At 67.5% G+C, this 57,293-nt stretch carries 55 protein-coding genes and 2 tRNA genes (1 of these 57 running past the window's edge); 31 read left to right on the top strand and 26 right to left on the bottom strand.

Annotated features, from left to right (window positions below; all coding sequences use genetic code 11):
* Together gltB and aroQ are read right to left on the bottom strand one after the other, a co-directional pair.
* Positions 1-2,716: the 5' portion of a glutamate synthase large subunit gene (gltB, locus tag IG65_RS0121420; protein ID WP_030516725.1), read on the bottom strand. Its footprint begins 1,949 nt before the window's first position; 2,716 of the gene's 4,665 nt are visible here — the first part of the coding sequence; it begins with the start codon at positions 2,714-2,716; the stop codon falls past the left edge of the window.
* A 718-nt stretch (positions 2,717-3,434) separates the two neighbouring features.
* The gene (gene aroQ, locus IG65_RS0121415) at positions 3,435-4,187 is read right to left on the bottom strand and encodes a gamma subclass chorismate mutase AroQ (RefSeq protein WP_051756596.1); all 753 of its coding nucleotides are present in this window, start codon (positions 4,185-4,187) and stop codon (positions 3,435-3,437) included.
* A gap of 284 nt (positions 4,188-4,471) precedes the next feature.
* Here aroQ and IG65_RS0121410 point away from each other — a divergent pair, with 284 nt between their 5' ends.
* From IG65_RS0121410 to IG65_RS0121390, 5 genes are all read left to right on the top strand, one after another.
* The gene (locus IG65_RS0121410; protein WP_231509336.1) at positions 4,472-6,391 is read left to right on the top strand and encodes a DUF4407 domain-containing protein; all 1,920 of its coding nucleotides are present in this window, start codon (positions 4,472-4,474) and stop codon (positions 6,389-6,391) included.
* 137 nt (positions 6,392-6,528) lie between these two features.
* A complete protein-coding gene (locus IG65_RS0121405) occupies positions 6,529-7,437 on the top strand; it encodes a hypothetical protein (protein ID WP_231509334.1) in 909 nt (302 codons plus the stop codon).
* A complete protein-coding gene (locus IG65_RS0121400) occupies positions 7,434-8,468 on the top strand; it encodes a DUF4129 domain-containing protein (protein ID WP_030516721.1) in 1,035 nt (344 codons plus the stop codon). The genes IG65_RS0121405 and IG65_RS0121400 overlap by 4 nt, the downstream gene beginning before the upstream one ends.
* 10 nt (positions 8,469-8,478) lie before the next feature.
* Positions 8,479-9,462, top strand: a complete 984-nt coding sequence (locus tag IG65_RS0121395; RefSeq protein WP_030516720.1) for a MoxR family ATPase — start codon at positions 8,479-8,481, stop codon at positions 9,460-9,462.
* 4 nt (positions 9,463-9,466) lie between these two features.
* Positions 9,467-10,759 (top strand): DUF58 domain-containing protein, encoded by a 1,293-nt coding sequence (locus tag IG65_RS0121390; protein WP_030516719.1) that lies wholly within the window; start codon positions 9,467-9,469, stop codon positions 10,757-10,759.
* Between the two features lie 4 nt (positions 10,760-10,763).
* On the opposite strand, the gene IG65_RS0121385 is transcribed toward IG65_RS0121390, so the two are convergent.
* A complete protein-coding gene (locus IG65_RS0121385) occupies positions 10,764-11,603 on the bottom strand; it encodes an RDD family protein (protein WP_030516718.1) in 840 nt (279 codons plus the stop codon).
* Between the two features lie 147 nt (positions 11,604-11,750).
* Here IG65_RS0121385 and IG65_RS0121380 point away from each other — a divergent pair, with 147 nt between their 5' ends.
* Together IG65_RS0121380 and IG65_RS0121375 are read left to right on the top strand one after the other, a co-directional pair.
* Positions 11,751-12,743, top strand: a complete 993-nt coding sequence (locus tag IG65_RS0121380) for a stage II sporulation protein M (protein WP_030516717.1) — start codon at positions 11,751-11,753, stop codon at positions 12,741-12,743.
* 712 nt (positions 12,744-13,455) lie between these two features.
* Positions 13,456-13,794, top strand: coding sequence for a GNAT family N-acetyltransferase (locus IG65_RS0121375; protein WP_030516716.1), 339 nt, complete (start codon positions 13,456-13,458; stop codon positions 13,792-13,794).
* A gap of 24 nt (positions 13,795-13,818) precedes the next feature.
* Here the strand turns inward: IG65_RS0121375 and IG65_RS0121370 are convergent, their stop codons facing one another.
* Positions 13,819-14,442, bottom strand: a complete 624-nt coding sequence (locus tag IG65_RS0121370; RefSeq protein ID WP_081879642.1) for a TetR/AcrR family transcriptional regulator — start codon at positions 14,440-14,442, stop codon at positions 13,819-13,821.
* 78 nt (positions 14,443-14,520) lie between these two features.
* Here IG65_RS0121370 and IG65_RS0121365 point away from each other — a divergent pair, with 78 nt between their 5' ends.
* Together IG65_RS0121365 and IG65_RS0121360 are read left to right on the top strand one after the other, a co-directional pair.
* Entirely contained in the window at positions 14,521-15,528 is a 1,008-nt protein-coding gene (locus tag IG65_RS0121365; protein WP_036525364.1) for a GlxA family transcriptional regulator, read from the top strand.
* A 109-nt stretch (positions 15,529-15,637) separates the two neighbouring features.
* Complete coding sequence (locus IG65_RS0121360) at positions 15,638-16,603, top strand: alpha/beta hydrolase (protein ID WP_030516713.1); 966 nt, start codon at positions 15,638-15,640, stop codon at positions 16,601-16,603.
* Positions 16,604-16,654: 51 nt separating this feature from the next.
* Here the strand turns inward: IG65_RS0121360 and IG65_RS0121355 are convergent.
* Positions 16,655-16,737: transfer RNA gene (locus IG65_RS0121355), tRNA-Leu, on the bottom strand.
* Positions 16,738-17,016: 279 nt separating this feature from the next.
* On the opposite strand from IG65_RS0121355, the gene IG65_RS0121350 reads away from it, so the two are divergent.
* From IG65_RS0121350 to pknB, 7 genes are all read left to right on the top strand, one after another.
* Positions 17,017-18,450 carry an FhaA domain-containing protein gene (locus tag IG65_RS0121350; protein ID WP_030516712.1) on the top strand — a complete coding sequence of 478 codons (1,434 nt, stop codon included), beginning with the start codon at positions 17,017-17,019 and terminating at the stop codon, positions 18,448-18,450.
* A 186-nt stretch (positions 18,451-18,636) separates the two neighbouring features.
* Positions 18,637-19,104, top strand: coding sequence for an FHA domain-containing protein (locus IG65_RS0121345; protein ID WP_030516711.1), 468 nt, complete (start codon positions 18,637-18,639; stop codon positions 19,102-19,104).
* A complete protein-coding gene (locus IG65_RS0121340; protein WP_030516710.1) occupies positions 19,101-20,588 on the top strand; it encodes a PP2C family serine/threonine-protein phosphatase in 1,488 nt (495 codons plus the stop codon). Before IG65_RS0121345 ends, IG65_RS0121340 begins: the two co-directional genes overlap by 4 nt.
* Positions 20,588-22,072, top strand: coding sequence for an FtsW/RodA/SpoVE family cell cycle protein (locus IG65_RS0121335; protein WP_036525362.1), 1,485 nt, complete (start codon positions 20,588-20,590; stop codon positions 22,070-22,072). Before IG65_RS0121340 ends, IG65_RS0121335 begins: the two co-directional genes overlap by 1 nt.
* On the top strand, positions 22,069-23,535 hold the full coding sequence (locus tag IG65_RS0121330; RefSeq protein ID WP_030516708.1) for a penicillin-binding protein 2: 1,467 nt from the start codon (positions 22,069-22,071) through the stop codon (positions 23,533-23,535). The genes IG65_RS0121335 and IG65_RS0121330 overlap by 4 nt, the downstream gene beginning before the upstream one ends.
* Positions 23,536-23,617: 82 nt before the next feature.
* Positions 23,618-25,123: a protein kinase gene (locus IG65_RS0121325; RefSeq protein ID WP_030516707.1), complete on the top strand. Its 1,506-nt coding sequence runs from the start codon at positions 23,618-23,620 to the stop codon at positions 25,121-25,123.
* Complete coding sequence (gene pknB, locus IG65_RS0121320; protein WP_030516706.1) at positions 25,120-27,021, top strand: Stk1 family PASTA domain-containing Ser/Thr kinase; 1,902 nt, start codon at positions 25,120-25,122, stop codon at positions 27,019-27,021. Before IG65_RS0121325 ends, pknB begins: the two co-directional genes overlap by 4 nt.
* 13 nt (positions 27,022-27,034) lie before the next feature.
* Here pknB and IG65_RS0121315 read toward each other — a convergent pair whose 3' ends face one another.
* From IG65_RS0121315 to IG65_RS0121305, 3 genes are all read right to left on the bottom strand, one after another.
* Positions 27,035-27,541: a deaminase gene (locus IG65_RS0121315; RefSeq protein ID WP_231509332.1), complete on the bottom strand. Its 507-nt coding sequence runs from the start codon at positions 27,539-27,541 to the stop codon at positions 27,035-27,037.
* On the bottom strand, positions 27,538-28,251 hold the full coding sequence (locus tag IG65_RS0121310) for a dihydrofolate reductase family protein (RefSeq protein WP_030516704.1): 714 nt from the start codon (positions 28,249-28,251) through the stop codon (positions 27,538-27,540). Before IG65_RS0121310 ends, IG65_RS0121315 begins: the two co-directional genes overlap by 4 nt.
* Before the next feature lie 92 nt (positions 28,252-28,343).
* The gene (locus IG65_RS0121305) at positions 28,344-28,982 is read right to left on the bottom strand and encodes an aminodeoxychorismate/anthranilate synthase component II (RefSeq protein WP_030516703.1); all 639 of its coding nucleotides are present in this window, start codon (positions 28,980-28,982) and stop codon (positions 28,344-28,346) included.
* Between the two features lie 82 nt (positions 28,983-29,064).
* On the opposite strand from IG65_RS0121305, the gene crgA reads away from it, so the two are divergent.
* On the top strand, positions 29,065-29,328 hold the full coding sequence (gene crgA, locus IG65_RS0121300; protein WP_030516702.1) for a cell division protein CrgA: 264 nt from the start codon (positions 29,065-29,067) through the stop codon (positions 29,326-29,328).
* A 123-nt stretch (positions 29,329-29,451) separates the two neighbouring features.
* Positions 29,452-29,970: a PH domain-containing protein gene (locus tag IG65_RS0121295; RefSeq protein WP_081879641.1), complete on the top strand. Its 519-nt coding sequence runs from the start codon at positions 29,452-29,454 to the stop codon at positions 29,968-29,970.
* A gap of 39 nt (positions 29,971-30,009) precedes the next feature.
* Here the strand turns inward: IG65_RS0121295 and IG65_RS0121290 are convergent, their stop codons facing one another.
* From IG65_RS0121290 to IG65_RS0121260, 7 genes are all read right to left on the bottom strand, one after another.
* Positions 30,010-30,879 carry a rhomboid family intramembrane serine protease gene (locus IG65_RS0121290; RefSeq protein ID WP_030516700.1) on the bottom strand — a complete coding sequence of 290 codons (870 nt, stop codon included), beginning with the start codon at positions 30,877-30,879 and terminating at the stop codon, positions 30,010-30,012.
* A 14-nt stretch (positions 30,880-30,893) separates the two neighbouring features.
* A complete protein-coding gene (locus IG65_RS0121285; protein WP_030516699.1) occupies positions 30,894-31,421 on the bottom strand; it encodes a peptidylprolyl isomerase in 528 nt (175 codons plus the stop codon).
* 45 nt (positions 31,422-31,466) lie between these two features.
* A complete protein-coding gene (locus IG65_RS34975) occupies positions 31,467-31,682 on the bottom strand; it encodes a hypothetical protein (RefSeq protein WP_036525358.1) in 216 nt (71 codons plus the stop codon).
* Positions 31,683-31,735: 53 nt separating this feature from the next.
* Positions 31,736-32,578, bottom strand: coding sequence for an ABC transporter permease (locus IG65_RS0121275; protein ID WP_081879640.1), 843 nt, complete (start codon positions 32,576-32,578; stop codon positions 31,736-31,738).
* Positions 32,575-33,579: a daunorubicin resistance protein DrrA family ABC transporter ATP-binding protein gene (locus IG65_RS0121270; protein ID WP_030516697.1), complete on the bottom strand. Its 1,005-nt coding sequence runs from the start codon at positions 33,577-33,579 to the stop codon at positions 32,575-32,577. Before IG65_RS0121270 ends, IG65_RS0121275 begins: the two co-directional genes overlap by 4 nt.
* A 714-nt stretch (positions 33,580-34,293) precedes the next feature.
* On the bottom strand, positions 34,294-35,301 hold the full coding sequence (locus tag IG65_RS0121265; protein ID WP_030516696.1) for an adenylate/guanylate cyclase domain-containing protein: 1,008 nt from the start codon (positions 35,299-35,301) through the stop codon (positions 34,294-34,296).
* Positions 35,302-35,387: 86 nt separating this feature from the next.
* Entirely contained in the window at positions 35,388-35,801 is a 414-nt protein-coding gene (locus tag IG65_RS0121260) for a hypothetical protein (RefSeq protein WP_030516695.1), read from the bottom strand.
* A 206-nt stretch (positions 35,802-36,007) separates the two neighbouring features.
* On the opposite strand from IG65_RS0121260, the gene IG65_RS0121255 reads away from it, so the two are divergent.
* Positions 36,008-36,238, top strand: a complete 231-nt coding sequence (locus IG65_RS0121255; RefSeq protein WP_030516694.1) for a hypothetical protein — start codon at positions 36,008-36,010, stop codon at positions 36,236-36,238.
* A 38-nt stretch (positions 36,239-36,276) separates the two neighbouring features.
* Here IG65_RS0121255 and IG65_RS0121250 read toward each other — a convergent pair whose 3' ends face one another.
* Complete coding sequence (locus tag IG65_RS0121250; protein ID WP_030516693.1) at positions 36,277-37,389, bottom strand: AI-2E family transporter; 1,113 nt, start codon at positions 37,387-37,389, stop codon at positions 36,277-36,279.
* A gap of 316 nt (positions 37,390-37,705) precedes the next feature.
* On the opposite strand from IG65_RS0121250, the gene IG65_RS0121245 reads away from it, so the two are divergent.
* Positions 37,706-40,267 carry a LuxR C-terminal-related transcriptional regulator gene (locus IG65_RS0121245; protein WP_030516692.1) on the top strand — a complete coding sequence of 854 codons (2,562 nt, stop codon included), beginning with the start codon at positions 37,706-37,708 and terminating at the stop codon, positions 40,265-40,267.
* On the opposite strand, the gene IG65_RS39220 is transcribed toward IG65_RS0121245, so the two are convergent.
* The 7 genes from IG65_RS39220 to IG65_RS0121220 all read right to left on the bottom strand — a co-directional run bounded on the left by IG65_RS39220 (position 40,201) and on the right by IG65_RS0121220 (position 47,094).
* The gene (locus tag IG65_RS39220; RefSeq protein ID WP_063833697.1) at positions 40,201-40,938 is read right to left on the bottom strand and encodes an alpha/beta fold hydrolase; all 738 of its coding nucleotides are present in this window, start codon (positions 40,936-40,938) and stop codon (positions 40,201-40,203) included. The genes IG65_RS0121245 and IG65_RS39220 overlap by 67 nt on opposite strands.
* Complete coding sequence (locus IG65_RS39215; protein WP_063833696.1) at positions 40,929-41,321, bottom strand: hypothetical protein; 393 nt, start codon at positions 41,319-41,321, stop codon at positions 40,929-40,931. The genes IG65_RS39220 and IG65_RS39215 overlap by 10 nt, the downstream gene beginning before the upstream one ends.
* A gap of 158 nt (positions 41,322-41,479) precedes the next feature.
* Positions 41,480-41,836, bottom strand: coding sequence for a hypothetical protein (locus IG65_RS39210; RefSeq protein ID WP_231509330.1), 357 nt, complete (start codon positions 41,834-41,836; stop codon positions 41,480-41,482).
* Entirely contained in the window at positions 41,776-42,915 is a 1,140-nt protein-coding gene (locus IG65_RS34965; protein ID WP_231509328.1) for an FAD-dependent monooxygenase, read from the bottom strand. Before IG65_RS34965 ends, IG65_RS39210 begins: the two co-directional genes overlap by 61 nt.
* A gap of 66 nt (positions 42,916-42,981) precedes the next feature.
* Positions 42,982-44,046 carry a lipocalin-like domain-containing protein gene (locus tag IG65_RS0121230; protein WP_030516691.1) on the bottom strand — a complete coding sequence of 355 codons (1,065 nt, stop codon included), beginning with the start codon at positions 44,044-44,046 and terminating at the stop codon, positions 42,982-42,984.
* Positions 44,043-45,299, bottom strand: a complete 1,257-nt coding sequence (locus IG65_RS0121225) for an oxygenase MpaB family protein (protein ID WP_030516690.1) — start codon at positions 45,297-45,299, stop codon at positions 44,043-44,045. The genes IG65_RS0121230 and IG65_RS0121225 overlap by 4 nt, the downstream gene beginning before the upstream one ends.
* A gap of 1 nt (position 45,300) precedes the next feature.
* Positions 45,301-47,094, bottom strand: a complete 1,794-nt coding sequence (locus IG65_RS0121220; protein ID WP_030516689.1) for a multicopper oxidase family protein — start codon at positions 47,092-47,094, stop codon at positions 45,301-45,303.
* 176 nt (positions 47,095-47,270) lie between these two features.
* Between IG65_RS0121220 and IG65_RS0121215 the strand changes: the two genes are divergently transcribed.
* Positions 47,271-47,894 carry a TetR/AcrR family transcriptional regulator gene (locus IG65_RS0121215; protein WP_036525355.1) on the top strand — a complete coding sequence of 208 codons (624 nt, stop codon included), beginning with the start codon at positions 47,271-47,273 and terminating at the stop codon, positions 47,892-47,894.
* A gap of 22 nt (positions 47,895-47,916) precedes the next feature.
* Here the strand turns inward: IG65_RS0121215 and IG65_RS0121210 are convergent.
* Positions 47,917-47,989, bottom strand: a tRNA-Ala gene (locus IG65_RS0121210).
* A gap of 15 nt (positions 47,990-48,004) precedes the next feature.
* Positions 48,005-48,112 carry a DLW-39 family protein gene (locus IG65_RS39205; RefSeq protein ID WP_218018595.1) on the bottom strand — a complete coding sequence of 36 codons (108 nt, stop codon included), beginning with the start codon at positions 48,110-48,112 and terminating at the stop codon, positions 48,005-48,007.
* A gap of 653 nt (positions 48,113-48,765) precedes the next feature.
* Here IG65_RS39205 and IG65_RS37885 point away from each other — a divergent pair.
* The gene (locus IG65_RS37885; RefSeq protein WP_156055714.1) at positions 48,766-49,377 is read left to right on the top strand and encodes a hypothetical protein; all 612 of its coding nucleotides are present in this window, start codon (positions 48,766-48,768) and stop codon (positions 49,375-49,377) included.
* 108 nt (positions 49,378-49,485) lie between these two features.
* Here IG65_RS37885 and IG65_RS37880 read toward each other — a convergent pair whose 3' ends face one another.
* Positions 49,486-49,971 (bottom strand): hypothetical protein, encoded by a 486-nt coding sequence (locus IG65_RS37880; protein ID WP_156055713.1) that lies wholly within the window; start codon positions 49,969-49,971, stop codon positions 49,486-49,488.
* Positions 49,972-50,234: 263 nt separating this feature from the next.
* On the opposite strand from IG65_RS37880, the gene IG65_RS0121190 reads away from it, so the two are divergent.
* The 9 genes from IG65_RS0121190 to IG65_RS0121150 all read left to right on the top strand — a co-directional run bounded on the left by IG65_RS0121190 (position 50,235) and on the right by IG65_RS0121150 (position 56,790).
* Positions 50,235-50,735, top strand: a complete 501-nt coding sequence (locus IG65_RS0121190; RefSeq protein ID WP_156055712.1) for a hypothetical protein — start codon at positions 50,235-50,237, stop codon at positions 50,733-50,735.
* Positions 50,736-51,439: 704 nt separating this feature from the next.
* Complete coding sequence (locus tag IG65_RS39200; RefSeq protein WP_231509326.1) at positions 51,440-51,610, top strand: hypothetical protein; 171 nt, start codon at positions 51,440-51,442, stop codon at positions 51,608-51,610.
* Positions 51,598-52,353 (top strand): class II glutamine amidotransferase, encoded by a 756-nt coding sequence (locus tag IG65_RS34960; protein ID WP_051756593.1) that lies wholly within the window; start codon positions 51,598-51,600, stop codon positions 52,351-52,353. Before IG65_RS39200 ends, IG65_RS34960 begins: the two co-directional genes overlap by 13 nt.
* Positions 52,354-52,487: 134 nt before the next feature.
* A complete protein-coding gene (locus IG65_RS39195; protein ID WP_030516685.1) occupies positions 52,488-53,705 on the top strand; it encodes a hypothetical protein in 1,218 nt (405 codons plus the stop codon).
* On the top strand, positions 53,693-54,451 hold the full coding sequence (locus tag IG65_RS0121170) for a class II glutamine amidotransferase (protein ID WP_030516684.1): 759 nt from the start codon (positions 53,693-53,695) through the stop codon (positions 54,449-54,451). Before IG65_RS39195 ends, IG65_RS0121170 begins: the two co-directional genes overlap by 13 nt.
* A 51-nt stretch (positions 54,452-54,502) precedes the next feature.
* Positions 54,503-54,763: a hypothetical protein gene (locus IG65_RS0121165; protein ID WP_030516683.1), complete on the top strand. Its 261-nt coding sequence runs from the start codon at positions 54,503-54,505 to the stop codon at positions 54,761-54,763.
* A gap of 94 nt (positions 54,764-54,857) precedes the next feature.
* Positions 54,858-55,535: a hypothetical protein gene (locus tag IG65_RS36020; RefSeq protein ID WP_051756591.1), complete on the top strand. Its 678-nt coding sequence runs from the start codon at positions 54,858-54,860 to the stop codon at positions 55,533-55,535.
* Positions 55,532-56,296 (top strand): DUF2786 domain-containing protein, encoded by a 765-nt coding sequence (locus IG65_RS0121155; RefSeq protein WP_030516681.1) that lies wholly within the window; start codon positions 55,532-55,534, stop codon positions 56,294-56,296. Before IG65_RS36020 ends, IG65_RS0121155 begins: the two co-directional genes overlap by 4 nt.
* Positions 56,293-56,790: a TIGR04338 family metallohydrolase gene (locus IG65_RS0121150; RefSeq protein WP_030516680.1), complete on the top strand. Its 498-nt coding sequence runs from the start codon at positions 56,293-56,295 to the stop codon at positions 56,788-56,790. The genes IG65_RS0121155 and IG65_RS0121150 overlap by 4 nt, the downstream gene beginning before the upstream one ends.
* Positions 56,791-57,293 lie beyond the last annotated feature (503 nt).

Raw genomic sequence — 57,293 nt, 5'->3', positions numbered from 1 at the left:
GCTCGACTTCCTCGATCGGAATGGCGTGCCGGCCCTCGGTCTTGAACTTGAACAGGCCGCGCAGCGAGGCCAGGCGCTCGGACTGGTCGTCGACCAGCTTGGTGTACTCCTTGAAGATCGAGTACTGACCCGAGCGGGTCGCGTGCTGCAGCTTGAACACCGTGTCCGGGTTGAAGAGGTGGAACTCACCCTCACGCCGCCACTGGTACTCACCGCCGATCTCGAGTTCGCGGTGCGCGCGCTCGGTGCGGTTCTCCAGGAAGGCGATCCGGTGGCGGGCGGCGACCTCGGCGGCGATGTCGTCGAGACCGATGCCGTCCAGCGGCGAGGTCAGGCCGGTGAAGTACTGATCGCACAGCTCCTGCGACAGACCCACGACCTGGAACAGCTGAGCGCCGCGGTAGGAGGCGATGGTGGAGATGCCCATCTTGGACATCACCTTCAGCACGCCCTTACCGGCCGCCTTGTTGTAGTTCTTGACCGCCGCGGCGTAGTCGGCCGCCTTGTCGCCGGTGCTGCCCGGCATCTCCAGCGCGCCGCGCTCGAGCATGTCCTCGATCGACTCGAAGGCCATGTAGGGATTGATCGCGGCCGCGCCGAAGCCGACCAGCATGGCCATGTGGTGCACCTCGCGGGCGTCACCGGCTTCGACCACCAGGCCGACCTTGGTACGGGTGCGCTCGCGCACCAGGTGGTGGTGCACCGAGGCGGTGAGCAGCAGCGACGGAATCGGCGCCAGCTTCTCGTTGGATTCGCGATCGGAGAGCACCACGATCCGGGCGCCACCGTCGATGGCCGCCGACACCTGGTCGTTGATGGCATCGAGCGCCTTGCGCAGGCCCTTGCCACCCTTCTTGACCGGGTAGAGGCCGCGCACGACCACCGAACGCAGCTCGGGCCGCGAACCGTCGTCGTTGATGTGGACGAGCTTGGCCAGCTCGTCGTTGTCGAGAATCGGCTGGGTCAGCGTGATGTGCCGACAGGACTCCGGCCCCGGATGCAGCAGGTCGGCCTCGGGGCCGATGGTGCTGCGCAGGCTGGTGACGACCTCCTCGCGGATGGCGTCCAGCGGCGGGTTGGTGACCTGGGCGAACAGCTGCGCGAAGTAGTCGAACAGCAGGCGCGGACGCGAGGACAGCACGGCGATCGGGGTGTCGGTACCCATCGAACCCAGCGCCTCGCCACCGGTCTTGGCCATCGGCGAGATCAGCAGGCTCAGTTCCTCGGTGGAGTATCCGAAGATCTGCTGGCGGATGAGCACGCGGTCGTGCGACATGTGCTCGTGCGGACGGTCGGGCAGCTCGGCGAGCTTGATGATGCCCTCGTCGAGCCACTGCTGATACGGCTGCTCGGCGGCCAGCTGCGACTTGATCTCGTCGTCGCTGATGATGCGGCCCTGCGAGGTGTCGACCAGGAACATGCGGCCGGGCTGCAGACGGGCCTTGCGGACCACCTTCGACGGCTCGATGTCGAGCACGCCGACTTCCGAAGCCATGACGACCAGGCCGTCCTCGGTGACCCAGATGCGCGACGGCCGCAGACCGTTGCGGTCCAGCACCGCGCCGACCACGGTGCCGTCGGTGAAGCACACCGAGGCCGGGCCGTCCCACGGCTCCATCAACATCGAGTGGTAGCGGTAGAAGGCGCGCTGCGCCGGATCCATCGACTGGTGCCGCTCCCAGGCCTCCGGGATCATCATCAGCACGGCGTGCGGCAGGCTGCGGCCACCGAGGTGCAGCAGTTCGAGCACCTCGTCGAAGCGGGCGGTGTCCGAGGCGCCGGGGGTGCAGACCGGGAAGATCTTCTCCAGCCGGTTGTTGCCCTCGTGGTCGGTGCCGAAGATCTCGGAGTTCAGCAGCGCCTCACGCGCGCGCATCCAGTTCTCGTTACCGGTGACGGTATTGATCTCACCGTTGTGGGCCACGCGGCGGAACGGATGGGCCAGCGGCCAGGACGGGAAGGTGTTGGTCGAGAAGCGCGAGTGCACGATGCCCAGCGCCGACTCCACCCGATCGTCCTGCAGATCCAGGTAGAACGCCCGCAGCTGCGGGGTGGTGAACATGCCCTTGTAGACGAAGGTCTGGCCGGACAGGCTCGGGAAGTAGACGGTCTCGCGGCCGACCGCACCCTCGCCGGCGCCCTGCTTGCCGAGCTCGTGCTCGACCCGCTTGCGCACGACGTAGGCACGCCGCTCCAGATCCATTCCACTGAGCTGCTCGGCGGAATCGGTCGGCGAGGCGATGAACAGCTGCCGGAACGTCGGCATGGCGTCGCGCGACAACGCACCCAGGGAGGACCCGTCGATCGGGACCTCGCGCCAGCCCAGAACGGCCAGGCCCTCTTCCTTGACGATCTTCTCGACCAGGTAGCAGGCGCGCGCGGCCTCGCGGCGGGCCTGCGGCAGGAACGCGATACCGGTGGCGTAGGAGCCTTCCGGCGGCAACTCGAACGTGGCACCGCTCTCGGCCAGCGCCGCCCGGAAGAACTTGTCCGGGAGCTGGATCAGGATGCCCGCACCGTCACCGGAGTTGGGTTCCGCACCCGCAGCACCACGGTGCTCCAGGTTCAGCAGTGCCGTAATAGCCTTGTCGACGATGTCGCGGCTACGACGGCCATGCATGTCGACGACGAACGCGACACCGCAGGAGTCGTGCTCGTTCGCCGGGTCATAGAGCCCGATCGGTCCAGGTGACCTGTGGCCAGGAAGTTGCGTCATGCCTCTGCCTTCAAGAAATAGGCGCCTTCAACGAAGAGGCCCTCGATTTCGATGCCCTCTTCCGATGGCCCTCGTCGAAACGCCTCCGCCTAGACTGCGTCCGGACGTTGCGGCGACCAGCGGCGCTGATGGTCATCCCGTGCAGTCAAACTCTCCAGTTGTCCACCCGCTTCGGTTTCGTAGTCGGGTGCTCGGTGGTAGCGGAACTCTGAAGAGTTCCTTACCCACCGCGCCGTGCTCGCCCGCTAGGCTGATGCTTGCGGCTCGTGGCCGAGTCCGGGCGACGAGTCGGACATTTCGCGTCCGACACTTAGAGCAAACGATAAGTCAGGACCGGAGCCCAACCAACTTAGGTTGTGCTAAATACTCCGTCTACCTGGGCATCTACATCGGTCCTCCACTACCTGCGCGTTCTCCAGTGTAAAGCAGGCAGCGCGGATCGCTGAGTCGCGTTCGCCACTGCCGTCGATAGCGCCTGGGCATCGGTCACGAGCTGGGAGCCCAGTCCTGCGCAACGCTCTCACCTGCGTCGAAACAGATTTCCCCGTACGCGGCGGCGGCAAACCGGGGTGTAAGGCGGCTAACTCTCCGGACACCTGGAGGAGACATTCCGGATACCGGAGCGACAAGCCACGCCAATGTGCGGACCGTACGGCATCGTTTGCAAATGTGGAGTTCAGCACATTCTCGGCAAACCAAGATCGAGAATGACTGTGGTTTATTTCACATCCGTTGCGGGACAAAGCGTTACGGTCGCGCGGACCAGGGCGGCACCGTGCAGCGCGTCGACCCGGCCCGAGGTCAGCACCGGGACCACCGCGGCCGCGAGCTGCTGCGCACAATCCGGTGCGGTAAGCACCGTGCGGTGAGCCGCGAGCTGATTCAGGATCTCGCCGTTGACCTCGTCGATCACCGGCCGCACGGCGGCCAGATCCGACGCATCCGGCGCGGGCGCGGCCGCCGGATCGAAGCGCCACCGGGTGAGTAGTCCGTACTGCACGGTCTTGTTGGCCTCGATCTGTCCGGTGAACACCTGCCGCACCCAGTCCTGCGGCAGCCCCGACCGGGCGCCGGCCGCGGCCATCGCGTCGTAGACCTGCGCCTCGCGCGCCGGATCGTCGACCACCGGAGCCTGCCCGGTCCGCTGCGAGGCGGTCCATTTCGCGGCGGCGACGGCATCGGCGGTGTTCAGGCGGCGCAGCACCAACTCCACCAGCGGACTCAGTGCCGACCGGTCCTCCTCCGCCGGAGCCGCCTGCGCCTGCGGAAGTACTCGCTCGGTGGTCATCGGCGCCACGATCGCGAATGCCGAGGTGACGAGCAGGGCGGCCGCGACGAGACGGGTACGCCGGCGCGCGTGGTGACGATCGAATCGCGACAGTGCCTCGGTGTCGACCGCCGGATCGTCGGTTTCGCCCGCATATGGTCCTCCCCCGATCCGATGAATACCGACTCCCCGGGTCGCTCGCACGTTCCGCCCTCCTGTCACCGCCGCACCATCGTGTCGATCGGTGCCGCCCTACCCGAGAGTAGGGTTTCGCTCCGCGGCCGTCTGTGAGGCTCACCACATCGATGCCGCCGCGCTCGGTGGTTCTTCGCTCGGCCTGTCACTCTGAACCTGATTGCGCGCGACCGCGGCGCTCGGCGGATGGCCCGTCCCGCTCGCGCGCGGGGGCACACCACCGCCCGGACCACGATGCAACGACCGTTTCGCCCGGTGGCGACAACGATTGGGACCCAGAGGATGTGAATCCGTTGACCGATCCCCACGTCTTCGAACAGTCCCCCACCGAAAGTTCGGCATCCGGACCCTCGGGGTCCGGCTCCCGCACGACCGAATCGCGAGCGAGGCGGTCTCCCGCCGCGGTGCTGACCTGGCTCGGTGGCGCCCAAGCCGGCCGCGGCGACCGGCACGAGGGATCGACGTACGCCGTGACCGGTGGGGTGGTGCTGCTGTTCGCGGTGCTGTCCGGGATCGTCGTCGCGGCGGCCGGTGTGGCGGCGCACTGGCCCGCCGTGGTCGTGGCGATCGTCGCGCTGCCGGCGACACTGCTGGTCGGCGCGATCTCGCGAGCCTCGGCCACCGCGCCACTGTCCGCCGGTCGCGGCCGGGCGGAGCGGATCGGGCGGATCGCGGTAGCCGTGATCACCGGTGTCCTGGTGGCCGAGCTGGCGAGCACGGTGATTCTCGCCGGATCCGTCGACCGCACGCTCGACGATCGGTCCCGCCGCGATGCCGACTCCGCCGCGACAGTGGTCACCGCCCGCACGGAACTCGACCGAGCCACTGCCGAACGCAGCGCACTCACACAGACCATCGCCCAGGCGCAGGCCGATATGGATCAGGCCCTCGTCGTCGCCCGCTGTGAATACCACCCGACGCCGCAGTGCCCGCAGACCAAGATCACCGGGGTGCCCGGCCGGGGTCCGGAATCACAGACCGCCAACGCGATGCTCGACGATGCCCGCGGACGGCTCAACACCGCCGAGGCGCGCGTCCAGCCCGTGGACACGGAGATCGCCACCCGCCAGAGCGCCCTGGAGCAGGCCCGCACCGCCGCCTTCCACACCGGAGATCGTGGTCTGGGCGCGCGCTGGCTGGCCATGAACGACTACACCACCGGACATCTGGGTGCGCTGCTGTTGCGCCTGCTCACGATCGCGATCGGGGTTCTCCTCGCCCTGCTGCCGCTGGTGCTGCGGTCCTGGCGGGGCGAATCGTCGTTCGACCGCGCCGTGGCCGCGCGCGCCGAAGCCGACCGCGCCGAGCGGGAAGCCGATACCGCGGTCGCCGTCCAGCGGGCCGAACACCGGGTGGCCACCGCACAACTGGCGTTGCACGCCGATACCGCCATCGACCGCGAGCGCCAGCGCAAACGGGTGATCGCGGCGATCGGCAACCTGGAAATCGGCATCACCGAACCGCAGCGCCGGGCGGTCGCCGAATTCGAGGCGCTGGCCGCCCTTCCGCCGGGTGCGCAGACCGCATCCGCGACCTTCCCGACCACGGGCGCATTGCCCGCTGCCGAATCCCCGGCCCGAACCGACTCGACACAGGAGGCGACCGTGACCGCACGGAATCTGCCCGCACAGCTGCCCTCGGCCGGCCTCGCGCCGCATTCGCCGGCCGCGGTGCCCGCCCCGCGCGAGGACGCGAAAAAAGGTGGCGGGCTGGAACTTCCGGTGATCGGCACGGTGCCGTTCACCGATACCGCCGCGCGCTGGATCCGTCCACTGGTCCCCGGATTCGTCACCACCGCGCTCGATCGGACCATCGACACCGCGGTCGCACCGTTGCGGACCGTCCGTCAGGTCTTCGAGGAGGCGGAGGAGATCACCTTCACCCTCAAACGCACCCGCAAGGTGACAGTGAACTCCGAGGATTCGCTCGATCCGGCGGTGGGCTACGGACATCCGGGCCACCCGCTGCCGGATGCGCCCTACGCCCAGGTCACCGCTTCGTACCCGTACGACGCCTACCAGCACGACCCGCGTTACGCCGCCTACCGGCACGACCCGCGCTACGCGCGCTATGCGGCCCTCCCGCAGCGGAATCCCGCCGCGCACCCCGATCTGCCGGAATCCGGCCGATACGGCGAGCTGCCCGCCGGCGAGACGACCGAACTCGGCTACCGCGCCCCACGCGAACTGCCGCCCGGCTCCGGCCGCGACTGACCGAACCCGACCGGACGCCCCAGGCGTCGCGGTCACGTGTTTTCGGCCGAACCGGTCATATCCACCCGGTTGCGTCACCCGCCGGGTGGCCGATCGGATAACCGTCATACGTCCGGGTCCGTGGATAGACTCGGCCCGTGTTTCCAGTCGTGACCGATCGGGAGGGGCGATCGTCCGCCCACCGCGTGGCGCCGCCGCGCGGTGCCGACGACCGCGACTCCGGCGGTGGAGACGACGCCGAACGCATCCCGGTGCGACCGCTGACGTGGCGGGAGTTGGCCGACCTGCCCTTCGCGGTATTGCAGCATCGAATCCGGCCGATCGCCGGGTTGGCGGGTGCGGGTCTGGCCGCGGCCCTGGGGATCGTCGTCGGGGTCACCGCGCTGGTGTCGCTCGCGACCGACGATTCGAGCGCCGGAACCGCCTGGGCGGCAATTCTTTCCACAGCCTGCTGTGCATGGGTGTTGCGGCTGTGGATAGTCGGCGTCACCGTGCCGATCGGGCTGGCCGTCGTCCGCAACCGGCCTATCACCGCGCGCACCGCCGCCGCGCGCCTGCTCGCGGTGTCCGGTCGGCTGCTGCTGAACCAGGTGATCTCCACAGCGATCGGCGTCGGCATCCTCCTGCTCGGTACGCCGCTGATCATCACGCTGATTCCGGCGGTGATCTGGCTGGCCCGGGTGCGCGGTACGCGATGGCCGATCGTGCCGGTCCTGTTCGCCGAATCGACGCCGTACGCGGCGGCGGTCCGGCGAGCGAAACTGCTCGCCACCGGACGGGCGATGCCGCTGGCCGGACTGTGGCTCTATCTACGCGGCGTGCTGCTGGTGCTGGCGGTGCCGGTCGCGGGACTTCTGGGCTTCCTCTCCGATATCTCCGGAACCCATCGCTGGGCGGTCGTCACCTTGCTGTCCGGTGCGGCGCTGCTGATTTCGGCATTCGCCGCGGCCGTCGACGCCGCGACCGCCGTGGTGGTGTATCTCGACAGGCGTTGCGGCCGGGAGGGTTTGGATATCCGGATACCCACCGGGCAGGCGGCACGGTGACCGACGACGCACGCGCGGATCGGCCCGCGGCGCCGCCACCCCCGACGCTCGGGGCGGCCGCCCAGCACCGGGCCGCGGCCGAATCCGCCGCCGGACACCACGACTTCGATACCGCACTGCGCGAACGCTTCCGCGCCGTCGTACGCGGCCTCGAACAGGGCGGCGTACTCGAGGTCCGGCGTTCGCGCACGGCCCGGGAGACCGCCTCGGCCGCGGGGCACGCGCTTCCGGACGCCTCGGCCGAATTGGACTACGCCGCATACAGTTTCGACGAGATCGTCTACGGCGGCCGCACTGCCACCCCGGACGGATATCAGCGCCTCACCTCAGCCGACCGCTATTCGCTGGCGCCGCCTCCTCCGCCCGACCCGGTCGAACAGCAGCGGTCCGAACGCAAGCGCGCCGGCCGCCGCCGCTTGCCGCCGCTGCCACAGTTGGTACGCGACAAGCGCTTCTGGGCCATCGTGCTCGGCGCGCTCGTCATCGCTCTGGTCGGGTATCTGCTGTTCCGGCTGGCCACCGCGCCGACGGCCCCGCCGCAACCTACCCAGCCGCACTCACCACCGCCGCCCGATCACCCGGATATCCGCCCGCCCGACGTGGGCGCGGGCAGCGATTCGATCTTCCAGCGCTTACCGCCCTGGCTGGCCTACGGCGGGTTGCAGGCGCTGATCTTCGCCGCCGTCGTGGTCTGGTGGCGCGCCCGCCGCCGGGGTGCCGTGGTCGGCGAGCCGCGCCCGGTGCAGGTGGCGGCCGGTGAACTGCTGGCGGGTCAGGCCGCGCTCTACCGCAGGACCAAGGATCGCGACCATGTCGCGGCGAAATTGCGCGCGGCCACGCTGCGACGCGTCCGCGGCCGCGTGAATCTGCGCGCCGATGCCGCGCCGGAGCAGGTGAGCGCGGTGATCGGCGCCCGGATCGGCGTCGATCCCGGCCGCATCGCCACGGCCTTCTACGGCCCCGTCGCCGACGACTCGGCGCTGGAATACGTGGCGGCACAACTGGACTGGATCGAATCGGAAATAGGATGACGGAGACCGGATGACCACGGCGCAGACCAACCACATCCCCACGGCCGACCAGGCGCTCCGGGCGCTGGGCGAGGTACGTGCCGAGATCGGCAAGGCGGTCGTCGGCAACGACCACGCCGTGCTGTACCTCGTGCTCGCCCTGCTGTGTCGTGGCCACGTGCTGTTGGAAGGTGTGCCGGGCGTGGCGAAGACGCTGCTGGTGCGCGCCCTGGCCGCGGCGCTGGAACTCGACCACACTCGGGTGCAGTTCACTCCGGATCTGATGCCCGGCGATGTGACCGGCTCCCAGATCTACGATCCGCATTCGGCCGAATTCACCTTCCGCCGCGGGCCGGTCTTCACCAACCTGCTGCTCGCCGACGAGATCAACCGCACGCCGCCGAAAACCCAATCGGCACTGCTGGAGTCGATGGAGGAGCGGCAGGTGTCGGTGGCCGGCGTCCCGCAGCCGCTGCCCGATCCGTTCGTGGTGATCGCGACCCAGAATCCGATCGAACAGGAGGGCACCTACCCACTGCCGGAGGCGCAGCTGGACCGGTTCCTGTTCAAGGTGGACATCCAGTTGCCCGGCCGCGACGACGAATTCCGCATCCTGCAGCGCCACGCCGCCGGCTTCGACCCGCGCGACCTGGGGGCAGCGGGCGTGCGGCCCGTCGCCGGAGCCGCGCATATCGCGGCGGCACGGGCCGCCGTCGCGCAGGTGACGGTCAACCCGGAGGTGCTGGCCTACATCGTCGATCTGTGCCGCGCCACCCGTACCTCGCCCGCGGTTCAGCACGGCGCTTCCCCGCGCGGCGCGACCGCGGTGCTGGCCTCGGCAAGGGCCCTGGCGTGGCTGAACGGCCGCGCCTTCGTCACTCCCGACGATGTGAAAACCGTTGCGGTGACTGCTCTCCGGCATCGTCTGCAGTTGCGTCCCGAGGCCGAACTGGACGGCGTGACCGGCGAAGGCGTGATGTCCTCGCTGTTGGCCGCGGTCCCGGTTCCGGTGTAGCGCAATGATCGTCACGGGTCGGCTCGCGGTCTGCGCGGCGGTGGCTGCGGTGGTGGTCGGTGTCGCGCTACCGTCCTGGGCCGGCGTCGTCGTACTGACGAGTGTGCTGGCCGTCCTCGTCGCGATCGACGTGATCGCTTGTCGCGCCGATGATCTCGAGTTGTCGCGGGTTCCGCTCACCACAGTCCGCGTCGGCCACACCGCCACCGTCGAGCTCACCGTGCTGAACCGCGGCGCCCGCGCGGTGCGGGCGCGGCTGTGGGACGACTGGCCGCCCAGTGCGCAGGCACCGGCCGAGACCCACCGGTTGCAGCTGCCGCCGAATACCACCACCCGGCTGGCCACCACCGTCCGCCCGGCTCGCCGCGGCGATCGGATCGCGGGTCCGGTCACGGTTCGGTTGTTCGGACCGCTCGGCCTGGCGGGGCGGCAGTTCCGTCGCACCGTGCCCGCGACGGTGCGTGCGCTGCCGCCGTTTCGGACCGAACGGATCCTCGCCGCCAAGGTGAAACGGCTGCAGCATCTGGACGGCCGATCGGTCGCCACTCTGCGTGGTCCGGGCTCGGAATTCGATTCCTTCCGCGAATATGTGGCCGGTGACGATGTGCGGTCCATCGACTGGCGAGCCACGGCCCGCGCCACCGATGTGCTGGTACGCACCTGGCGTCCCGAACGCAACCGCCACGTGCTGATGTTGCTGGATACCGGCCGAATCAGCGCCGCCCGGCTCGGTGAGCAGACTCGGCTGGACACCGCCGTCGAGGCCGCGCTGCTGCTGGGCGGACTGGCGGCCGCGGCCGGGGATACCGTCGACCTGCTGGCCTTCGATCGCGAGATTCGCGCCGAAGTCCGGGGCGCACGCGGAAAGGCGGTGCAGCCCAAGCTGATGCACGCCCTCTCGGGCGTCGTGCCCGCGCTGCTGGATGCCGACACCCCGGCCATGGTCCGCACCGCGGTTCGCCACACCCGCCGCCGCAGCCTGGTGGTCTGGTTCACCAGTCTGGACGGGGCGATGGTCGAAGAGAACCTGCTGCCGGTACTCCCGGTGTTGAGCAGCCGACACCGGGTGCTGCTGGTGTCGGTCACCGATCCGGAGATCGCGGCGACCGCGACCCGTCGCGATACCGCTGCCGAGGTCTATGCCGCCGCGGCCGCCGAACATCTGCTGACCGAACGCGCGATCGTGCGAGAAACCCTGCAGCGCCAGGGCATCGACGTGGTGGCCGCGGCGCCGGAGCGAGTCCCGGAGGCGCTGGCCGACGAGTACCTGGAACTGAAGCGGTCCGGAGCCCTCTGAGCGTTCACGCTCCCGGCCGGACCACCGGTGCGTACGGCTGCGCCGGCCCGGCGGGTGGCACCCACTGCTGGGGCATCGGCCAGAATGGCAGGCGTGGCGGCGGCAGAATCCGGCGTTGCCGCTCCCCGATGACCGCGCCGAGGATGTGCAGCGGCGGATATCCGGCCGGTGGCGCCACCCGCAGTTGATCGCACACCGCGATCACCAGCGCCGCACCGAGTTCCGCCTGCACCTGCGGGGTGAGCTGCGGGAAGCGGGTCAGATACCGCCGCACGGGCAGCGCTAGATCCTCGGTGAGACCGGACAGATCCAGCCGGCCCACCCAGTCGACCAGCCAGGGCGGGGCAGTGGCCAGCGCGGGCATGGGAATTCGCGCCCGATCCGACACCACGACGGTGCCGGCCAGGATGTCACCGACCCGGCGCGCCCGCGGCGAACAGAGCGAGGTGACCACCGCGACCAGACCGAACCCACCGAGATTCCAGAAATCGACGAGGGCACCGGCGAGGCCGCGGGTCAGCGCGTGCCGGAAATCGACGGGCCCGCCGTCGCTGCGCACCACGCGCAGGCCCAGCGCCAGTTTTCCCACGGTCCGCCCGCGCATCAGTGTTTCGCTGACGACCGGATAGCCGACGAGGACGGTCACCATCGTCACCAGCACGGCCACGTCGACCCACGCGCCGTCGGGTTCGAATCGGAACAACACGGCGAAGACGGCCGACAACAACAGCAGGCCGAGCACGAGTTGCAGCACCAGATCTATCGCGAAGGCCGCGGCCCGGGTGGGGATGCGCGCGATCGGCAACTGCAGGGAGACGGCCTCCCCGGTGGTGAAATCGGCCATGATCGCTCCAGTATCCCGAATCGGGCGCGTGCGAACTAGCCTTCGAGAGGACCGGGCGGACACGGGAGAATCGCCGCGATACCCTGCGAAGCTCATTGCGGCGATTCGATCGGGTGCGGGTGTCCCGCAGGAGCACAGGAGGAGCCGATGGACGTCGATGCCTATTCGTTCGCGCAGCGGCGGCATTGGGATCGGCTCGACCGGCTGACCGCGCAGCGGCGGCTCAGCGGCGCCGAGGTCGACGAATTCGTGGCCCTGTACCGCCGCACCTCCCAGCAGCTGGCGCGGCTGCAATCACATTCGCCCGATCCGGAGTTGATCAACGGTCTGAGCGCGGTACTCGCGCGGGCCCGGGGACGGCTGCTGGGCGCGCGCACCGACACGTGGTCGCAGATCGGCTATTTCTTCACCCATCGGTTCCCCGCCGCGGTGTATCGAGCGTGGCCTTGGTGGGCCTCGGTGGCGGCGGCGTTTCTGGCCGTCTCGGCCGGTATCGGCATCTGGGTGTCCGGCTCGGGTTCGGCGCGAAGGACTTTGGGGCTGCCGTCGAATGCGGAATCGCTGACCGCCCCCGGCGGCCGCTTCGAGTCCTATTACTCCGAACATCCCCACGACGCCTTCGCCGCACAGGTGTGGACCAACAACGCCTGGGTGTCGGCCATCGCGTTGTTCACCGGCATCCTGATTCTCCCGGCGGCCTATCTGCTGTTCATGAACGCACTGAACGTCGGAGTCTCCGCGGGGCTGATGGCGGATGCCGGGCGGCTCGACTCGTTCTTCGGATTCCTGCTCCCCCACGGCATGCTCGAGCTCACGGCCGTCTTCGTCGCCGGCGGCGCGGGGCTGAAACTGGGTTGGACGCTGATAGAGCCGGGGCGGTCGTCACGCGCCGAGGCGCTGGCCCGGCAGGGACGGGCGACGGCGACGATCGCACTGGGGCTGGTGGCGGTCTTATTGGTCTCGGGCCTGATCGAGGGTTTCGTCACACCCGCCGACTGGCCCGCGCCGGTGCGAATCGGTGTCGGGCTGGTTGCCGAGCTCGGATTTCTGACCTACGTCTTCGGCCCGGGGCGCCGAGCGGTGCAGGAACGCGCGGCGTTGCGGTCCGCGACGGATGCGAGCGAGCGCATATCGAGCTAACGCCGGGGCGGATTCTGCTGAGGCTGAGAAAATCCCTTGCGAGAGGGCGGGGATTCGAAGGATCATCGGAGTGCCGATTTGAGATCCACTGGCCGCAGCGAGTCCAGCTCAGCTGCGGCCAGCGTTACCGTCGACTCTACACAATCGTTATCCCTGCGCAACCTCCTGCACACTCCGTCTGCCCGGCCGTAACCGAGCCGAAACCCACAGTCCGACAGCATCTCCGGAGACCATTCGCAAATACCTGGCGGGCGGTCGGAAATAACGGTCCCACGCATACCGCAACGCTCCGGTAGCCGGGATTTTTCTGCTAATTCGGCCGTTACTCGCGGTGCCGGATACCCGGACCGCGATGATTCTCCGGCGCGTCGCCTGTTGCTCACCCGTTCGTCATCACTGCAGGTCAGGGACTCAATCCACCTGCGGCCGACCAGCTATACCCACCTCTCTCGGCCAGCAAACAAACTTCAAGTTTGTTACTGCCGGAGTTTCCAAGTCTGCTGTCAGGTAATTCTCAGATGGTTGCGTATGCGCTTCCATTGAATTGCACAGTTATTTCGACAGCGAACTCGAACGACATTTTTTCACCGGTGATATCCGAAGCGAATAACGACCGGTCAACCGCCGAAAGTGCGGCGAAGATCACACCGGCACGCGCGCCCTCGCTCGAACCTGCGGGTATCCGACCTGCCGGACCGCGATACTGAGACCCATGACCGCCGAACAGCAACCCACCCCGGTCGTCACGCAGGCCGCGGAACGGTTCGAAATCAGCGTGGACGATCGGCTCGCCGGATTCACCGAATACCTCGACCACGACGGGCAGCGGATCTTCTACCACACCGAAATCGACTCCGACTTCGCCGGACGCGGCCTGGCCGGCGCCCTGGTCTCACAGGCACTGGACCGTACCCGCGAGGCCGGTCTGCGGATCGTGCCGATCTGCCCGTTCGTGGCCGGCTACATCCAGAAGCACGAGGAATTCGCCGACATCACCGACGCTGTCACGCAGGACGCCGTCGACTACGTGCGCACGCAGCGAGGCCGCTGACAAACGTCCCCGGAAACGATGCCGTCAGCGCACCCGGTTCGCGACCGGAACGTTCCACGCCTCGGGCAGATTGCGACTCGACACCTCGGCGATATCGCGCAATCGCCCGAGGGGAGTTCCCAAGCGGCTCAATTGGATAAGGCCCTGCGCGGTCATCACCACGGTGGCGCTGTAGGCGGCCAGGGTCGCCGCGTCGAGTTCGGCGCCGGATTCCTCGGCGGCGCGGCGTAGCCGCTCGGCGACACTGCGTTCCATGGCGGCGGTGGTCCGATTCCCGATGCTGATCACCTCGGGCAGCCGCGAGCCGAGCTGGGCGATGCTGTTGAGCATCAGGCAACCACGCCGGTCGGGCTGCGAGACGCAGTCGTCGATGATCGCCTCGAACAGTGCGCGCACGGCCGCGTGCGCCGAACCGGGAGCCGAGGTCACCACCTCCCGGACCAGGCGGGCGCGGCCCTCGCAATAGCGTTCGAAGGCCGCGAGGAACAGTCCGCGCTTGCTGCGGTAGGCGGCGTAGATGCTGCCGTTTCCGATGCCACTGGCCCGCGAGACGTCCTCGACCGACGTCTGCTCGAAACCCTGCGACCAGAACAGTTCGGTGGCGGCGTCGAGCAAGGCCGATTCATCGAACTGTCGTGGCCTCCCCATGGCGCCCACCGTATCAATCCCACTGCGACCCCGGCCACAAAGCTTGTTCTGGAGGCGTGACTCCAGAATGATGGCGGGATGGCCCTCGAACTTGCTCAACTACCGCGTCGGCGGGTAGGAATTCTGGTCTTCGACGGCGTCAAGATGCTCGACTTCACCGGTCCCGCGGAAGTGTTCGTCGAGGCCAACCAAGCCTGCCCCGGATACGAGGTCGTGCTGGTGTCGGCGGACGGCGGCAGCGTGCAGACCTCGATCGGCGCCCGGATCGAATGCGCTGTCGCGGCAGCCGACGCGGGCGCCTTCGACACCGTCGTGATTCCGGGCAGTGAGCTGCCGCCCTCGAAATTCGTCACACCCGAACTGCTCGCGGCGGCGCGGCGACTGTCGTGGAACACCCGGCGTCTGGCATCGGTGTGCAGCGGCGCGTTCGTCCTCGCCGAACTGGGCCTGTTCGACGGACGCCGGGCCACCACGCACTGGAAGTTCGCCGCCCATCTGGCCCGGCGCTATCCCGCGATCGACGTGGCCGCCGACGACATCTACGTGCGTGACGGAAACCTCTACAGCTCGGCCGGAGTGACCGCCGGGGTCGACCTGGCGCTGGCGATGGTCGAGGAGGATTTCGGCCCCGACATCGCGCGCCGGATCGCCCAGCTCATGGTGGTGTACATGCAGCGCGCGGGTGGGCAGTCGCAGTTCTCGGCCTCGCTGTCGGGGCCGGCGCCGCGCAGCCCGCTGGTGCGCAAGGCCGTCGACCTCGTCTGCGCGAATCCGGCCTTCCCCCATACCGTTCGGACGCTGGCGGCACACGCCAACGTCAGTCCGCGCCATCTGACCAGACTGTTCCGCGCCGAATTGGAGCGCTCCCCCGCCGAGTACGTCGCCTTCATCCGCTTCGGGGTCGCCCGCGACATGCTGCATGCCGGCTTCGGAGTGACCGAGGCGGCGATGGCCGCGGGCTACGGCAGCAGTGAGGCGATGCGCCGCGCGTTCGTCGCCCGGCTCGGGATATCGCCCAGTAAATATCAGCGCCGGTTCCGATCGACCGGTTCCGGCGAGACACCCTTGGTCGCCGCCGTGTCTTGATCCGGTGTTTTCGCGTCCCGTAGCGAGGGGCGCGCCGCCCTCCCACCAGCGGAAACTGGTCGGGCGCCGCGTTGTTCGCAGCCGCACACCCGCTGAAAGGAAAAACCCGATGACCGGAAATCCGCTGGGCGTCTCCCTCGAGCCGGCCGCGCAGGAGTTCGTCGACGCGACCTCCCAGCCGCCGTTCCTCTATCAGCTGCCGCCCGAGGAGGGCCGCAAAGCCGTTGATTCGGTGCAGGATTCGCCGATCGAGAAGCCGGCGATCGACGAGGAGTGGATCACCGTCGAGGGCGGGCCGACCGGGTCGGTGCGGGCCCGCATCGTCAAGCCGCGGGGTGTGACCGACATCCTGCCCGTCATCGTCTACACCCACGGCGCGGGCTGGGTGTTCGGCGATGCGCACACCCACGACCGGCTGGTACGCGATCTCGCCGTGGGCGTGCACGCGGCCGTCGTCTTCCCCGAATACGACCGCTCCCCCGAGGTGCGCTACCCGGTGGCCAACGAGCAGTCCTACCGCGTCGCGCAATGGGTGTGCTCGAACGGCGCCGAGAAGGGGCTCGACACCACCCGCATCGCGATCGCCGGCGATTCGGTGGGCGGCAATATGGCCATCGCGCTGACCCTGATGGCCAAGGAGCGGGGCGACGTCTCGTTCGTCCAGCAGGTGCTGTTCTATCCCGTCACCGACGCCAACTTCGATACGCCTTCCTACGAGCGGTTCGCCGAAGGCTACTTCCTGACTCGGGAAGGGATGCGGTGGTTCTGGGACCAGTACACGACCAGCGAAGCGGACCGCGCCCAGATCACGGCCTCGCCGCTGCGCGCCACCACCGAGCAGCTCGCCGGGCTGCCGCCGGCGCTGGTGATCACCGGTGAGGCCGACGTCCTGCGCGACGAGGGCGAGGCCTTCGCCGCCAAACTCCGTGACGCCGGCGTCCCCGTCGTCCAGACCCGCTACGGCGGCATCATCCACGATTTCGTCATGGTCAACTCCATGCACGACACCAACGCCGCGAAAGCAGCCGTCGCCCAGGCGGTTTCGGTGCTGCGGGCGGCCCTGTACCCGGCCTGACACACAAAAAGAAGAGCCGCAGATCGAATCCGATCTGCGGCTCTTCCTCTGTGGGCGAAGGGGGACTTGAACCCCCACGTCCCGAAGGACACTGGCACCTGAAGCCAGCGCGTCTGCCATTCCGCCACTCGCCCGAGCGACTGGAAGACAGTATCACGCGCTCGGTTCGGGCACGAAATCGCCTGCTCACGAGGGTTGCGGACGAGTATTTTCGGGTAATGGGAACCGTGGGTGGACGGTCGTGAGTTACAGGGGTGGAGGATCGTGGATATCATGCAGTGACCGTGTCCGTTCGACGACACGCCCTATCGGCATGTCGTGTCGCGGGATCGTGACGCCCGGACGACACAGACGATCAGCTGACGTAGACATACAGCGTAGGCAACGAGGGCGGGCATCGAAGGGAGGCCGGTATGGGCATCGTCTCGCGTTTCGAGCGACGTCTGCAGGGCGCCGTCGGTGACGCCTTCGCCAGGGTCTTCGGCGGCAGCGTCGTTCCCCAGGAGGTGGAAGCGGCGCTGCAGCGCGAGGCCTCGGATCGCCTGAGCGAACTCGACGGCGGGCATCTGCTCGCCCCGAACGTCTACATCATCACGGTCAACCCCACGGACCTGCAGGAACTCGACGCAGACCACGAGTTGACCACCCGCGCGTTCGCCAAGCATTTACAGGACTACATCCGCGATCAGGGGTGGCAGACCTACGGTGAAGTGCACGTCGAATTCGAGACATCCCCTACGCTGCACACCGGACAGTTCAGGACGCACGGCCGGGTCGACCCGGATGCGGGCCGCCGGAACCCCCCGGCGCCGCGCCGGCCGCCCGATCGACCTGGACGACCCCCACAACGACCCGCACACCCGCAACCAGGAGCTGGCCCCATGACGCAGAACTCAGGCTACGACCCCAGCCGAGAGCCCGCGGAGTCCGATCCACGCAACCGCGGGTACGCACCCCCGCCGGGGGGCCGCCCCGCGCCGCAATATCAGGACGACTACGGCCGGGGTGGCCAGTATCCCGGTGCCGGTGAGTACGCCGCGCCGGAATCGCAGCCTGCCTACGGCGACTATCAGCAGGGCGGCGGCGACTACCAGAACGGCTACGACTACCAGCAGGGCGGCGCGGCCTACGGTCAGCCGGGCTACGAGCAGGGCAGCTACGACCAGAGCAGTTACGACCAGGGTTACGGCCAGCAGGCCTACGCCGACCAGGGGTACGGCCAGCAGCAGGCGTACGAACAGGGCGGCTACGAGCAGAGCGGCTACGACCAGGGTTACGGCCAGCAGGGCTACGCCGACCAGGGGTACGGGCAACAGCAGGGCTACCCGGAGCAGAACTACGGTCAGCAGCCGGGCTACGGCCAGGCCCCCGGATACGACCAGGGTTATCAGGCTCAGGCCGGCTACGGCCAGCAGGGCTACGCCGACCCCGGCTATGCCGATCAGGGGTACGCGGACCAGGGCGGTTACGGCGCCGAGGATCAGGCCTACGGACAGCAGCCGGCCTACGGACAGCAGGGCGGCTACGCAGCGGCTCCGCAGCCGGCGCGCGGCGGGTCCGGCTATTCGGCCACCCTGCACCTCGACGACGGCAGCGGCCGCACGTACCAGCTACGCGAGGGCAGCAACATCATCGGGCGTGGCCAGGACGCCCATTTCCGGCTTCCCGACACCGGGGTGTCCCGCCGCCACATCGAGGTGCGCTGGGACGGTCAGGTCGCGATGCTCTCGGATCTCGGTTCCACCAACGGGACGCTGGTCAACGGCTCGCCCGTCCAGGATTGGCAGCTCGCCGACGGAGATGTGATCCGGGCCGGGCATTCCGAGATCCTGATCCGAATCGTCTGATCCCGTAAGCTCGCCGGTGCAGGTCACGATGGGGCGCGAAAACCGCTCGCCCGTATCGTGATCGCAACCGGTCATCGGCCCTATTATGCTGCCAACATTCGCTCGGCAGCCGGGCCGTGCTGACCAGCACGCCGGTTGGGGGACGAAACGCCACTACGGGACCGGTCGAACAGGAGGTGGAGCGCCGTGCAGGGACTGATCCTGCAGTTGACCCGTGCGGGGTTCCTCTTGTTGTTGTGGCTGTTCGTGTGGGCGGTGCTTCGCACCTTGCGCAGCGACATCTACGCGGCATCAGGCATTCGGATCCAGCCCCGACCCACCCGAGGTTCGGTGGTGCTGCCATCCTTCAGCCGTGGCCAGAAGGGCGCCAAGTATCTAGTGGTGACTCAGGGTTCACTCGCCGGCACTCGGATCACGCTCGGCACCCAACCGGTGCTCATCGGGCGTGCAGACGACTCCACGCTGGTACTGACCGACGACTACGCCTCGACCCGGCATGCACGGTTATCGCCGCGCGGCGAGGACTGGTACGTCGAAGACTTAGGATCGACCAACGGGACCTACCTCGATCGAGCGAAGGTCACCACCCCCGTCCGAGTTCCGCTCGGCACCCCTGTCCGTGTCGGTAAGACTGTGATCGAGCTGCGATCGTGACTCAAGTTCTCCGCTACGCAGCGCGTAGCGACCGTGGTCTCGTCCGGGCGAACAACGAGGACTCCGTCTATGCCGGTGCACGCCTGCTGGCGCTCGCCGACGGCATGGGCGGGCACGCCGCCGGTGAGGTGGCCTCGCAGTTGATGATCGCCGCGCTGGCTCATCTCGACGACGACGAGCCCGGCGACGATCTGCTCGGCAAACTCGACCGGGCGATTCGCGAAGGCAACGCCGCGATCGCCGACCAGGTCGAGGAGGAACCCGAACTCGACGGTATGGGCACCACGCTCACCACCATCCTGTTCGCGGGCAAGAAGCTCGGCCTCGCCCATATCGGCGACTCCCGGGCCTATCTGCTCCGCAACGGCGAGCTCGCCCAGATCACCCGCGACGACACCTTCGTCCAGTCGCTGGTCGACGAGGGCCGGATCACCCCGGAGCAGGCCCACACCCATCCGCAGCGGTCACTGATCATGCGGGCACTCACCGGAAACGAGATCGAGCCGACGCTCATCGTCCGGGAAGCCCGCGCCGGTGACCGCTATCTGCTGTGTTCGGACGGCCTGTCCGACGTGGTGAGCGACGAGACCATCGCGAACACCCTGCGCGAGGGCAATACCGACGAGGCGGCCGACCGGCTCATCGAATTGGCCCTGCGCAGCGGCGGTCCCGACAATGTGACCGTCGTCGTCGCCGATGTGATCGATCTCGACTACGGCCAGAGCCACCCCATCGTGGCGGGTGCGGCCTCCGGTGAGGACGAGGACACGCCGCCGCCCAACACCGCCGCCGGGCGTGCCGCCGCCATGCGTCCCCCGCGAGCGGCACCTCGCCGGGCCGCGGTCGCGGCTGAACCGCCCGAGCCGCGCAAGAGTCACAAGGGCCGCTGGATCGCGCTGGCCGTCGCCCTGGTCGTGGCCGTCGTGGTCGGACTCGTGGTGGGCTACAAGATGATTCGCAGCAACTACTACGTGGGCGCCGACAACGGCAACGTGGTGATCATGCGCGGTCTGCCCGGCTCGGTCCTCGGCTATTCGATTCAGGATGTGGACCAGCTGGTCTGCGTCGACTCGCACAACAAGGTCACCCTCATGCGCCCCGGCGCCGGGTTCCCCAGCGGGTGTAAGCAGCTGGCCGTGGCCGATCTGCAGCAGACCGGCCGCGACAAGGTCAACAACGGCCTGCTGCCGCCGGGTGGATTCGACTCCACCCGCGGTCAGCTGGAGAAGCTGGCCGCCACCGATCTGCTGCCCGTCTGCGTCAAGCCGGCGCCGCCGGTCGCCCCGCCGCCGCCCGCCGAGGGCAGCACCGCGGCCCCGGGCAGCCCGGCTCCCGCCACGCCCGCACCCTCCCCCGCGCCCAACACCCCGGGTACGGCCGCGCCGAACCCGACCAATGCCCCCGCCCATTCCGAGCAGCCGGCACCCACCACCGCGGCGCCGGCCCCTCAGACTCCGGGGGAGAACTGCAGGAAGGCGGACTGATGTCCGCACCGGCACCGCCGTCCGCTGGAGCGTTCCCCAGTCCACCGGGCGGGTTCGCTCCCGCGCCGCCACCCTCGACCCGCCGCAACGTCGAACTGTTGCTGCTGGGTTTCGCGGTGGTCATCACCACGGTTGCGCTGGTGCTGGTGGAGGCCAGTCAGGATCAGGAAATCACCTGGGATCTGGCCAAATTGGGTTTCGCCTATCTGGCGCTGTTCGGTGTCGCCCATCTGGCGGTGCGGCGGTTCGCCCCGTTCGCCGATCCGCTGCTGTTGCCGATCGCGGCGCTGCTCAACGGACTCGGTCTGGTGTTGATCCATCGCCTGGATCTCGCCGACGAGCAGACCGCGATCCACAATTCGTGGTCGATCCCCTCCCCCGACGCCAATCAACAGGTGCTGTGGACAGCGCTGGGGATCACCCTGTTCATCGCGGTGCTGGTGCTGCTGCGCGACTACCGCACCCTGGCCCGCTACGGCTATACGCTCGGTCTGCTCGGCCTGGTGGCGCTGATGATCCCGGCGCTGCTGCCCGGGAGGTTCTCCGAAACCAACGGCGCCAAGATCTGGATCCGGTTACCGGGTTTCAGTGTGCAGCCGGGTGAGTTCGCGAAGATCCTGCTGATCATCTTCTTCGCCTCGGTGCTGGTCGCCAAGCGCGATCTGTTCACCGCGGCCGGGCGCCACGTCCTGGGGATGGAGTTGCCGCGACCGCGCGACCTCGGCCCGATTCTGCTGGTATGGGCGGCCTGCCTGGTCGTGTTGTTCTTCGAGAAGGACCTCGGCACCTCGCTGCTGATCTTCGCGACCGTGCTGGCCATGCTCTACATCGCGACCGAACGGGTGGGCTGGCTGATCGTCGGCGCCGGACTGCTCGCGCTCGGATTTTTCCTCGCCTACAACGCCTTCGGCCACGTGCGGGTGCGGGTGTCGACGTGGTTGCACCCGTTCGACGACTACAACAACACCGGTTACCAGATCTCGCAATCGCTGTTCGGTCTCGCGACCGGCGGCCTGGCCGGAACCGGACTCGGCAGCGGACGGCCCTCGCAGGTGCCGTTCGCCAAGACCGACTTCATCGTCGCCACCATCGGTGAGGAGCTGGGTCTGATCGGGCTCACCGCGATGCTGATGCTGTTCGCCGTCTTCGTGGTGCGCGGCCTGCGCACGGCACTGGCGGTCCGCGACAGTTTCGGCAAGCTGCTCGCCGCCGGATTGGCGTTCACCATCGCCATTCAGGTATTCGTGGTGGTGGGTGGCGTCACCAAACTGATTCCCCTGACCGGACTCACCACCCCCTTCGTGTCCTACGGCGGCTCCTCGCTGCTCGCGAACTACGCCCTGCTGGCGTTGCTGGTCAAGATCTCCGACGCCGCTCGTGCGCCGGCGCCGGCTCGCCGCCGGGAAGCCGCGCCGATCGCCGAAGCGCAGACCGAGATGATCCGCGCCGAGACGCCCCGACCCGAGAAGGGAGAGCCGGCATGAACACCCCGCTCCGCCGGGTCGCGATGGCCGTCATGGTGATGATCGTCGCGCTGCTGGTCAACGCGACCTACGTCCAGGTGATCAAGGCCGACAGCCTGCGCAACGACCCGCGCAACTCCCGGGTCCTGCTCGACGAGTACAGCCGCCAGCGTGGTCAGATCTCGGCGGGCGGCACGGTGCTCGCCAGTTCGGTGGCCACCGACGACCGCTACAAGTATCTGCGCACGTATCCCACCGACCCCTCCGCCTACGCCCCGGTGACCGGCTTCTATTCGATGCAGTACGGCAGCACCGGTTTGGAGCGTTCCGAGGATTCCGTGCTCAACGGGTCCGACAGCGCGCTGTTCGGCCGCCGCCTGATCGATATGATCTCCGGACGCGATCCGCGCGGCGGCAATGTGGTGACCACCATCAATCCGATGATGCAGAAGGTCGCCTACGACCAGCTCACCAGCAAGGGTTACACCGGTTCGGTGGTGGCCATCGAACCGAGTACCGGCCGCATCCTGACCATGGTGTCGACACCGAGCTACGACCCCAACCAGCTGTCCACGCACGACGGCGCGCGTGCCACCCAGGCCTGGGAATCGCTGAGCGCGGACCCTGGTCAGCCGATGTTGAATCGTGCGGTGTCGCAGACATATCCGCCCGGTTCGACGTTCAAGGTCGTCGTCGCCGCGGCCGCGCTGTCGATGGGGATCAAGCCGGAGGACGCGTTCACCGCGGCGCCGAACATCACCCTGCCCGGTACGAACACCACGCTGGAGAACTACAACGGCACCCCGTGTGGCGGCGGTGCGACCGCGACCATGCACGACGCGTTCCGGCTCTCGTGCAACACCGCCTTCGCCGAGATCGGCATGAAGGTGGGTGCGGCCAAACTCAAGGACGAGGCCGCGGCCTTCGGCATCGGCCCGCATTCGGGCATTCCGATTCCGGTGGCCGACAGCACGGTCGGGCCGATTCCGGACAACGCGGCGCTCGCGCAGACCAGCATCGGACAACGAGACGTGGCTCTCACCCCGCTCGACGATGCGGTGATCGCGGCTACCGTAGCCAATGGCGGTGTGCGGATGGAACCGCATCTGGTCGACCGGACCCAGGGTCCCGACCTGCGCGATCTGTCCACCACCAAACCGGTGTCGGTCGGGCAGGCGATCAGCGCCCCGGTGGCCAGCCAGCTGACCGGACTGATGATCGATTCGGAGAAGGCCACGGCCGGGGGCACCCAGCCGCGGCCGTACCAGATCGCTTCCAAGACGGGCACCGCCGAACACGGCAGCGACCCGCGCAACACCCCGCCGCACGCCTGGTACATCGCGTTCGCGCCGGCCCAGAACCCGAAGATCGCGATCGCGGTCATCGTGGAGAACGGCGGCGACCGTGCCCTGGCGGCGACCGGTGGATCGGTGGCGGCGCCGGTGGCACGGGCGGTGCTGGATGCCGGATTGCAGGGGGGCTGAGAACAATGAGTAAGCGAGGACCAGGACCCCAGGTGGATACGCAACAACGTCGTGATCGGCGAACCTACCGACGGGGGCGGCCATGCTGAACAACGGTGCCCTGATCGCCGATCGGTATCGGCTGCAACGTCTGATCGCCACGGGCGGTATGGGCCAGGTGTGGGAGGCATTGGACACCCGCCTGGACCGCCGGGTCGCGGTGAAGGTCCTCAAGGCCGAATTCTCTGCGGATCCGACGTTCCGGCATCGGTTCAAGACCGAGGCCAAGACCACCGCCCAGCTCAACCACCCCGGTATCGCAGGCGTCTACGACTACGGCGAGACCTACGATCCGCAGGGTGGTGAAACCGCCTATCTGGTGATGGAGCTGGTCCAGGGCGAACCGCTGAACGCGGTGCTGAACCGGCTCGGCCGGCTCTCGGTCGGCCAGGGGCTGGACATGCTGGAACAGACCAGCCGCGCCCTCGAGGTCGCCCATGCCGCGGGCGTCGTCCACCGCGACGTGAAGCCCGGCAATATCCTGGTCACCCCCACCGGCCAGGTGAAGATCACCGACTTCGGCATCGCGAAGGCAGTCGACGCCTCACCGGTGACCAAGACCGGCATGGTGATGGGCACCGCCCAGTACATCGCCCCCGAGCAGGCCACCGGAGAGGACGCCACCTCGGCCAGCGATGTGTACTCGCTCGGCGTCGTCGGCTACGAGGCGCTGTCGGGCCATCGGCCGTTCACCGGCGACGGTGCCCTGACGGTGGCGATGAAGCATGTGCGCGAGGCGCCCCCGCCGATGCCGGCCGATCTGCCGCCGAACGTGCGCGAGCTGATCGACATCACGATGACCAAGGATCCGACGCGCCGCTATCACAGCGGCGGCGAATTCGCCGATGCCGTGGCCGCGGTCCGGGCGGGTCGCCGCCCACCGCCGCCGCGCGGAGGTGCGGTGCCGCAGACCGGTGCGACTCGCGTACTCCCGCCCGGTCCGACCGCGGTGATCCCGCGCAACGACTACGACGGCGCGACCGTCCGCTACCCGGCCGCCGAACCCGCCCGGGTGGGCGCGGCGGCGGGTTCGACGGCCATGATGCCGGGTCCCGGCGGCCCGGACGAGGACGGCGGGAAGTCGGGATTCACCACCGGTCAGAAGGTGATGGCCGGGCTCGGCGCCGGCGCGGTGCTGCTCGGCGGCCTGGCCGCTTGGGTGCTGCTCAGCGGTAAGGCGCCGGATTCGACGGTGTCGCCGGTGAAGTCGACCACCTCCGTCGTCGCGCCCCCGCCGCCGACCACGGTATGGACGACGACCGAGGAGCCGACCACCACCACCCAACCGGCCCCGCCACCTGTGGTGACGACGACCCCCGAGCCGACCACGACGACGACACCCCCGCCCACCACGACCACCACGGCACCGCCGACGACCACCACCACCCGGGAGCGGCCGACCCGCACCACACGCCCCACAACACGCCCGTCCTACCCCTCGCTCGACCTACCATTGCCGGGGGCCGGCGATTCACTGCCAGGGGTCGGCGGTACGCACGAAGCCGACAGCAGTAGATACCCTGAAACCTCCTCACAAGGAATGCCATGACGACCCCGAAGGATCTGTCTTCTCGCTACGAACTGGGCGAGATCATCGGATTCGGCGGTATGTCGGAGGTACACAAGGCTCGTGACCTGCGGCTGGGTCGCGACGTGGCGATCAAGGTGCTGCGCGCCGACCTCGCTCGCGACCCCACGTTCTATCTGCGGTTCAAGCGCGAGGCGCAGAATGCGGCGGCGCTGAACCATCCGGCGATCGTCGCGGTGTACGACACCGGCGAGGCCGAGGTGGACGGCGGCCCGCTGCCCTACATCGTGATGGAGTACGTCGACGGCGAGACGCTGCGCGATATCGTGCGCGGTAAGGGCCCGCTGCCGCCGCGGCGGGCGATGGAGATCATCGCCGATGTCTGTGCCGCACTGGATTTCAGCCACAAGAACGGCATCGTGCATCGCGACATGAAGCCGGCCAACATCATGATCAACCGCCAGGGTGCGGTGAAGGTGATGGACTTCGGCATCGCGCGCGCCATCGCCGACAGCTCGAATCCGATGACCCAGACCGCCGCGGTGATCGGCACCGCGCAGTATTTGTCACCGGAACAGGCCCGCGGCGAGCAGGTCGACGCCCGGTCCGATGTGTACTCCGTCGGCTGCGTGCTGTACGAAATCCTCACGGGGCAGCCACCTTTCACCGGCGACTCGCCGGTCGCCGTCGCCTACCAGCATGTCCGCGAGGATCCGAAGCTGCCGTCGTTGGTTCATCCCGGCGTACCGCGCGAACTCGATTCGGTCATCCTCAAGGCGATGAGCAAGAATCCGGCCAACCGGTATCAGTCCGCGGCCGAGATGCGCGCCGATCTGATCCGGGTGCTGGGCGGCCAGAAGCCGCAGGCCCCGATGGTGATGACCGAGGAGGACCGCACCACCTTCCTCGGCAGTATGGATCCCGAACCGCGCAGTTACCGCACGGTCGAACGCAACGACGGCGACGACGAGCCGGAACCCGAATCCGAGGGATCCAGACGCAAGTTGTGGATCGGCATCGGCGCGGCCGCGGTGGTCGCCGTACTGGTCGCGCTGTTCTGGGTGTTGATCGGTCCGGGCAGCCGGCCCGATCAGGTCGCGATCCCCGATCTGGCCAACAGACCCGCCCAGGAAGCCCAGAGCGATCTGGAGAAGCTGGGCTTCGACGTCGCCATCCAGCAGAAACCCGACGGCAAGGTCGCCAGCGGCAATGTGGTCGCGACGCAGCCGCTCGGCGGCGCTCGGGTGGACAAGGGGTCCACGGTGACCCTGCAGATTTCGACCGGACCGCAGCAGGTGCCGGTGCCACAGCTGACGAAACTCACTCAGCAGCAGGCCGAGCAGAATTTGAACGCGGCCGGGCTGCTGCTGGATCCACAGATCCAGCGGGGCGCCTCCAGCCCGGAGGACAAGGACAAGGTGATCGCCGAATCCCCCGCCGCCGGCACCAAGATCGATGCTGGTTCCAAGGTGACGATCACCCTCGGCAAGGGTCCGGACCAGGTTCGCGTGCCCGATGTGGTGGGTCAGTCGATCGATGTGGCCGAACCGAACCTGGCCGACAGCGCTGGGTTCAAGGTCGTGATCCAGAAGGTCAGCTCGTCGCGGCCCGCCGGTGAGGTGTTGTCCACCGATCCGGCCGGCGGCTCCATGGCCGACAAGGGTTCGACCATCACGGTCCAGGTCTCCAGCGACCAGATCACCATGCCGTCGCTGACCGGCCTCACCCCGTCGCAAGCCGTGGACAAACTGCGCTCGGTGGGCTGGACCGGCGGCGTGGGCCAGATCAGCCAGAGCACGCAGGGCACATTCGACGCGAGCAATGTCGGCCGGGTGATCGATCAGCAGCCCCGACCGGGTTCATCGGTGGCGCGCAACGCGACCATCACGATCGTCACGGGAGTGCTGGGACCGCCCTGATCCGGGCCGGCGATCACAGCGCGAGGTGGCGATTCATCGACATGGCTTCTTCGGCCAGGTCGGGAAGTTCGACCACCTCGACGCCGTGTTCGCGCAGGTTCTCCACGCCGACACAGTTCTCCACGAAGGTGCGCGGTTCCCGCCACGCGATGACGACGCGCGGAATTCCGGCGGCCAGGATGCGGTCGGCACACGGTGCGCGGCCGACCGAGGCCCGGGTGGAACACGGCTCGAGCGTGCTGTAGATAGTGGCCTGAGCGAGCCGAGGGTCGGCGCCGAGTTTGTTCAGCGCCGATTCCTCGGCGTGCACCTTCGCGTCGGTCTCGCGGGAGTAACCGTGCGCGAGTTCCACGCCGTCCGGGCCGACGATCACCGCGCCGACCGAGAAAGCGGTCGCACTCGGCGGGCACAGCCGGGCCAGGCCGATCGCGTGATGCATCCAGAATCGGTGCGCCCCCGGCCGGCCGGGGACACGGCTGGCCGACTCGACCGACTCCCACGCATCGGATTCGGTCGTCACTGTGAGTGTTCCATCGTCGGCGAACTCCCATCGGACGGTGTCTGCTTCGGCAGATAACGCAGCACTGCGATATCGCCGAGACGAGTGATATCCACCAAAGCCATTCTGCGCCGAGAACCCCCGGGAAAGTCGGCAGGATGCAGAAATTTCGGGGCCCCGCTGTCCCCGACCAGCACCGGGGCGACCGCCATCAGTAGTTCGTCGGCCAGATCCGCCGCGAGAAACGCGGTGTGGATGCGGCCGCCGCCCTCGACCATCAGGCGGCCGATCCCGCGCTCGCCCAGATCGTCGAGCAGCGCGCCGAAATCGACGGAGTTGCCGAGGGCGACGACCTCGGCGCGGCCTGCGAGCCGATCGCCCAGCCGCGCGCGCCCGGCCGTGGTCGTATAGACCAGTCGCTCCCCACCCTGTTTCCACAGCCGCTGTCCGGGGTCGAGTTCACCGCTCGCGGTGACGATGACGCGCACCGGGAATTCGGATTTTCCCGCCGCGATCCGAGCCTCGCGACGCCGCTCACTGCTCAGCGACAGCCGGGGATCGTCGCGCCGCAGGGTCTCGGCGCCGATCAGAATGGCGTCGGCCTCGGCACGCACCTGGTCGACGCGATCGAAATCCTCGGCATTGGACAGCAGCAGTCGTTGCGGGCCGGCGTCGTCGATATATCCGTCGACACTCGTGGCCACCGACAGCACGACATAGGGCCGGGCCATCAGCGCCGCCGGGTCACTACGACCGCACCGGGCTCATGCATGCGCAAACTCCTTGTCACGGTACGGCTTTCGCGTGCGGCGCTACGAGCCCGTCAGACCAGCGCGGCGACCTCGGCTTCGAGCGTCTCGACCAGGCCCTCGGCCGGCCGCTCTCCGCACACCTCGAGCCAGTTCGCCAGCATCCGGTGCCCGCCCTGGGTGAGCACCGATTCGGGATGGAATTGCACACCGTGAATCGGCAGGTCGCGATGCCGCATGGCCATCACGATGCCGCTCTCGGTCCGCCCGATCACCTCGATATCACCGGGCAAGGTGTCCTCGAGCACGGTCAGCGAGTGATAGCGGGTGGCGGTGAAGGGGTCGGGCAGCCCGGCCAGCACTCCGGAACCGATGTGGAAGACCGAACTCGTCTTGCCGTGCAGCAGCTCGGGGGCACGAGTCACGGTCGCGCCGAACGCCTCTCCGATCGCCTGATGTCCCAGGCACACCCCGAGCAGCGGAGTCCGGTTCCGGGCGCACGCGCGGACCAGTTCGATGCTCGCGCCGGCGCGGTCCGGTGTGCCCGGGCCCGGGCTGATCAACAGGCCGTCGAAATCGGCGGCAACGGCATCGGTGTCCTGCAGCCGGGAGTCGTCGTTGCGCCAGACGGTCGCCTCGGCACCCAGCTGGCCCAGGTATTGGACCAGGTTGAATACGAAGCTGTCGTAATTGTCGACGACCAGAACACGCATGGTTCGAGAGTACGTGGCGCCACCACCGATACGCAGCTGAGATAGCCTTTAGGCAGACCTGCACGCCGAATACGAGGACGTCATGCCCAAGTCGAAGGTCCGCAAGAAGACCGACTACACGATCAACCCGACCAGCCGCACCCCGGTGAAGGTGAAGGGCGGTCCGTCGCCGGTCTGGTACGTGGCGATCATGCTCGGCTTCATGCTGGCCGGCCTGGCATGGTTGCTGGTCTACTACCTGGGCGCCGACCACATCCAGTGGATGAGCGATCTGAACGCCTGGAACTTCCTCATCGGCTTCGGACTGATGGTCATCGGCCTGATCATGACGATGCGGTGGCGTTGATCGTGCTGTCGCACAGATGGCGTTGATCGCGCTGTCAGACGGGCGTTGATCCTTATTACACGTGTGTGATTCATGCACACCTGTGGATGACTCTGTGGACAACTCGAGGAGCAATTGGGGACCGTGAGCACACCACCCGAACACCCCGAGTCCGACCGCCCGGGATCCAGCCCGGAATTCGGCAGTTCCGAGTCGGCGCCCCGGCTCGAGTGGTCCACCCCCGCGCCCGCCTTGGCCGCGGTCACCCTCGGCGGAGTGGCGCTGGCCGTGGCCGCCGCGTTCGCCTCCGACGCACCGAGTCGGCTGTTGATCGGATTGGGTGCGGCACTGCTGCTGTGCATGGCCGGACTGGGCTTCCGTCAACGCCCGCGCCTGACCGTCGTGCCCGGGAAACCGGCCCACCTGGTGGTTCGTGGCCTGTTCGGCCCGGTCAGTTACGGACCCGAGCAGATTCTGCGGGCACGGGTCGTCGGTTTCCGACGGCTGGGCCGGAGCATCCCCAATCTGGAACTCGATGTCGACCACAAGGGTGAGGAACGGCTGGTGATCTTCGGCCGCTGGGACCTCGGTACCCATCCTCAGGACGTCCTGGACGTGCTGACCGTGCACGGTCTCGTTCCCGCCGATCCCCGCACCAGCTGACAACCGGGCGGGCCGCTGTCGAATCAGGCGGTCACGGAATCAGGCGAGAACCGCCGCACCCGCACCGATCAGTGCGAGCGCCAGGACGGCGAGTCCGGCTACCGCACCCCATCCGATCCATCGGATCGAATCCCGCGTGCGCGCCCGCAGCCATTCCGGCAGGAACAGGATGCCGGCGGCGGCGAGCGTGCCCGCCACCAATCCACCGAGGTGGCCCCACAGCGAGATGCCGGGCAGGGACACGCTGATGAGGAGGTTGATCGCGATCAACACCAGCATCTGCACCGGACTCTGCCGCAGCCGCAGCAGAATCACGGTCATCGCGCCGAACAGACCGTAGATGGCGCCGGAGGCACCAGCCGTGGCGGAATCGGTCGCCAGCCACATGACCGCCGCCGATCCACCGAGCAGCGACACCAGATAGATCGCGAGGAAGCGCGAACGTCCCAGCACGAGTTCGGTATCGCGGCCGAGAATGTAGAGCGCGAACATGTTGACCACGAGATGCAGCGGCCCGTAGTGCAGGAATCCGGAACCGAGGACGCGAATCCACTGCCCCTGGGCAACCCACTGCGGTGCGAGCACCCAGTCGTAGAACAGCCGCGACAGATGATTGTCGGTGACACTGTGCGCTTGACTCGCGGTGACGGCGAAGATCGCGACGTTGATCGCGATCAGCGCATAGGTGACATACGGCGTGCGGCGAGCGGTGGCGAACGGACCGCCGACGGTCGGCTGTACCGGCCGAATATCGGTGCGGCCCTGCGCGACACACTCCGCACAATGCTGTCCGACGGCGGCCGGTTGCAGACATTGGGGGCACGCCGGCCGCCCGCACCGCGTGCATGCCAGTCCGGTGGTGCGATCGGGATGGCGGTAGCAGGTCGGTGCGGGCGGTTGCGGATTCACGAAACTCCGATGGGTCAGCTCAGGGTGATGCTCGAGATGACGACCGGCTCCTTCGGCCGGTCGTTGCGGTCGGTCGCGGTGGTCGCGATGGCGTCGACGACCTTGCGCGAATCGGCGTCCACGACTTCGCCGAAGATGGTGTGGCGACGGTTCAGATGCGGCTGCGGACCGACGGTGATGAAGAACTGCGAACCGTTGGTGCCGGGTCCGGCGTTGGCCATGGCCAGCAGGTAGCCACGGTCGAAGCGCAGTTCGGGGTGGAATTCGTCGGCGAATTCGTATCCCGGCCCACCACGGCCGGTACCCGTCGGGTCACCGCCCTGAATCATGAAACCATCGATCACCCGGTGGAATACGCTGCCGTCGTAGAACGGTCCGGAGGTGCCGCCGCTGGCGTTCTTCGTCGTGTAGGCCGCGCTGCCGTCGGCCAGGCCGACGAAGTTGCGCACCGTCTTCGGGGCGTGGTTACCGAAGAGCGAGATCTTGATGTCGCCGAGGTTGGTGTGCAGGACGGCCACGGCGGTCTGATTCGGTGAGGTCACGCCGAATATCGTGCCATGTCGGCTGTCCGTACTCGCGGGGCGCGCCTAGCCGGTGTGCGCCGCGTCGTCGGTGGAGGCCGCCGTCTCGGGCGCGGTCGCTTCGCCCGCATATCCCAGCCGCGGCGGTTCGGCGGCCGGCTCCGGAAGCTGCGGGCGACGCGAGGCGGCCACCCATGCGGCACCGCCCGCGGCGGCGGCAACGCCCGCCGCGATGAGCCGATTACGCAACCGACCGGATTTCCGGGAACTCCCCAACTGCATGGCACCATGCTGTCACAGGCACGGGCCGCTCGCAGTAGCGCCAGGTGAGAGGCTCACCGGCTGACGGACCGCTTGAACTGACGCAGCGCCAGCGGCACGAAGATCGCCAGGATCGCCACCACCCAGATCAATGTCGTCGCCACCGGATGCTGCAGCGACCACACATCCGGCGTCGGATTCGTCGGACTCGTGTTGCCGAACAGATCGCGCGTCGCCTGCGTCACCGCCGATACCGGATTCCATTCCGCGACGACGCGCAGTGGCGTCGGCAGCACCTCGCTGGGCACGAAGGTGTTGGCGATGAAGGTCAGCGGGAAGATCACCATGAAACTGGCGTTGTTGAACACTTCCGGCGCCCGCACCAGCAAACCGACCACGGCCATGATCCAGGAAATCGCGTAGGCGAACAGCAACAGCAAGGCATAGGCGAGCACGGCCTCGAGGAAGGACCCGTGGATGCGCCAGCCGACGAGCAGACCGGTCACCGACATCACGACCAGGCTCACCACGTTGATGGCGACATCGGCCACGGTGCGCCCGACCAGCACCGCCGACGGTGCCATCGGCAGTGAGCGGAACCGGTCGATGATTCCGCGCTGCATATCCTCGGCCAGGCTGGTGCCGGTGAACGTGGCGCCGAAGACCGAGGTCTGGGCGAAGATGCCGGCGATCAGGAATTCGCGGTACGAAGTGCCCTGCACGCTGATCGCCGAGCCGAAGATGTAGGCGAACAACAGGACGAACATGATCGGCGACAGCGTCGAGAAGATCAGCACGTCGGGCACTCGTTTGATCTTGATGACATTGCGCTTGGCAATGGTCAGGCTGTCCCCGGCCACGGTGGCCGCGCGTTCGGCAAGGGTCGGTCTGCGGGTGTCGGCCGCGGCGGTGATCATCTGCTCTGTCCTTCCGTGGCTTGTTCGAGGGTCTGCGCGGCATCGGCCGGGTCGATGGAGTCGGCGGCCTCGTGCCCGGTCAGAGTTAGGAAGACGTCGTCGAGCGAGGGCCGTCGCAGGCCCACGTCCTGGATGCGCACCCGGTGCGCGGACAGCCGCTCGATGGTGTCGACCAGGGCCTGCGAGCCGTCGTCGACGGGAATGGTGAGCCGCCGCAACCCCGGTTCGACGTGGATATCGCCGACCGCCAGCCCGGCCAGTGCCTGCTGGGCGACGGCGAGCGCGTCGACATGCTCGACCGTCAACTCGATCCGATCTCCCCCGACCGTAGCTTTCAGCTCGTCGGCGGTGCCGCGCGCGATGACCGAGCCGTGATCGATCACCACGATGGTGTCGGCCAGCCGGTCCGCCTCCTCCATGTACTGCGTGGTCAGCAGGAGGCTGGTACCACCGGCGACGAGTTCCTCGATCACATCCCACAGGTCCATCCGGGCCCGTGGATCGAGCCCGGTGGTCGGCTCGTCCAGGAACAGCACCGGCGGATTCGCCACCAGGGCTCCGGCCAGGTCCAGCCGGCGCCGCATGCCGCCGGAGTAGCCCTTCACCGGCCGATCGGCCGCCTCACTGAGCCGGAAGCGATCGAGCAGTTCCCGGGCACGCTGTTTACTGCGCTGAATGCCCAGGTGGTACAGCCTCCCCACCATCTCCAAATTCTCGAAGCCGGTGAGATATTCATCCACGGCCGCGTACTGACCGGAGGCGCCGATGTGGGCGCGTAGCCGCTGCGGTTCGCGCAGCACATCGATACCGGCGACCGTGGCGCGGCCGGCATCGGGGGTGAGCAGTGTGGTGAGCACCCGGACCGTCGTGGTTTTCCCGGATCCGTTGGGGCCGAGCAGTGCGGTCACCGTCCCCTCGGGAACCGCTAGATCGAGCCCGTCGAGAGCGACGAGCCGACCGTACTTCTTGACCAAACCCTCGGCGATGATGGCGTCGGGCATGCTTTTCCCCTGCCGTTCGATGTGGATGTGAGGTTCGCTACTTGCCGTGCAGTATTGCCCACACCACCGACAAGTTCATCCGAATAAACCCATATCGGACATCGACCGAGCGGGGGAGCCCCGACCCGGGCAGAGGACGGAGGTGGTCGCATCCCGGGGATCCGGCGGTGCTCGGGGGTGCCGGCGGGATGCGACCGACTCGATACTCCCGCGCCCGGCCCCGAAGGTCGCGAGTAGCGCGCTACTCGAGTGCAGCCCGCACGGCTACCTGCCGTGGCGCTCACGGGGCCTCGAGGGTGTGAAAACGCCCACCGTCGTGCGCCGCCACACCCGCACAGCTACCGAATTCGACGCTCGCGAAGGCGGCCCGCCACGGCCGATCGTTTCACGTGGAACAAGTTTATTCCTTTGCGTTACAACGTAATTCACGAATGCCTCCCCGACGACTATCAACCCTCCGGCAAACCGGACGACGCGCCCCGCAACACGCCAGAGAAAAAAATTCCGAAACTAGCGCCCCTCATGCAGACACAAACGAGAATCGTCGCGTAGGATCAGTCACGTCGGCCCCTCCCCCCCGGGCCGACTACGCGGGCCTCGGCTAACTCCCCCCCTTCGCCGAGGCCCGCTTCCAATTCCGGGACTTTTCCGGTCGGCGTCTACGCCGCCTCCACCCTTGTGCGACAGCGTTTTCGGATCCGACGACAGATGCGGTCAGCTACCGTTCCGCCGCAGCACGTGCGAACCCAAACGGTTGATTCCGCGCACCCGCACAGTGCGCAGACGCCGCAGCGAGAACTCGGCTTCGTCCGCCAATTGTGTTGCCGCGCCGTCGTCCACCAGGACCGTGCCCGGCCGGGCGACCCCGGTCAGCCGCGCCGCTGTATTCACCACCGACCCGTAGAGATCACCGAAACGTTGCAACACTTGGCCATAAGCCAGCCCGACCCGCAGTTCAGGGGTGGTTCCGGCACTCGTCGTGGCCTCCTGGATCGCCAATGCGATCCGCGCGGCCGCCACCGCCGATTCGGCCGCGAACATCACCTCGTCGCCGACATTCTTGATGGTCCAGCCGCCGTTCGCGGTGATCGCGTTCGTGGTGACGGATTCGAACGACTCCAGCAGATCGTCCAGTTCGTCGGCTTCCAGATGCCGGGTCAGCCGGGTGTAGCCGACCATGTCCGCGAATCCGACGGCCAACTCCCGCAACGTTTCTCCGGTGCCGTCACCGGCCAGCGACCGCGTCAGCGCCGCCGCGAGATGACGCCGCCACGCGTAGGCCTGCAGTTGCTGCAGCGCCGATACCACCTCGGCGGTCGCCTCCCGGGCGACCTTGTCCTGGTCCACCGCGGGATCGCCCGCCGTGATCGAACGGATCCGGTCGGCGATCTCCTCCGCGACCAGATCGACCTGCCATTCCGCCAGCCGCGCCATCGACTGCCCGAGGGTGCGCGCGGCCGCCTGCTGCCGGCGCACATCGGCGCCGGCCAGCGCGTCGAGACTTCTGAAGTTCCGGACCGCGTTCACATCGCCGTCGGTGAATTCGACCGCGGCGTCGTCCTCATGAGCCGGGAATCCGAGCGAAACCCACAGCCGCCGCGACAGATCGGCCGGTACGCCCGACAGTTCCGCGACCTCGACCCGGTTGTAGCGGCGAGATCCCTCCAGTAGATAGGGCTCGACAACCGACTGAACCAGCTTCGACAGCTCCGGAGAGGTCATAATTCCGACGATACGGATCCCGCCGAGGCCGGGCCGCCGGCTGATGATTCGTCACAGCCGGTTGTCACAGCCCGGCGAAGCGGGGGTCAGACGCGGTCCGGGCCGGGCTGCCAGGTGGCGACCGCCCAGATGACCACGACATTCAACGCGATCACCAGGATCGACCATGCCGGGTAGTAGGGCAGCCACAGGAAGTTCGCGAGGATGGACAACGCCGCCAACGTGATTGCCACGATCCGGCCCCACGTGGTGCCGGCCATGAGACCGAGGGCGGCGATGACCAGCAGGATCCCCAGCACGATGTGGATCCATCCCCAGGTCGTGGTGTCGAACTGGTAGACGTAGTCGATGCCCACGACGAAAAGGTTGTCGTTGGCGACCGCCGAAATTCCTTCCAGGATCGAGAGCACACCGACGGTGATCAGCAGGATCGCCGCGCCGATCGATGTTCCGGCGGCGATGCCCTGACGTACGGGATGCTCCTGCGGGGTTGTGGTCATGGCAGAACTCCTTCCCAGCCGAGAGGTCTTCCCCTGAATGTGCCCAGCGCGGTGCGCAATGGCTTCACCCGTGACGGGTGAGTGTCGGACGCCGTCGCCCCGCAGGACCGGTTCGCGGCCGGATCTCGAGCTCATCCCGGGCGGATGAGGCGACTACCAGCGGTTGTGCCCGAGCCTGGAGACGCGCGTGCACCCCGGCCGAGGAGGTGAGTTGGTCGTTGTCGATCCGCTATCAGTTCGTCATCGATGGTGAATTGTCCGAACGGGCGCTGGCCGCATTTCCGGAATTGAGCCGCAGTGACCATTCCTCGGCGGGGACGACCACACTGTTCGGCACCCTCTCCGACACCACGGCCATGCGTGGCGTGCTGGCACGCATCGATTCGCTCGGCCTGACACTGCTGGGGATGGCGCAACTTCCCGACTCCGCCGGCTGAACTCGTCGGCTGGGGTCGTCGGGTGGGGTCGCCGCCGCCTACGGTTCCTCGTCCGGATCGGGCGCCCGGTCCTGGATCAGGACGTTGACCCACCGTGTGGTCGGATCGATATCGAGCAGCAGCGCCTTCATCAGCAGCGTCAGCGGAATCGCCAGCAGCGCACCGAGCGCGCCCAGGACCCACGACCAGAAAACCAGCGACAGGAACGTCACGGTCACGCTGAGGCCGACGGCATCTCCCACGAATTTGGGCTGGATGATCGACTGAATCACGAAATTGATCACCGAATAGACGACGATCACCCACAGCATCAGCATCGGACCGCTGTCGAGCAGCGCCAGCAGCGCCGGCGGAATCAGGCCGATGACGAAGCCGATATTCGGAATGTAGTTGGTGATGAAGGAGAGCAGCGCCCACAGCACCGGAAGCGGCACGCCCATCAACCACAGGGCGCCGCCGTCGAAGATGGCGACGATCAAGCCGAAGACCGTGGAAACCACCAGATATTTCCGGGTGCCGATGGCGAATACACCCAGCGCATAAGCGATTTCGGGTCGCGTCTTGGCCACCACCGCCAATTTTCGATCGATCATCATGCCGTCGATCGCCATGAACAGCAGCAGTGCCAGAACGAAAAACAGATTCGAGAAGATCCCGAGCGCGTTGCTCAGTGCGACCGACAGCAGATCGACGACCTTGCCCACATCCAGACCGTTGAGGGCGTTGTGGATCTGCTCGGTGTCCACCCCGAAATCGGCGAGCGTACCCCGCACACCGTTGAGCATGTCGTCGAGTTTGTCGGAGTATTTCGGTAGTTCGGACGCCAATTGCGCGACCGAGAGCACCAGCGCCCCGATCAGTACGAGCAGAATCAGAACGACCAGGAACAGGGCCGCCACCATCCCGATCCACGGCCGCCAGCCGCGCCGTTGCACCCAGGTCTGCACCGGCTGAACGGCCATGGTCAGCATCAGCGCCAGGAAGGTGGGACCGAGCACGCCGGCGAACGCCTTCATACCCATGACGGCCACCACGGCCCCGGCGACCGAAAGCATCACGATCAGACCGCGCGGTAGCGACCATGTCGCTCCGGACGCGGGCGGCGGAGCTTTTCGCTCGGCCCGCGCGGGCCGATCTCGTCGCAATTGCATCGGAATTACCTCGCCGCCGCAGACCGGTGTGTCGATTCTCCGACCGACACTACGGCTCCGACCGGCCGGTTACGTCCTGCGCCACGGCCGAATTCGACGGCCCGAGACCGATTCGAAATCATGATGGGACGCACATTTTGACCGAATTCAGCAAATGATTAGTGTACGTTTCAGTTTGGAGAAAGCAGGCTTCACCGACACCGCCTTCGGCGAAGGCACAGCTCCGGGAGGCGCTTTGGACGCTTCGCCCAGAACAACGCGATCGCTAGCCGATAGCTCGAACGTTGCCGCCATTCGTAGTGGCCTCCAACTCGGCGTGCCGGAACTCTCCTTCGTACCGCTGTCGCTTCCCGCTGCCCACGCCCGCATCGACGAGGCGGCGGCGACCGGCGCCGGCCAGACCGTATTGATCTGCGCCCCCGCGGGAACCGGCAAGACCGTCCTGGCCGCCGACTGGGTGGCGCGACTGGCACCCCGGCATTCCGCCTGCCGGGTGGGCTGGCTGACCTTCACCGGCCGCCGCGGTGAGTCGGCCGATCTGTGGCGTGCGATCGCCGGAGTGCTCGACCTACCCGTCGGATCACCCGACCGGGACCCCACCGGCCCCCTCGCCGAACCGGCGACGCTGGTGGACCGGTTGACCGACCGAGCCGAACCGACCGTTCTCGTGCTCGACGACGCCCACCTGCTGACCGACCCCTTGGCCCTCGCGGGTTTGGAATACGTCGTCGAAAACGCACCGCCCACATTGACAACCATCGTCACCGGCCGGTTCGATCCGCCGCTGCGATGGCACGGCCTCGAGCTGAGTGGCAGGCTCACCCGGCTGACGGCGCGCGAACTCGCGCTCGACGACGAACACACCGCGGCCCTGCTCGACCAGCACGACATCCACCTGAACGCGGCCGATATCGCCGGCATTCAGCGGCTGACCTGCGGCTGGGCCGCGCTGGTACGAATAGCCGCGATCTATCTGGCCGCGAATCCGCAGGACCGGCCCACCGCCTTGGCGGCATTGGCCAGCGCACCGCATGCCATCAGCGACTTCCTCGTCGGCGAGCTGCTGGGGGCGTTGCCGGACGATGCGCTGCACTTCCTGCTCGCCACCGCGGTGCCCGAGGAGTTCAGTGTCGCGCTGGCCACGGAGCTGGTCGGCGAATCCGCCCCGGCCACGCTGGAATATCTGCTGCGCAACAATCTGCCGGTCACCTGCGTCGCCCGCCACGGCGAACTGTGGCACAGCTACCACCCCATGCTGCGCGCCTATCTGCTCGCCGAAGCCGCACGCTCGCTTCCGGACCGGCTGCAGCGCATTCACCGCAGCTGTTCGAAGTGGTTCATCGATGCCCGGATGCCTTCCGCCGCACTGCATCACGTCCTCGCCGTGCCGGGACATCCACAGCTGTCGCGGTTCATCCGCGAACACGGCCCGAGGTTGGTGTTCGGCGGGGACGGGCCGTCCTTCTTCGCCCGATTGGACGACGTCGGCGAACTCGCCGACGATCAATTCGTCCAACTGCTGCGCATCGCCGAGGCCGTGGGCCGCGGAGACGTGGCGGCCTGCACGGCCTACCTGGATCGCCTCGAAGCAGAACCCTGTTCGGCGTCCGCACTGGTGCCCGCGTCCTGGCTGACCGCGCTGCGCTGCGCCGTGGCCGCCGATGTCGCGGTGCTGACGGGCGCCGAACCCGCCGCTCCCGATCCGGCGACGCCCACTCCGACCGGGCATGCCGAACTGGACTGCTACATCATCCTGCAGCTGGCCAACGCGCACCTGCACCGCGGCGATGTCGCGCGCGCGGAATCGGGGCTGTGGCAGGCGCTCGCGCTGGCCGAACATGCCGGACTGGGTCGCTTCGTCGTGCCGGCGGCGACGCGACTGGCGTTGTGCGGCGGTATCGGCGGCCATCTCACAGTGATGTGCAAGCGGGCCGAACATGCCGTGGCGCTCGCCGAGAAATACGGACTGCGAACACATTCCGCGATGACGCATGCACAGGCGATGATCGCGTACACCCGCTATCTGCAGGGCGATCCGATCGATGTGCACGGCCAGCTACCGCCCGCCACGACGAGCGGCCTCTCTCCCGCGCCGGCCGCCGACCGTCAGGCGCAGGCGATTCTGCGGCTGATCGAATTCGATTCCGCCACAGATCGTTTCCTGGCTGCCGATACGCTGCGGATTCAACTGCTCGACATGTTCGCCGAACCGACACCGGCGCGCTCCTCGGGCAATCTGGTCCTGCATACGGTCCTCGCCCTGCTGCGGATCCAATCCCGCGTCGGCGCACAGACTCTGGTCGAGCGAGCGGTCGCGGTACTGGGCCATATGCCCGAGGTCGTGCTGGCCCAGGCATGCCTGTCGGAGTATGCGCAGACCTCGTCGACGACACTCGAACTGCTCCAGCCACTGCTGCGCCGGACCGACGGACTGCCCCCGCTCACCGCCGTCACGGCCTGGCTCCTGTACGCCTCCGCGTCCGCCCATCTGGACCGCCCGGTCAAGGCCTACGAGGCGGTGGCGCAGGCGCTGACTCACGCCGCCGACGACCGGATCGTGCGCCCGTTCCTGGAGGTGCCGGGAACCGTTGCGTTACTGGACGGTTCGGTCGGCCGCTTCGGTCACCACGACCGGCTGGTCGATCTGATCCGGTCTCACCCGTCGGCCCGCGGCGCGGCGCACATTCCAGGATTGACCGAAACCGAGATGTCGGTGTTGCGCCAGCTGCCGTCCGGGATGACGACGCTCAATATCGCCGAGGGCATGGGCGTTTCGATCAACACCGTCAAAACACACCTGCGCGGAATCTATCACAAACTGGGCAGCGGTTCCCGGGCCGAGGCCATCGCGCGGGCGCGCGAGCTCGGTTTGATCTGATCGGAATCTCCGGATTCGCCGAGGAATTCGCCGATCGCGGGCCAGGTCGAGCCGGCCGCGTCGGGACCCACCATCAGGCCCAGATGTCCGCCGGTCACCTCCGCGAATCGCACGTCGGCGGCACCGGTGAGCAGCTCGACTCCGCGGCGGGTGGAACGGGCGGGCACGAGCATATCGGTGCGGCTGCCGATCAGCAGGACCCGGCAGGTCAGTTTCGACAGATCCACGACGAGATCCGAGCGCAGTCGAATCACGCCGTCCGCCAGCTCGTTTCGCAACACCAGACTGCGATAGATCTGCCACAGCGAACGGCCGGGATAACCGGGCATCGTCGCCATGAAGCGGTCGACCGCTTCCATCCGGGCCAGCGCTTCGGTATCCGCGGCATGCCGCGCGATGAACAACGGACGGGTCAGCTCCCGATCGAAGGCCTGTAACCGGAACCCGAGCCGGACCAGCTCGCGCGGCGCCCCGCCGAGCAACCGGGTCGCCAGGGCGACGCCGCGTCCACCGGTCAGTCTCCCCGCCATCCGGACCGGTACCAGAAACGGCGTGTGGCGCTGGTCGAAGGGCGTGGCCAGGCCGGTGACCGATGCGATCGGCAGATCCGCGTGTGCCGCCGCGGCGATCATCGCGAGCGCGCCGCCCAGCGACCAGCCGATCACGTCCACGGGTCGCCCGTGTTCGGCGGCGACCGGCGCACCGCCTCCGGCACGATGCCGTGGGTCCAGTGCTCGAGGCCGAGATCCCGGTCGCCGTAATCGAAATCGCCGTAGTCGACCACGTACGGCTGCTTGCCGATGCCGAGCAGATAGCGCACGAGACTCTGGCCGTCGCGCAGGTCGAAGCAAGCCGGCGTGACCGCGAGCGGCGGCACCAGCAGCACCGGATTCCCGGTGCCGGGTTCGTCGCGGTCGTACCGCAGCAGTCGATTGTGCGGCTGTTCGCTGATCGGCGTGGACGGCGCCGGCCGGTAGGGCTCGATTCCGTCGCCGAACGACACCGCCCAGATATTGCGCGCCGCGCGCGGCAGGTCCGCAACGATCGCGACCACGGACTGTTCCTTCCACTCCCGGCCGCGAGTCCCGCAGCACGCGCCGGACCACCGGCGCCTCGACGAACGATAGCGTTGCGATCGTAGGCAAGCAGCACATCTGCCCGCTACGCGCAGTTACATATAACACGTCCGAACGAGCCGATGAGAAATCGCGCTCACCGGCCGAACCAGCGAGTCAGCGCGGTCGCCAAACCTTCGGTGCCGTCGGTGGCGGCCCAGGCGACGTAGCCGTCCGGACGGACGAGCACGCCGGCCGCATCGCGGGAGCCGGACCCGTCCGAGGCGTCCAACGGCTTCGCCGTGACGATCCGGATCCGGTCCTGCCACGGCGCCGCCGCGGCGCGCAGCTGCGCGGAGTCGGCGAAATCGAACAGCACACCCTGACCGTTGGTGAAGTGCTCGGCCACGCGGGTCCCGTCGGACAGATCCCGATCGGGAGCGATGGTGCCGATCAGCTCGTGGTCGCCGCCCAGGTGATAGCGGTGCAGCACACCGGAGATCCGCTTGAACACGGTGGTCGCGCCGTGCTGCGCCGGTCCAGTCGCATGAGCGCGACCTGCGCCCGGGTCCATTCCAGCACCCAGGCGCCGATCGGATACCGCTCATCGCCGATTCCGAGATTCAGGCCCTGTCCGCCGAACGGTGAATGCACATGCGCCGCATCACCGGCGAGCAACACACGGCCCTTGCGGTAGTCCGGCACCTGACGGGTGTTGTCGGTGAACCGGGTGGCCGAATGCACCGCCGAGACCCGCACGGGCACCCCGGAAACGCGGCGCAGGCTCGCCTCCAGTTCGGCGGCCGTGATCGGCGCGTCGCGATCGATCGGCGGTCCGTCGAGTTCCACGGTCAGGAAGCGGCCGGGAGTCGGCCCGTAGACGTATATGCCGTGCTCGGTGTCGTGCCAACCGGATTGCAGCCCTTCGGTTTCCGACATCTCGACCACCGCCTGCCGTCCGGTGATCTCCGGCCCGATGCCCGGGAAGTCGAAGCCGGCGAGTTTGCGGACGGTACTGCGTCCACCGTCGCAACCCACCAACCACGAGGCACGTATCTCCTCGCCGCCACAGCTCCCGGCACTACCGCCCTGGGCGGCCCGGCAGCGCACGGTCACGCCGTCGCCGTGGTCGGTCAGATCGGTCACTTCCACGCCCCGGCGTACCACCACGCCGAGTTCCGCGGCGCGCACACCGAGAATCTCCTCGATGCCCTGCTGGCTCACCAGGACGGCCCGGCCCGCGGGCCCCACCCCGGCGAACGCCGGGTCTTCGGCGTCGATCAGGTCGAACGACAACATGATTCCGGCGAAATGTCCCGCGATCGGCGGCCGGTTCGCGGCCACCCTCCGGACGTGGAACGCCTTCATCCGCTCGATCGCCGCGTGCTGATGCGCCAGCAACTCGGGCAACAGTCCGCGCCGATCGAAGGCCTGAGCCGTCGGCACATTGATCGCGCCGGCCTTGATGGTCCGATCGATCTCCGTCAACCGCTCCACGACCAGCACCTCCACCCCGGCCAGCCGCAATTCACAGGCCAGCATCAGTCCGACCGGGCCCGCGCCGGCGACCACCACATCGAATGTCTCGCTCATGACATCGACCCTGCCGCCGACCGCTTGCAGCGCCCTTGCACCGCGGATGCGCGAACCGCGCAAGTCTCAGGTGAGCGCCACCAATTCGTGCAAGGTGGTGCCGGTGCGGCGGACCGGTTCCGCACCGCCGAGCACGGTCAGTTCGAAGGTGGATTCGAATCGGAAATAGCCCGGATGTCCGATCAACTTGTGCGCCAGCGGTTTCAGCAGCCGGGTGCCCACCAGCGGAATATCGTCGAGGAGATCGTGGGCGTGAATCACCCGATCCACGGTCAGCCGCAATTCGACCCGATCGGGTACGCGCAGTTCGATCCACTCCGGATAGCCGCGCCCGGCGGTCGCGTCGAAACGCGCTGGTCCCTCGCGCAGCGTCGTTTCGCCGGTCGAGAGAACGATGCGGTCGTGGTGGGCCAGCATGAGCGGCGCGATCTCGTGCGCGCCGCGTCGCTGCTGGGTCAGCACGTCGGCGAACAGCAGCGAATAGTCCTCGACATACAGCCGCCCCCAGTGCCAGCGCTCGATGATCTTGCGCATATCGCCGACACCCCAGTTGTGATCGGCGTACCCGCGACCGGTGACGGACCGCTCGACGCCGCCGATGGTCACGGTGCCGCTCACCCGTGCGCGCGGCGCGCCGACAACCCAGCCGAAGGAATCACCGCCGCCGAAATGCGTCTCCCCCTTACCGGGCATCCAGCTCGGCAGTTCGTTGTCGAAGCGCAGATCGAAAACCAAACCGTCCTCGGCCAGTCTGAGGTGATGCGTCGGCAATCCGTCGGGCCGGAATTCGGTGTAGGCCCGGTTGTCTCCGATCCGCACATCACACGACTGCGTGTCGAACGACGCCTGATTGCGGGGATATTTCCGCGAGACCTGCCGACGGGTGCCGTCCGGTTCGTAGACCATCAGCTCGACCCAGGGACGCGCGTGCGGGAAATCCTCCGGGCGGCGTTTGGTGAGGAATCCGACGACGGTATGCCCGCTGTCGAGATGTGCGTCGAAATACCAGTGCTCGAAGGCGAGCGAACTCGCCGCGGGATGCAGTGCGTTGTGGCGCGGTTCGACCGTGGTGAGTTCACCGTCCCGGCGGCCGGGACCGTTCCACGCCTCCACAATGGCTGTGTCGTTCATCGCCGCAACGCTCCGCTCGCATCGAATTCCGCTTCTCTGCCCTGCATTTGGGCCCGGTACCAGTTCTCCCGGTGCCGCACCATCACCTTCTCGTGCACCCGCCCGACCGGCGGTATCCGGCGCACGAATTCCATCGCGGTGATAAGCGGAAACCGCAGCACCGGAATCAGCAACCAGGGAAAGGCCGGGGGCATACGGTATTTGCGCCGCGTGCCGGGCGCCATGTACATCGCCGAATACACGGAGTTGATGCGGTAGTTGTAGGCGGCGCGCAGCCGGCTCACGCCGCGGTGTTCGGGGCGGGGAGCGAACGCGGCGGGATAGGACTCGATCAATTCCGCTCCGTGCGCACCGGCGTCGTAGGAACGCGAGGCGATGGTCATCGCCAGCACCCGCAGCGAGTCGACCACGGTTTCCGGATGCCACTGCAACCGCACGCCCAGCAGATATCCCATGTACTTCTGAAAGTGCAGCAGCGCACGGATTTCCGACGGCGTTGTCTGATATCCCAGCGCCCACAGCCCGAGGCCGGGTGTCACACTGCCCGCGATCAGGGTCAGCAACTGATAGGTCTGGCTGATCGGCAGCCCCCACTTGTCGATATCCCATTCGGGATGGCCGGCCACCCGCGCCCGCACCGACACATGCATCACGCGGACCTTCAGCGCGGTGGCGCGCCCGGTCGACCCCGGGGTGAGCAGCGCATTCGGCTGCGAGACGTCCATCCAGAATCGGCAGGTCTCCAAATACCTGCGCAGCGCACTGTTTCCGGCATATCCGCCCGCCAGCGACAGCGGAGTCGCGACCGCCGATTCGGTGTACATCTCCAGTGTTTCCGCACCCGCGAAGCTGAACAGCATGGTGCCCCAGCGCCGCCAGATGGCCGCACCCTGTTCGACCAATTCGGGACGCACCCACTCGGGCACGGTGTCGAATTCGGCGAACAGTTCGCGCATCGAATCCGGCGCCTCGGGAACGGCATCGATTCCCTCGGCCAAGGCCCGGTCCAGCAGTGCGCGGCCCTCTGCCGAACCACCAGGCCCGTGCATCACCTCGGCGACGAATCGTTCGGCGACCGGATCACCGGCGAACAGATCCTCGGTGAGAGCCCGGGCCTGCTCGTCGGTGGGAAAGAGTTCGGCCCCGGTCACTTTCCGCACGATCGCTTCCAAGCGCTGGACGGCGGGCTGCTGCTTCGCCTCCCAATACCGGAAAGCGCTGGGGCATTTCAGGGTTCGTATCTGTGTCGTCATTTCACCGCACCGTTCGGAATCGCAGCATCATGTCGTGGTCCTCGTGATCGAGCAGATGGCAGTGCCAGACGAAGCCGCGCAGATCCGAATCCCGATGCGCGGCATGCTCCGCCGAATGCGCCGCACCCGGCATGGGCGCGGTGAGTCCGGTAAAGGGCGCGTCCGGATCGAATCCGAGTTCGTCGGCGGTCGGAAAGCGCACCACGATCCGGGTGACGGTGCCGCCGTCGACTCGCACCACATCCTTGCGGCCGCTCTCCCACGGCGCCGGCGGCTGCGGCGGCCCGGCCAGGAAGCCCTCCGGATCGGGAGCCCACCGGGTGCCGATCGCCGGTTGGGGATGAGCGAGTTGGTAATCCACAGTGCGCAGCGGCGTACGGCTCAGGATGCGGAAATCCACCAGGTGGATGTGGATGGGATGGGGATCGGGCGTGATGTTGACGATGTTCCACACCTCGGTCGTGCCCTGCCGCGGCATTTCGATATCCGTATCCGAATAGCGCAGGTTGTTCAACGACATGATCGCGGGCGGCATCCGCAGTTCGTACGGCTGGCTGACCGTGAGGGTCCGCGACAGAGTCGGCACCGGCACCGGCGGCAGCAGCGCGGGCTGTCGCGATCCACCGCGCAGCGTCTGCGGGACCGGCCCGCGCAACCCCGTGCGATCCTCGGCGCGAAAGCGGCAGAACACCGGCATCGCGACCTCGCCCAGGATCGACGCCTGGAACACCGGTGGTTCGTCGTTGCACAGTTCGACCGTCTCCCCCGGCGCGAGATCGGCGAAATCCACCAGGAGATCCACCCGTTCGGCCGGAGCGAGTCGCAGATTGCGCACCGGCACCGGCGCATCCAGCAGTCCGTGGTCGTTTCCGATCACCCAGAACCGCATCCGATTGCCGAAGAACAGATTCCACGTACTGAACGAGGCGGCATTGATCGCACGGAACCGATACAGCCCGCGCGCGACCGGCAGCTGTGGCCACACCACCCCGTTCACCACTCCGACGTCGCCGACGGCACCGCCTTCCCACGAACCCGGTGACACCACCGCGGTCGAGCGCAGACTCTGGCGGCCGTCGGGGGCGAACAACTTCTCCTGCAGCACCAGGGGTATTTCGAACTCCCCCGCCGGCAGTCCGAGCGGATTGTCCGGAGCTCCCGTGTCGAATTCGTCGCGCAGCAGCATCATGCCCGTCAATCCGGCGTAGACATTCGCCCGCGTGATCCCCATCGCGTGGTCGTGGTACCAGAGGTGACCGGCCGACTGCCGCAGCGGGAAGTCGTGATCGAGGTGCTGTCCCGGCATGACCAGTTGTTCCGGGTGCCCGTCACTGGCGGGCGGAGTCACTCCGCCGTGCAGATGCAGCGAGGCGGGAACCGTGGTCCGGTAGCTCTCCGGCACCCCGTGCAGGGTGGTGTCGATATCGGCCGCGAACGGATGAGCGCCGAGCCGGTTGTGGAACCGGACGGTCAGCGGTCGGCCGGCCTCGTGTTCGACGGTCGGGCCCAGATAGGTCTGATCGTTGTATCCGAAGGCGGGCACCGCGGGCATATCGCGGTGAAAACGATGGCTGGTGGTGGTCGCGACGAGGTCCAGGTGACTGCCGATGACGACGGGCGGCCGCGGGAGTTCGTCCACGAACGGCCGCATCGGGGGCGAGTGGAACAACAGCGGGCTCTCGAATCCGCCCGGCGCGGGATCGGCCGTGGCTGTCGCCGCGCGCCCGGCCACCGCGGCCGTCAGACCTGCGCCGATACCGCGCAGCATCGCACGGCGGCCGATCGGTCGATACATCCCTCGCACCTTCCGAGGTGACATCGATCGTCACCCGTCGCAGCGACCATACCATTGAGTACAGTGGACGGTACTCGTTTGAACGGTGAGAAGGTGGGCCGTGCGCATGTCGAATCCACAGCGGGCCGGCTCCCCTACGATCGGGTTATGGACCTGGGCGACTCGGCGGTGAATGGATGACGGCACCGAAGAAGGCCCCGGTCACGTCCAAGAAGGCGGTCTCCAGAAAAGCGGAGGCACAACATCGCAACCGCCGTCAGACGACGCGGCTGTCGTACGACGACTGGGTGAACGGCGCGCTGGATCTCCTCGCGCGCGAGGGTGTGACCGCGATCCGGATTCCCCGGCTGTGCGAGGAACTGGGTGTCACCAAGGGCAGTTTCTACTGGCATTTCGACGATCTCGAACAATTGATGGCCGCGATGGCCGACCGGTGGGGCGAAATGCAGAGCGAGGCGGTCCGGGCCCTCGCCGCCTTGGATTCGATTCCGGTCGAGTCCCGCATCGAACAGATGGCGGCCATGCTGGTGGATCCGAAGCACTGGATGGTGGAGGCCTCGGTGCGGGAGTGGTCACGCACCGACGACACCGTGGCGGCGGCGGTCCGGGCGCTGGATCAGCGCATCTTCCGGACCGTGCAGACGGCGATGCTCGATCTGGGGTTCGAGCCGGGACAGGCGCGGCTGCGCGCGGGCGCGATGGTATATCTGGGGATCGGGTTGATCCACGGCCGCGACAATCTGCCGACCCCGACGCCGGAGGAAGTGCAGGCGGTCATCGACCTGCTGGCCCGGCCGTGAATTTGTGGAGCTGTGGGATTTGTGGAGCCTAGGGGAATCGAACCCCTAACCCCTGCCTTGCAAAGGCAGTGCTCTGCCAATTGAGCTAAGGCCCCGGTGAGCGTGGCGGCTCAGCGCGCGGTCACCTCGTGCCACAGATCCGCCTCGCTCCGCTTGCGAACCTTGGTGACGGCGAAGACAACTGCGGCAATGGCACCGATCGTCAGAAGAAGTTTCATGTCGTCCACCCTACTGTGCCGCGACCGCCCCGGCAGCCACGGCTTCCGGCACCGACGAGCGGTACCGGCGGCGCTGAGTGAGGTGGATCGGCGAGACGGAACCGGCGAGAGAGACGGATCGGATCCCCCCGGATCGTGAGAAGAAGAAGTGGAGCCTAGGGGAATCGAACCCCTAACCCCTGCCTCACAAAAGTCGAGCTAAGGCGGCCGATGCAACGTTTCCGCCGGTAGCAACAGGAATTTCACGAGAATTCGCGCAATTTTCCGGCGCAAACGATACCTGTTCCCTGCTGACGCCGTCAACATCCCATCCCTGCTACTGACGGCGTCAGCAGGCCGATCGACCACACGGACAGGTCCCGGTAGGGGCGTCGTATTCGAGAATGCCGACGCTCGGCGCGCGTACTTCACGGACTCATGCAGATGACGAGTAGGCACCCTCTATCAGGGTTGTGTGATGTGCGCCATATTTCTGTCGCAGACGAGGAGGTACATGCCCGATGGGTGACACAACTGTGCGTTTTACCTATCGACATGCTCGGAGTGGAGGTGTTCGATGGACGCAACCATCTCGACACCGGCTACGAGCAGAGACGTTGTTGCGCACCTGCGATCTTCCCGGCGCAGCGGCGGTCGGAGGGAATCGGAACCTCATGAGCGTCGATATATCTTGTCCCTCTTGCGGTTACGACGATTGCGTGCAGAGCGTTCCTGCGATCCGCGCTTCGGGCACCTCGACGGTTTATGGCACCGACTACTACTCCGGTGTCGGTGTGAGTTCGTCGGGTCTGGTGCCGGTCATGGGCTCCTCGCTCGTTGAGCGAACGCAATCCAGTTATCTCGCACAATCACTCGCGCCCGAGCCCGGATTCCGGGGTGCTGGTCGCCTCACCACCCTCGCACTGGTGCTGAGCTTGCCTGCGGTCGGATATTTCGCCGCTGGGGGCGTGCTAATAAGCCGTCCACACCCCGACGTCTCGGCTGCTTCGATTTTGATCGGCGCTTTTGGTTTTGCGCTTTTCCTCGCGCTTCCGTCGTTGCTGATTTTGTGGTTCGCGTTCCGGCGGTTGCGACGCTCGGCCCGGATTCGGCGCGGGGCTCCTGCGGCGTATGCGGTGTGGCGGGCTGGGGTGTACTGCCACCGATGTGGCATGTGCTTTTGGCCCTTCGCGCCCGCCGCCGGGATCCCAGTGCGGCATCCGGTCCCTCCAGGCGGTTTCCAGGGGATCGTCTGGAACGCCGGGGGTTACCTCAACGACGCGTGATCTCTCCCGATACAGGGTCGCAGACCCCCGCCACCGTAGGCCGGTCGGAGCTCGCTTGCGCGATCGTCCGTTCGGCGATCCCCTCGGCGGTCTATCTCTGAACGTCGGTTACGGCGATTGTTCTGCCGATCCCGTAGACCGCCGCGGCTCGTTGAGCGGTGACTCGCTCTCACGATGTGCCGCCTGCACGCCTGGTTCCGGCTTTTCCTGCCCGGCGGCAAGTAGTTGACGCGCGCCCCTGAGGCTGATTTCGAGTAGTTCGGCGATCTCGTCGGTGCTACATCCGTGCTCGTTCATTCGCGCCACGGCCGCAGCCTGCCTGGTGTGGTGTACCGCGATTTCAGCTGTCGCGGTCTGTTCGAGGTGGCGGATCTTGTCGTGCAACGCTGTGATGCGGCGGTCGCGGCGTTGTTCGATCGTTGAAATCGCTTGCCACGCTGACCAATACTGCCGCACGGCGTCGCTGACATTCTGTTCGCGGCGACGTTCGAGCGCGCGGCGGCGATCCATTACTTCCCGCGAATGACGTAGCTGGCCAGCGAGTTTCCCGGCGTCTTGTCCGCGTTTGCTTCTGCTCGTTCGGGGGTCGTTCATGTCGGATCTCCGAAATTCTGGGTGAGATCAACCCGCGCCTCGCAGTTCAACGATACGCCCACCGCCCGCCATCCAGCGGCGCCGCATCCGGCACAACGCTGTCAGAGGCAGCCACATCAGCCGTCAACTCGTGGTCATGTCTCGCTTCCCTTTTCTCTACTGCCCATTGCTGCCGAAAGGAGTCCTTCGTGGCCGAAAGTCAGCTCGACGATGTCGCTGATGTCGCATCGGTGGTGTCTCGGTGTCTGTCCGATCTCGAGCCGGTGTTCGAGCAGATCGACTGGGCCGAAGACGAAATCGCCCGCGCGCAACGACGCCATCCGCGCCACCGCAACACCCTCTACCACTCGTTCGCGCTGTTGATGCCGACCCATGAGCGGATGCGCCAGGAATTCGTGTACCGGTCGCACTGCCGTGAACTGCTCGACCGCGTCGCCGCCGGCCTGTCCCCCGTCCCAGGGACCGCGGCCGAGGTCGCGCTCGCGGTCATGCAGGCCAGCCAGAAAGCACCGCTCAACACGGCCGCATTCGGACTCTACGTGCGCATGTGGATCCAGGCCGGATTCCCTCACGTGGACTCGGTGACCGACTCACACGAGCACTACGAGGCAATCGCCAAATCCCGCATCGACGATCTCGAAGCCGAGACCCGCACCCGCCTGTCCGTGGCCGACCGCGTCCTGCGGGCCATCGAGTGTCCGGGTCGCCACCACGGCCAACCGGCCGATGAGTGTGAATACGCCCGTCCAAGCCTGGCCGCCTGAGCGAAGCTCGAGGGTCCTATCGGGTGCTCCCGTTGCTCCTTGCTTGCCCTGTCCCTGTCTCTGTCCCTGTCCCGCGCCGGTCGACTCCCCCTGTCGGCCGGCCGGCGCGGCGTCCGATACGGAGTTGTGCATCGCGAATGGGACTTGCGTACCGATACCGATGACCTGGTGTGCGCGCGGTGCGCGGGCGCGTTGTTCGCCGCGTGTTTCAGCTGCGGGCGGTTCAGTGCCGACAGCCGTTACATCTCCGGCGGACACCGCGCCTGCCCCCGCTGCGCCAGCCGATCCCGCGCGTGCCCGGAATGCGGCACCCTCGTCCAACCCGGACACCGGTGTGACGCATGCGCCCACCGGGGGAAGGTGTGGAACTACACCTACCGCCCCGACCCCCGCTTCCACGGCACCGGACCGCTCTACCTCGGGCTCGAGTTGGAGATCATCGTCCCCGAACACCGCTTCGACACCTGCGCCGGACTCGCGACCGACCACCTCGGCGACCTCGGATATTTAAAACGGGATTCTTCCATCAGGCCGTCCGGGTTCGAGCTCGTCAGCCATCCCATGGCCTATCGATACGCGATCGACGAGTTTCCCTGGCCGCTGCTCGAACAGCTGCACCGACTCGGATGTGAAGCCGATGCGTCGGTGGGGCTGCATGTACACGCCAGCCGAGCGGGGTTCGACAACCCGGCGCATGTGTATCGATGGCCGCGCTCGCGTTCACCGCTGCCTCCATCGACTACACCCGCGGCCTGCGGGTCGCCGACATCCGCGCCGGCGCCTGGGACTGGGCCCGCTTCGCCACCTGGGTCACCACACGCCCCGACTACCAGCCACTGACCGCGGAAATGGAGAACCTCGAATGTGCCTGCTGACCTACTACCCCGCCGGCGCTGCGATCGACACCCGCGCGCTGCGGTTCGGGGCCGAGGCGAACCCCGACGGTCACGGCTTCGCGATCGTCACCGGCGGGCGCATCATCACCGGGCACGGCACGAACGCCGGCACCGTCATTGCCACCTTCGCCCGCACCCGCGCCGGCCACCCGGCCGGGCCGGCGTTGTTCCACTCCCGCTACGCCACCTGCGGCGCGATCGACCTGTCCAACTGTCACCCCTTCCCACTCGGTGGTGACCATCGAACGATATTGGCGCACAATGGCACTCTGCCCAAACGGGTGCATCCGCGCGCGTATGACCGGCGTTCTGATACCCGGATCGCGGCCGAGGACTACCTGCCGGGCCAGCCGTTCGGGCCGATCGACACCGTGGCCGGGGCGCGGGGGCTGTCGGGGTGGTTGGGGTCGAGCAAGTTGGTGATCTTGACCGTCGACCCGGCCTACGCCCACACCGCCTACCTGTTCGGTGAGCACGCGGGCCAATGGGTGGGCGGGATCTGGTATTCCAATCGCTCCTACCTGCCGCCCGACCAACGGTGGCTGGCCCGGCGGCGGACGGTGTGCGGGTACTGCCTGGACCGCGATCTCGAACGCACCAGCCGCTACTGCCGCGCCTGCGGCTGGTGCTTCGGCTGCCACCATGCCCTCTCCTACTGCGCGTGCCTGCCCACCCAGACCCGGCCTGCTCCCACCGCGGCCCCCACACCCGGCTGGACCTGACCCGACCGCCAGGCCCGCTCGACCCGAGCTGCTTGGCACCGCTTTCCTCTCGCGCCCCGCTTCGCGCCGCTAGCCCGGCCCGCAGCGGGGCGCCGTCGTCTGTCCCCCACTTTCTGGAAGGACGTGAATCCTGTATGCCCGCATCCACGCTCACCGATCGGCGGTGTGAGGACTGTTCACACCCGATCGACGACCACACGACCGTCACCACCGTCGAAGGTGATCATCTGTGCCGCGCGTGCGCCGACCGGCTCGACACCTGCGACGACTGCGCCACCCCCACCAGAGGGCGCCGCTCCACCGTGCGCGGCACCGAAGTGTGCACAGATTGTTCGATCGGCTGGCGTCGGTGCCGCGATTGCGACCGCTTCGACAGCGACCTGATCCGTGTCATCGGCCATGGCGATGTCTGTGACGACTGCGCCGACAGCTACCTGGTCTGCGATGACTGCGGCTCACGCTCCGATGGACTCAACGAGACCGAATCCGGGGCGGATGTGTGCGGGCGCTGCGAGGACGCCGACTACCACCGGTGCGCCGGCTGCGAGATCCTCATCCGCTGCTGGGAAGACTACTGCGACACCTGCGCCAACCAACATCCCGACCACCACGGCATCCACTCCTACAGCTACAAACCCGAACCCGACTTCCACGGCAGCGGACCGCTGTACCTCGGACTGGAACTCGAAATCAAAACCCCCCGAGGCATTTTCGACGACGCCGCCGAACTCGCCATCGACCATCTCGGCGACCTCGGATACCTGAAGGAGGACGGAAGTATCCAGCCGTGCGGATACGAGCTCGTGACGCATCCGATGTCGTATGAGTATGCGTGCCAGCAGTTTCCGTGGTCGCTGCTGAACCGATTGCGGATGCTGGGAGCCTACACCGACACCAGCGTCGGCATCCACGTCCACGTCTCCCGCGCCGGGTTCTCCTCCCCCGCGCACACCTACCGGTGGCTGAAGTTCGTCTACCGCAACGAGTTCCACGTCAAGACGCTGGCGCGGCGTGACTCCGAGGAGTGGGCGATGTTCGATCCGGGTGCCCGCGCTCGCGCCGCTGCCCACGCCAAGGGTGAGACCGGAGGCGCGTTCCGGTACCAAGCGATCAATGTCTGTCCCGAGGACACGTTCGAACTGCGGGTGTTCGCCAGCTCTCTGAGCACGCGGGAGGTGCAGGCCGCGCTCGCCTTCGCCGACGCCTCCGTCGAATACACGCGCACCCTCTTGGCCGCCGATATCGCGCGCCGCCGTGGATGGGAATGGGCGGCGTTCACCGCGTGGCTGGCCGCCCGCCCCGAATACCGCTGCCTGACCGACGAATTGGAGGCCCTCGCGTGTGCATCCTGACCTTCTACAAACCCGGCCAGGACCCCGACCTCGACGCCCTGCACGGCGGCGCGCTGGCCAACCCCCACGGCCACGGGTACGCCATCCACACCGGCGACACCGTCCTCGTCGGCCACGGCATGAACGCCGAACAGGTGATCGCCGAATTCGCCGAACAGCGCAGCACACGTCCCGGCGGCCCGGCGTTGTTCCATTCTCGCTACGCCACCCACGGCGACCGCGACATCAGCAACTGCCACCCCTTCCTCGTCGGCGGCGACCAGCGAACCGTGCTCGCCCACAACGGCGTCCTACCCGACAACGTGCACCCCTCCGCGGGTGACGCCCGCTCGGATACGCGCATCGCGGCCGAAGATTTCCTGCCGACCAACCCGTTCGGGTCGCTGGACAGCTGGGCGGGGCGGGAACGGTTTGAGCACTGGCTCGCCTCCAACAAGGTCGTCATCTTGACCACCGATCCCGCCTACAAACACCCCGCCTACATCTTCAACGAACACCATGGGCACTGGGTCGGCGGCACCTGGTACTCCAACGACAGCTACCTGATACATGAGTGGGCCAGCGCCGACACCGACTACATCGGATTCTGCGAATACTGCGGCGCATTCGAAGACGACCCTTTCGGCCCGCACTGCGGATACTGCGGATACTGCGCCGACTGCGCGCACCCCTTCCCCCGCTGCGCATGCCCGCAATTCGACGGCGCCGACCGCTACGCCGACCTGTTCGGCCTGCAATCCCACTGACCGGTCCCGCCACCGAGCGATGTGCTCTCGGACTCGAAAGGAGTAGCACCCGTGCGCAATTCCACCGCACAACCGTTGAGCCGCGACGAGACCGTCGAGGTCCTGCTCGACGCTCTCGACCCCTACATCGCCTCGACGCGGCATGCACTCGGGGTCGCGCACACGATGGCCACCGTCATCGGCGGTGAGCCACTGAAACTGCTCAACAACGCCATCGCCGACTACCAGACGAGAGAACGGCTCGTACGCACCGCCGGTCGCGCACTGCGCGCACATCCGCCTCCAGGCCCTGGGACGGCTGAGGAGCAGTGATCGTTACGGCCCCGCCGGCGCATGGACCGCCGCCAGCAGCGCCGCTCCAGCTCCCTGCTCCGTTTCCCCTTTTCGATCCGAATGGAGGTACCCGATGCCCGACACTCCCGGCGCCGCCACCCCCGCCCCGGTTCCGCAGCGTCTGGCCGACGCGCCGGTCTCGGCGGGCATGGTCGTGCCCTACATCACGATGACCCACCGCGACCCCGGCAAACCGGTGTGGGGCGCGGTGAACCCGGCGCGGCTGCAACAGATCTGGCTGCACAGCCTGTGTCAAGTGTGCGGTCAGCGCCTCGACGGCCCCTGGGTCGTGGTCTACATCAGGCCGCAGGACTACCTGCGCGGCATCGGCCCAGAACCTGCCCTGCACCCCGAGTGCGGCCTCTACTCGAAACGGACATGTCCCATGCTGGCCGGGCAGACCGATCACTACAACCGCCATCCCAGCCTCCGACGGTGCGGCGACCCGGACTGCACCTGCCGCCTCTGGGTGCCACCGACTCCCGATCCCGGCGAAGGCCGACGTGAAGGCCACCCGGCCGAAGCGTGGTACGAGGCGTGGATCGCGATCGAGGACTACACCCTGATCCGAGCATCCGGCGGCGAACACGGCATGGACAGGTTCGGTGTCGAATTGCGCCCCGCCTCGCGGCTGCGCAAGCTCCGAAAGGTCCGCGACGCCGCCGCCAGCGACGGCGGTGGTCAGCCGCTGGATCTGCTGGCCGCGATCATCGCCACACGCACCCTGTTCACCGGGGACGGTGAGCGATGACGGACTCGGACAAGTTGCTCACACGTATCGGTGCGTTGATGCGCCAGGCCGAGGGCACCGACAACCCGCACGAGGCCGAGGCATTCCTGTCCCGCGCCCAGCAGCTGGCGACCCAGCATTCCATCGACCTGGCCGTGGCGCGCGCCGCTGCCGCCGACCGCGGCCGTGCCCGCCCGATGCCGGGCATGCGGCGCATCGAGATCGGCGCCAAGGGCAGCAAGGGGCTGGCCACCTATGTGGCGTTGTTCGTGGCCATCGCCCACGCCAACGACGTCCGCGTGGACGCCGCCCACAATTCGACCTGGGTGATCGCCTTCGGTCTCGGCGCCGACATCGACACCACCCAACTGCTCTACACCCATCTGCTCGCCCAGATGGTGCGTGGCTCACGCGCCTACCTGCACTCCGCGGCCCACCAACGCCACCCGGTCGCCGGTGTCACCGCGCGCCTGGCCTACCAGCGCGCCTTCGCCGCCCGCGTCGGACAACGCCTGCGCGCCGACCGCAACCAGGCACGCGGCGACGCCCTCGCCACCGACACACCGGCAGCACCGGGCACGGCGTTGGCGTTGCGGGACAAAGACATCGAGCTGCGCGACTACTACACCGCCCACTCGACCGCGAAAGGCACCTGGACTGGTCACCGGCGAGCTATGGGACACGCACCAGCCGCTGCCGACGCCGGTGACCGCGACGGACAACGCGCCCGCCTGCACGACCTCGGCCAGATCGGCGGACCGCGCAAAGGTTTGCCGTCGTGACCGCACGGCCACGCGACGGGCAACGCCGCAAGGTCTACGACGCCGAGCACCGGCTGCGTGTCCTTTTCGATCTCGCCGACCGCACTCCCGGGCGCACCGTCGAACTGTTCGGCTCCCAGATCAGCGTGCCGATCGAAAGACGCATGGGCACAGTCGAATCCGTGAACGCGTACCTCGACGCCGTTCTGGCGTTGCCCTCTATTCGGGTCCGGTACCCGCACGCCGCGGTACCAGTGCGGGTGCGTGCGCGGCGCGGCAGCCGCTACGCACACTACGAGCCCGCCACTGCCACGATCGCGGTCCCGCTCCGCGAGCGTGCCGTGCGAGAACTGCTGGTGCTGCACGAGCTGGCCCACCACCTGCGACCCCGCCCCGCTGGGCACGGCCCCGAGTTCTGCCGCGTGTTCTGCGATGTCCTCGACACCGTCGTCGGCGCCGAAGCTGGATGGCTGATGCGCACTCTGCTCCACGACACAGGAGCCCGCCTCGCCTAGCACCGCGACCTGTGACACGAATATTTCCAATGCGGTCCGCTCACCCGCTGCCGCGACGGGGACGCCGGCGTTTAGGATTCGCGATGGGATCGGGGGATCGAGGGGACACACGGGTGGCTCGCACCATTCCCTTCCCCGATGCAACCCCTTCGTCGTGACGGTGCTCTCACACCGTTGCTGGGACGAAAGGGGGCGAGAACGGGCGTAGTTCCACCCCTCCGGACGCGCCCGTTCTTCCTCACTCCGGCCCCCATGCGGCGGTTCTCGATAAGCCTCTCGCTCGCGAATACCGATGCACTGACCGGTGTGGAGCACAGCATCGAGCCGGTCCGGCTCCCCTCACGGCCGCTGGCCACGTGATGGCTCTCCAGCCGGCGTTGCTCGACTCCATCATCGACTCTTTCCTCAGGAGGAATCTCAATGAGGTTGTCAAGTCCTACTGGTGATTTCCGGGTTTGCTGATGGGGTCAGGTTGCGGGGGCGGGCTGGTAGGTCTTGTGGTC

The organism is Nocardia sp. NRRL WC-3656 (assembly GCF_000720265.1).
GTDB lineage: Bacteria > Actinomycetota > Actinomycetes > Mycobacteriales > Mycobacteriaceae > Nocardia > Nocardia nova.
Note: the sequence above shows the minus strand (reverse complement) of the source record. Positions and strands in the feature narration are given on the sequence as shown.

What these genes read in the sequence shown, in the direction of transcription:
- IG65_RS37885 (WP_156055714.1), top strand. Translation starts at nt 48,766, where the DNA reads ATGAGCGTCGATATATCTTGTCCCTCTTGCGGTTACGACGATTGCGTG.
- IG65_RS0121310 (WP_030516704.1), bottom strand. Translation starts at nt 28,251, where the DNA reads ATGGCCCGGCCCTATGTCGTGCTGTCGGTGGCCACGAGTGTCGACGGA.
- IG65_RS0121335 (WP_036525362.1), top strand. Translation starts at nt 20,588, where the DNA reads ATGTCCGCACCGGCACCGCCGTCCGCTGGAGCGTTCCCCAGTCCACCG.
- IG65_RS0121265 (WP_030516696.1), bottom strand. Translation starts at nt 35,301, where the DNA reads ATGACCTCTCCGGAGCTGTCGAAGCTGGTTCAGTCGGTTGTCGAGCCC.
- IG65_RS0121220 (WP_030516689.1), bottom strand. Translation starts at nt 47,094, where the DNA reads ATGTATCGACCGATCGGCCGCCGTGCGATGCTGCGCGGTATCGGCGCA.
- IG65_RS0121370 (WP_081879642.1), bottom strand. Translation starts at nt 14,442, where the DNA reads ATGGGGAGGCCACGACAGTTCGATGAATCGGCCTTGCTCGACGCCGCC.
- IG65_RS0121350 (WP_030516712.1), top strand. Translation starts at nt 17,017, where the DNA reads ATGGGCATCGTCTCGCGTTTCGAGCGACGTCTGCAGGGCGCCGTCGGT.
- IG65_RS0121365 (WP_036525364.1), top strand. Translation starts at nt 14,521, where the DNA reads ATGGCCCTCGAACTTGCTCAACTACCGCGTCGGCGGGTAGGAATTCTG.
- IG65_RS0121325 (WP_030516707.1), top strand. Translation starts at nt 23,618, where the DNA reads ATGCTGAACAACGGTGCCCTGATCGCCGATCGGTATCGGCTGCAACGT.
- IG65_RS0121250 (WP_030516693.1), bottom strand. Translation starts at nt 37,389, where the DNA reads ATGCAATTGCGACGAGATCGGCCCGCGCGGGCCGAGCGAAAAGCTCCG.
- IG65_RS0121155 (WP_030516681.1), top strand. Translation starts at nt 55,532, where the DNA reads ATGACGGACTCGGACAAGTTGCTCACACGTATCGGTGCGTTGATGCGC.
- IG65_RS0121305 (WP_030516703.1), bottom strand. Translation starts at nt 28,982, where the DNA reads ATGCGTGTTCTGGTCGTCGACAATTACGACAGCTTCGTATTCAACCTG.
- IG65_RS34960 (WP_051756593.1), top strand. Translation starts at nt 51,598, where the DNA reads ATGTGCCTGCTGACCTACTACCCCGCCGGCGCTGCGATCGACACCCGC.
- IG65_RS0121275 (WP_081879640.1), bottom strand. Translation starts at nt 32,578, where the DNA reads ATGATCACCGCCGCGGCCGACACCCGCAGACCGACCCTTGCCGAACGC.
- IG65_RS0121225 (WP_030516690.1), bottom strand. Translation starts at nt 45,299, where the DNA reads ATGACGACACAGATACGAACCCTGAAATGCCCCAGCGCTTTCCGGTAT.
- IG65_RS34965 (WP_231509328.1), bottom strand. Translation starts at nt 42,915, where the DNA reads ATGAGCGAGACATTCGATGTGGTGGTCGCCGGCGCGGGCCCGGTCGGA.
- crgA (WP_030516702.1), top strand. Translation starts at nt 29,065, where the DNA reads ATGCCCAAGTCGAAGGTCCGCAAGAAGACCGACTACACGATCAACCCG.
- IG65_RS39195 (WP_030516685.1), top strand. Translation starts at nt 52,488, where the DNA reads ATGCCCGCATCCACGCTCACCGATCGGCGGTGTGAGGACTGTTCACAC.
- IG65_RS0121385 (WP_030516718.1), bottom strand. Translation starts at nt 11,603, where the DNA reads ATGGCCGATTTCACCACCGGGGAGGCCGTCTCCCTGCAGTTGCCGATC.
- IG65_RS37880 (WP_156055713.1), bottom strand. Translation starts at nt 49,971, where the DNA reads ATGAACGACCCCCGAACGAGCAGAAGCAAACGCGGACAAGACGCCGGG.
- IG65_RS0121380 (WP_030516717.1), top strand. Translation starts at nt 11,751, where the DNA reads ATGGACGTCGATGCCTATTCGTTCGCGCAGCGGCGGCATTGGGATCGG.
- IG65_RS0121215 (WP_036525355.1), top strand. Translation starts at nt 47,271, where the DNA reads ATGACGGCACCGAAGAAGGCCCCGGTCACGTCCAAGAAGGCGGTCTCC.
- IG65_RS39200 (WP_231509326.1), top strand. Translation starts at nt 51,440, where the DNA reads ATGGCCGCGCTCGCGTTCACCGCTGCCTCCATCGACTACACCCGCGGC.
- pknB (WP_030516706.1), top strand. Translation starts at nt 25,120, where the DNA reads ATGACGACCCCGAAGGATCTGTCTTCTCGCTACGAACTGGGCGAGATC.
- IG65_RS34975 (WP_036525358.1), bottom strand. Translation starts at nt 31,682, where the DNA reads ATGCAGTTGGGGAGTTCCCGGAAATCCGGTCGGTTGCGTAATCGGCTC.
- IG65_RS39205 (WP_218018595.1), bottom strand. Translation starts at nt 48,112, where the DNA reads ATGAAACTTCTTCTGACGATCGGTGCCATTGCCGCAGTTGTCTTCGCC.
- IG65_RS36020 (WP_051756591.1), top strand. Translation starts at nt 54,858, where the DNA reads ATGCCCGACACTCCCGGCGCCGCCACCCCCGCCCCGGTTCCGCAGCGT.
- IG65_RS0121330 (WP_030516708.1), top strand. Translation starts at nt 22,069, where the DNA reads ATGAACACCCCGCTCCGCCGGGTCGCGATGGCCGTCATGGTGATGATC.
- IG65_RS0121395 (WP_030516720.1), top strand. Translation starts at nt 8,479, where the DNA reads ATGACCACGGCGCAGACCAACCACATCCCCACGGCCGACCAGGCGCTC.
- IG65_RS0121260 (WP_030516695.1), bottom strand. Translation starts at nt 35,801, where the DNA reads ATGACCACAACCCCGCAGGAGCATCCCGTACGTCAGGGCATCGCCGCC.
- IG65_RS0121270 (WP_030516697.1), bottom strand. Translation starts at nt 33,579, where the DNA reads ATGCCCGACGCCATCATCGCCGAGGGTTTGGTCAAGAAGTACGGTCGG.
- IG65_RS0121230 (WP_030516691.1), bottom strand. Translation starts at nt 44,046, where the DNA reads ATGAACGACACAGCCATTGTGGAGGCGTGGAACGGTCCCGGCCGCCGG.
- IG65_RS0121360 (WP_030516713.1), top strand. Translation starts at nt 15,638, where the DNA reads ATGACCGGAAATCCGCTGGGCGTCTCCCTCGAGCCGGCCGCGCAGGAG.
- IG65_RS0121375 (WP_030516716.1), top strand. Translation starts at nt 13,456, where the DNA reads ATGACCGCCGAACAGCAACCCACCCCGGTCGTCACGCAGGCCGCGGAA.
- IG65_RS0121390 (WP_030516719.1), top strand. Translation starts at nt 9,467, where the DNA reads ATGATCGTCACGGGTCGGCTCGCGGTCTGCGCGGCGGTGGCTGCGGTG.